The organism is Nocardia sp. Marseille-Q1738, assembly GCF_965283145.1.
Genome location: NZ_CBDIMS010000006.1, coordinates 1 through 57,127, shown reverse-complemented (window position 1 = coordinate 57,127; position 57,127 = coordinate 1). Strand labels below are relative to the sequence as shown.

The window sequence follows — 57,127 nt, the reverse complement described above, 5'->3', positions numbered from 1 at the left end:
GACGCGGACAAGCGGACCGACGCGGTGCGGGTCTGCGATTGAGTCTCGCCTCCAGGTGAGTGCGAAGTGGCCCCGGGCCACTTCGCACCCGAGCCGCTTTATGAATCGTGGATGCCGAGAACGGCGAGGAAGGCGGTCGCCGCGGGCGTGCGGCTGAAGCGGCTCCAGATGACGTACTCGACGCGGGCCGGTGCGTCGGCGACCTCGATGGTGACTACGCCGGCGAGCTGGGGTGCGTAGGCGGCGGGGAGCATGGCTATGGCGAGGCCCGGCCCGACGAGTCGAGCGATGTAGTCCGCGGTGGTCACTTCGAAGGCGACGTCACGGTCGAGACCAGCGGCCGAGAATGCTTGGTCGGATTGGAGACGTCCGGCTGTCCCGGCCGGAAGGTCCACGAAGACCTCGGAAGAAAGCCTGCGAAGGTCGACCGTTGGTTGGCCGGCGAGGGGATGATCCGGCGCGACCACGGCGACGAGGCGGTCCCGGGCGAGTTCGTGGGCGGCGACACCGCGGGGGCGCGCTGTGGTCGGCAGCCCGAGGAAGGCCACGTCGATGGCTCCTTGCTCGACCTGCGCGGCGAGGTCCTCGCTCGCGCCCACACGCAGGCTGATGCGCACGTGCGGGTACCGCTGGCGGAAGTCGCGCAGTGCGCCGGGGATATCGACCGCGGCGACGGTAGGGATCAGGCCCACGGCAAGCCGTCCGCGTACCTCCCCGACAGCCGCGGCGACCTCGGCGGCCGCGCGCTCGGCGGCGTCCAGGCACTGACGGGCAGCCGGGAGAAACGCCGCACCGGCCGGTGTCAGCCGCACCCGGCGGCTGGTGCGCTCGAAAAGTTTGGCGCCGAGTTCCCGTTCCAGCCGCGCGATCTGGTGACTGAGGGCGGACTGGACGACCAGACATCGTTCGGCGGCCCGGGTGAAGCTGTTCGTCTCGGCGACGGCGACGACGTAGCGCATCTGCTGGAGCTCCATGGATCAATCGTGGATCACGATTGATGGAGTGACAAACATGTGTTGGACTCATTGATCGTTGGTCGGTGAGATGGTGAGTGTGAATAGTCCACCAGCACAGCGGGTTTCCGATGCGACCAGCCGAGGCGCTCCCGATGGAAATCTGTCTCGCGTCGCCCTGACGGCGATCGCTCCCTTGTCGTGGGGCACGACCTATGTCGTCATCACCGAGCTTCTGCCGCCGGGGCATCCCCTGTTCGCGGCGGTCATGCGGGCATTGCCCGCGGGCCTGATCGCGCTGGCGATCACCCGGATCCTGCCGCGCGGAGGATGGTGGTGGAAAGCCGCGGTGCTCGGTGTGCTGAACATCGGCCTGCTCAACGCGCTGCTGTTCATCGCGGCCGAACGCCTGCCGGGAGGTGTTGCCGCGACCCTGGCCGCGGCCCAGCCGCTCGTTGTCGCCATGCTGGCGGTGCTGGTCCTGCACGAGCAACCCTCCGCCTGGCGCCTCGCCTGGGGAGTCACCGGCGTGGCCGGTGTCGGCTTGGTGGTGATCGGGCCGACCGCGGCGCTCGACCTGACCGGGATCGTGGCGGGCCTGGGCAGCGCGGCCTCGATGGCGCTCGGGTTGACGCTCACCAAGCGCTGGGGTCGTCCTGTCGAGGCCACTCCTACCGCTTTCGCCGGTTGGCAGCTCGCCGCGGGAGGTCTGTTCCTGGTGCCGGTCACCTTTCTCGTCGAGGGGCCGCCTCCCGCGATCGACCTGACCGCGGCCCTCGGCTACCTCTGGCTGGGTCTGGTCGGCGGCCTCATCGCCTATGTCCTCTGGTTCCGCGGCATCGGCACTTTGCCCGTCACCTCGGTCGCGGTTCTCGTCCTGCTCTCGCCGCTGGTCGCCGCCGTTCTCGGCGCGCTCCTGCTCGGCCAGACCCTCGGCCCGATCCAACTGGCGGGGTTCGGGCTCGCGCTCGCCGCGATCGTCGCGGGACAGCTTCCCGCGCCCACCCGCTCGTCCGACTCTGTTTCACCTGAAGGGAGACTCGAATGAAGATCGCCGTCGTCGGCGCCAATGGCATGGTCGGCTCACGCGTCGTCAACGAAGCCGCACGCCGGGGCCATGACCTCATCGCGGTATTCCGGAAACAGCAGCCTGCAGCCCTGCCCCTGGGCGTGACCGCCGTCGAGGGCGACGCGAACGACCCCGACCACATGAGCAGACTGTTCGACGGTGCCGACGCGATCGTGGCCGTGACGCGCCCCGGCCCCGGGCAGGAGCACACCGTCACCACGACCACGACGGCCCTGCTGGACGCGGCCGCGACTTCCCGGACGCGCATCCTGGTGGTCGGCGGCGCGGCCCCGCTGCACGTCCCGGGGCGCCCCGGCCAGCTCGTTCTCGACACCCCCGAGTACGTGCCGCCGACGATCCGAACCATCGCCGCCGCCAGCGCCGCGCAACTGGACGCCTGCCGAGCACACCCGGCCGACTGGGTCTATCTCAGCCCGCCCGCCCTCTTGGAGCCCGGACGCCGTACCGGCGAATACCGCCGCGGCACAACCACACTCATCACCGGCGCCGACGGCGCGTCCCGAATCTCGGCCGAAGACTTCGCTGTGGCCGTTCTCGACGAACTCGAGAATCCACGCGAGGACAAACACTTCACCGTCGGTTACTAGGCCCGATGCCGACTTCTGAGCTGCAACCGGAATCAGATGAGTGCCAGCAGGCGCGGCAAACATGACGGCGGAGGGAACCATGAGATGAAACGAGTCCTCGGTATCGCCGCCGTGCTCGCCTGTCTCGGCGTTATGGCGCTGGTACCCGCGGACCCGGCGGCGGAGCGCCGTCCGGCATTACCCACCACGATCGAGCTCCCGGCCGGGTTCCAGCCTGAGGGTATTGCGATCGGGTCGCTGCCGGTGGCCTACTTCGGCTCGCGGGCAGACGGCTCCATCTACCGCGCCAGCCTGGTGACCGGGCAGGGCGCCATCCTGAGTCCCGGACCGGGTACGCCGTCGCTCGGGCTCGATGTCGACCACCGCGGCCGGCTGTTCGTCGCGGGCGGCACCGGAGGCGACGCCCGCGTGGTGGACACCGGAACGGGAGCGGTGCTGGCGAGCTACCGGCTCGCGACGCCGCCGGATACGTTCGTCAACGACGTGGTGCTCACGTCCACGGGCGCGTGGTTCACCGACTCGCGCACGCCCGTGCTGTACCAGCTGCCCCTCGGCCCCGACGGTGCGCTGCCGCCGCCCGTCGCGGTGGTGCGACGCCCGCTGACCGGCGACATCGTCTACCAGCCCGAAGCGATCAACGCCAACGGGATCGTGCCCACGCCGGACGGCGCCGGTCTGATCATCGTCCAGTCGGTGACCGGCCAGCTGTTCCGCGTCGACCCGGCGACGGGCGCGACACAGCAGGTCGATCTCGGCGCCGAGACGGTGCCGGGCGGTGACGGACTGCTATTGCACGGCAGCACGCTGTATGTCGTGCAGAACCGGCTCAACGCGATCACCGTGGTCACGCTCAACCACGCGGGCACGAACGGCACGGTCGAGCGGCGCGTCACCGACCCGCGCTTCGACGTACCGACGACCGTCGCGGCGTCCGGCGATCATCTGTACCTGCCGAACGCCCGCTTCACCACCCCGCCCGCGCCGACCACGCCGTACAACGCCGTCATGGTCGATCGACCCCAGCCGCATTCGCCCAAATAACCGGTGAGCTTGTGCCGCAGCGCTTGGCGGTGCGCGTCGCCGGGGCCGATCACCTGGAATCTCGGTCCGAGACCAGCGAGTTCCCGCTATCGAGGGAGGCCGAAGTCCGACTCTGGGCCGACGTGGGTGGGCATGGATTTCCGTACCGTCGAAATCCTCCGGCAGGTTGGGCTCCTACTTCTCGCACAGTGAGCGCCCTGTCCATCACGCGCATCATTTGTCAGGAGGATCAGTGCTTTCCGCCTTCCTACCGGCTTTCCGGATCCCGGACCTACGGCGGAAGATTCTTCTCACGCTGGGCCTGCTCGCGCTGTATCGCCTCGGCGCGACGCTTCCGTCACCCGGTGTCGACTACAAGTCGGTTCGCGCCTGCATCGACATCGTCTCCGGCGGTGACTCCGCTGGCATCTACCAGCTCATCGATCTCTTCTCCGGCGGTGCGATGCTGCAGCTGTCGGTCTTCGCGATCGGCATCGTGCCTTACATCACCGCGAGCATCATCACTCAGCTGCTCACCGTCGTCATCCCGCGGTTCGAGGAGCTGCGGAAGGAAGGCCGATCCGGCCAAGCCACGATCACCCAGTACACCCGCTATCTCGCGATCGCGCTGGCGGTCCTGCAAGCGTCGACATTGGTGGCGCTGGCCGGGCGTGGACAGTTGCTGCGCGGCTGCCCCGAGGACATCTTGGCCGACACCTCGCTGTTCGGCATGGTCATCATCGTGCTGGTGATGACCGCGGGTGCGGCGCTGGTCATGTGGTTCGGCGAGCTGGTGACCGAGGGGGGTATCGGCAACGGTATGTCGCTGCTGATCTTCGCGGGTATCGCGGCTCAACTTCCGAGCCAAGGCACATCGATTCTGGACAGTCAGGGCGGGCTGGTCTTCGCCGGAGTATGCGTCGCGATGTTCCTCATGGTCGTGGGCGTGATCTTCGTCGAGCAGGGTCAGCGGCGGATCCCGGTGCAGTACGCCAAGCGCGTGGTGGGACGGAAGATGTACGGCGGCTCCTCGACCTACCTGCCGTTGAAGGTGAACCAGGCGGGCGTCATCCCGGTCATCTTCGCGTCGTCGCTGCTGTATCTGCCCAACCTCGTGGCGCAGCTGACCTCGTCGCAGAACGATCCGGATCCGAGCTGGTGGCAGGACATCATCCAGAAATACCTGGTGAATCCGAGCAACCCGGTCTACATCGCGATCTACTTCGGTCTGATCGTGTTCTTCACCTACTTCTACGTCGCGATCACCTTCAACCCGGAGGAGCGCGCCGACGAGATGAAGAAATTCGGCGGCTTCATCCCCGGCTATCGGCCCGGTAAGCCGACCGCGGATTACCTGGCCCAGGTCCTCAGCCGGATCACCTTGCCCGGCTCCATCTACCTCGGCGCTGTCGCGGTATTGCCGACCCTGCTGCCGCACTTCGACGCCGCCGGTCCGACGCAGAGCCTCGCGTTCGGCGGTACCTCGGTGCTGATCATGGTGAGCGTCGGTCTGGACACGATCAAACAGATCGAGAGCCAGTTGATGAACAAGAACTACACCGGGTTTCTACGCTGAACGAGATCTATTGCCGACAGTGGAATTCCGCCCCGGCAGTGGTCACTCCATTGGGGGAGCTCGGATACTCCCGATTGCCTATGTACGCGGACGGCCGCTGAATCTACGGTCGGAGGTCATGGCCACAACCACATCGACTCGCCCCCTGCTTCGGGTGGCGTCGTCGCTCGTGCTCGCGATCACCGCCACGATGCTGTCGGTGGGTTGCGCGCACGCCGACACCCCGATCGCCGGCCGTATCGACACGATGGAGTGCGACCCGCGCGGATCGGAAGCCTCGATACCGGAAACACCCGGCACAGTCGAGGAACGTCAGCCCGCGGAGCACACCCGACCCGCGGATCTATCGCCGGTCGGCATCGTGGCCGCTACGCAGCGCTCGATGATTTCGGTCTTGCTCGCCAACGATCACACAGTGTTTCGTTCCGGCCTACGAGCAGTGATCGGCGCCCACCCGGACATCGAATGCGTCGCGGAGGTCGGCGACGGCGGCGCCGCCATAAGGGAAATGGAGCGGCTACAACCCGACGTCGCCATCCTGGACCTGGACATGCCCGGTCTCGACGACTCGGCTGCCATGGAAACGGTCGCGGCACTCGGTAGCTCTACCCAGATCCTTACCCTCGCCACCTGCGACTCCGATGAGAACCTCTACCGTGCACTGTGCCTCGGCACGAGCGGGTTTCTCACCAAAACGCTGTCGTCCCAGGATCTGATTTCGGCCATCCGGATCGCGGCGCGGGGCGACGCCCTGATCGATCCGCGCCTGACGCGCCGCCTGCTCGCGCGGCTCACCAACGGAAACGAACCATTCCCCGCCGCACCGGAAGTCGAGACGCTCACCGCCCGCGAACATCAGGTCCTGCTTCTGATTGCCAAGGCATACACGAACCCGGAGATCGCCCGCGCCCTCGGGGTGGGCGAGCAGACGGTCAAAACCCATGTATCCAACGTGCTCGCCAAACTCGGTGTCCGCGATCGCGTGCAGGCGGTTGTTTATGCCTACACCCGCCGCCTCGTTCCCCGGGAATCGAATCCCGCACTCGAGGGCGGGCCACAAGGGCTTTACATCAGCCAAAGGAACAATACGCGTCTGCTGGGCGGGTGATGATCCACGCTGCCGGACGCGGCGTATGCGGAGCGAGAGGGACATCGCCGGTGCGGTGCTCGGGAACGAAGATGTTGGATGCCCGGGGAATCGACTCGTCGCACGTCGGGTCGCTACCATTCCGCTGTGCGGCGGTTGGGGAGGTTCGGCGAGCGGGTGAGCCGCAGGGTGCATCGTTCGGCGTTGTTGCTGGCGGTGCTGTTGGCGGTAGTCGGTGGACTGCTGATCGCCGGGATCGTCTGGTGGCTGCTGTGGTATTTCCTCGGGGCGAGGGCGGAGACGCCGAATCAGGTGGATCTCACCAAGATCGCATTGACGGTGACCGCGGGAGTCGGCGGTGCCGTCGCGCTCGTGGTGTCCTATCGCAGGCAGCGCGATCAGGAGCGCGCACGCTTCGCGGAGCTGTTCGGTGCGGCGGCAAAGCAGCTCGGTGATCCGGATGTGGCGGTGCGGATCGCCGGGGTGTACGCGATGGCCGGTGTCGCCGATGAATTCGGTGCACCCGGCAGGCGGCAGCAGTGCATCGATGTGCTGTGTGGATACCTGCGCCTGCCGTACGAACCTGATGCCGGGGCCAATCACTTGGTATCCCGGTCCGAGACCATCGAGCGCGACGGCGTGGAGGTGGAGCGGCGCTATCAATTCCGGCAGAACGACCGCGAAGTGCGCCGCGCCATCGTCGACGTGATCGCCGCCCACGTTCGCCCGTCGGCGGAAATATCGTGGTCGGACCGTGATTTCGACTTCGCCGACGCGGTATTGGAGGACGCCGATTTCCGATATGCGGTGTTCTCGGGAGAGCGCACGTATTTCGCGCGGGCGGTGTTCACCGGATCTCGCGCCACCACATTCGAATTCGCCAAGTTCACCGGTCGGTATGTTTCATTCCGTGACACGGTCTTCCGCGGCGCGAAAACACTGTTGGACGATGTCACATTCGCGCCGACGGACTCCACACGTACCGAGTTACGCGGAGCCGGACTCAAGTTCGACGGGGCGATCTTCAGTTCACCGGTCTCGTTCCACCGGTCGGTTTTCCGCGGCTCGGCGGTCCGGTTTCATGGCGCGACATTCCGCGGTGAGCGCACGTCGTTCGCCGAAGCCAGGTTCCTCGCCGATCGTGTCGAGTTCGGCGCCGCGACCTTCGAGGGAGCGCACGTTGTCTTCGACGGTGCGGTATTCGGCGGATCGCACACCGATATCAGCGCGGCCCTGTTCCACGCCGCGTCCACCTCTTTCGCGCAGGCATCCTTCGGCCATTCGGGTGGACGGTTGCGCCGCGGCAGCGCTACCGGCAGCGTCCGCTTCGACGGCGCCGAATTCCACGGCGATGTCTCGTTCGCCGACGCGCGGCTCGGGGGGCGGGAGGTGAGCTTCCGAACAGCCGACTTCTTCGGCGCCATCACCTTCGCGGGCACCCGATTCGAAGCCAGGGAGGTGCGCTTCGACCGCCCGAAGGCATGGGTCGGTGTCACGTTCGACTGGGACGGACAGGCCGGCGGCAAACCGGCGAGCGTCAAACCCGACGAGTGGCCGCCCGCTCCCGCCGAACCCCAGCCCGCACCGTCGGGATGATCATTCTGCGCCGCCGGTCTCCGATAGCGCCCGCGCCTCGGTCGAGCAGCGTACGGGACTAGCAGTTGCCGCCCTCGTAGCGCAGCGCGTTCTCCGAGCGGCAGATCTCCTCGATCCCGGACATGATGTCGCGCAGCAGTTCCGACCCCAGCGCGGCGGTCCGAAGGCGGCAGGTGAAGGTGATCAGGCCGTGGTCTTCGGGGGACAGGCCGCGGGCGGCCGATTCGGCGCGGAGGTTGCGGGAGCGCACGCCATAGGTCATCGCGGAGATGACGGTGAAGCAGCCGGTGCGTTCCCGGTGTCCGGAGAACAGGTCGTGCAGGCGGTAGAACACCGACGTATAGCTCGACAGCGGCGCGAAAACGCCTACCCGGTACGCCGGGCCACGCTCGGATGAGCTGAGGGCCGTGTCGGCAAGATACTCGGCGTCGCGCAGCGTCTGCACTTTCGGTGCGAACAGCACCGCGCCCGCGGCCGCGTGGCGCACCGGCATGCCCGCTTTACCGGGTGTCGCCGAGGCGATGGCGCCCAGCGATTTCCGCGCCCGCGACCCGACCTCGCGGCGGGCTCGCAGTCCTCTGGTGGGCGCGGTGGGGTACAGGCTCGACCACTGTCCGAAGCGGACGGTGCCCAGCTGCACGTGGCCGGTGCCGACCGGACGCGCCACCTTCAGCGGCGCCGTGTCGACCCAGCGGCCGACCTGGAGTTCGGCGTTGCCCGGCCGCGCGATCTCGGCGTAGGCGTGCTCGACGAACGCATCGAAATCGAGGAACCGGTCGGCGGAGGTGGTCAGCCAGGTGCGGTCCTTGTCGACCTCGATCGCGTCCAGGGTGAGCGCGGTGATGATGCCCGCGCGCCCGCCTCCGCCGAGAATGCGCTGGAATCGATCGGTGTGGTGGTTGCGCCCGCACGTGCCGATGCGCCCGTCGATGTCGACGTACTCCAGATCGACGATCTGATCGATGAACAGGCCGTACTTGTGCGAAGCCGCGCTGACGCCGCCGACCGAGGCGAAGCCGCCCGCGGTGATGTCGCGGTGGTCGCCGACGATGGGCAGACCGAGCCCGTGCGCGCCGAGCCTGCGGTCGATGTCGGAGAGCTTGGCGCCCGCCTGCACCCGGACGGTGCGCCTGCCCAGGTTGATGTCCAGCACCTGGTTCATCCGGCGCAGCGACACCACGGTCGGCTGGGCGGGCAGCGTGAGCCCCTCATCGACCAGCTCGCCGCCGCGCACCATCAACTGTTGCGTTCGCCCCCGTGAATCCCGCACCGTGCGAACGACATCAGCGGTATCGCGGGGGAGATATTCTTCCGCGTTGGAGACAATGTGCGGCGTGCTCATGGCACGAAAGCTAACCACAGCGCGGCCCGTGACGCTCGCCCGATGCCAGGTGCTATCGGGACGCGGGTGTAAGGCGCCGGCTGAACAGCACCGATCCGCTCGCATCGCACAGATCGACGGTCAGTTCTCGTGACTTCCCGTCGATGCGCACCTCGCCGAAGTGCTGGAAGGCGTCCAGCGGCGAACTGTTCTGGACCGGGGGTGCGTGCACGAAGACCGCCTCCGGACCGAACGTGCCATCCAGCTGGTTCGGGCCGAACGCGCCCGCGTTGAGCGGACCCGAGACGAACTCCCAGAACTCGTCGAAGTCGGTGAAAGCCGCGCGCTCGGGGGAGTAGCGGTGCGCCGCGGTGTAGTGCACGTCGGCGGTGAGCCACACGACGTCGGCCACCTTGTTCGCTTTGATGGACGACAGCACCCGCGCGATCTCGCTTTCCCGGCCCGAGGGCGCGCCGGGGTCGGCGTTGGCGGCCCCTTCGTAGGCGCTGGTGTTCTTCTGTTCACCGTCCGGGATGATCACGCCCAGCGGCATGTCGCTGGCGATGATCTTCCACGTCGCCCTGGACTCGCGCAGGCCGTCGATCAGCCAGGTCGTCTGTGCCGGGCCGAGAATCCGGCCATTGGGTCCGTTGTTGGCGTCGTTGGCGTCTTTGTTCGTTCGCATGTCCAGCACGAAGACGTCGAGCAGCGGGCCGTACGCGATCTTGCGATACAGCCGTCCGTCCGCCGCCTCCTTGGGCTCCAGCGGCATCCATTCGTGGAATGCCTGCCAGGAGCGGGCGGCCAGGGTGTCCATGCTGCGTTCGCCGTAGCCCTTGGACTCGGCGACCAGGCCGCCCGGGTACCAGTTGTTCACCGTCTCGTGGTCGTCCCACTGCACCACTTGCGCGACCGCGCTGTTGAAGCGGCGGTAGTTTTCGTCGGTCAGGTTGTAGGCGTAGTTGCCGCGGAACTGCTCCAAGGTCTGCGCGACAGCGCTTTTCGCCTCGGTCACCACATTGCGCCAGATCCGGCCGTCGGGCAGGGTGACCGATTCCTTCAGCGGTCCGTCGGCGTAGATCGAATCGCCGGAGTGCAGGAACAGGTGCGGGTCGCGGGCGGCCATGGTGGCGAAGATCTTCATGCCGCCCAGGTCCGGGTTGATGCCGTAGCCCTGGCCCGCGACATCGCCGGACCACTGCAGCTTGATGTCCGCCGCGGCGGTGGGCACGGTGTGGAAGACGCCCGTGACGGGTTCGGAGGTGGCGCCGTTCTCGCCGTGGAGCGTCACCCGGTAGTGCACCTGCTGTCCCGCGGGCAGGCCGTTGACCCGCACCCGGCCGGTGCCGTCGGAATCCGGTGTGAGCAGCGGCCCGGTGAAACGCTTGGCGCCGGTGAACGATTCGGTGGCGGCGGTCTCCACGATCAACGTGGCGGGACGGTCGGTGCGTGCCCAGATCAGGGCGCCATCGGTGCGCGGGTCACCCACCGCGACGCCGTGCGTGAGCACCGGGCGCTGACGGACCAGGCCGGGGCCGCTGTCCGACGAGCACGCGGCCAGCGCGGGAGCCGATACGAGTCCGAGGGCGGAAGCGCGCAGCACGGTGCGCCGGGAGATGCCGAATTCCGAACCGGTCATGCAGCAACCTTGGCGCAGCTATCTCAACGCCATGTAAACGGGCTCGGTCCGCACGGCCAACAGCCGCCCGCCCTGGATATGGTCGGCGGTCAGCGCGCCGACGCCGATCGGGGTCGGTGTCCGCGGCGTTCACCGCGCCCTGGATCTCCACGATCGTGCGCAGCGCGACCAGCGTGCCGGGCAGGTGAGCAACCTCATCCCACTATCCGCTGTCTCCGGCGTTCGCCACCGCGGCCCGCGTGTCCTCGGAATACTCGACCACGCGGCACATTTCGATTCCGGCCGGCGCTGTTCTCTCGAGCCGAGAGAGGTATCCGAGGCCGTCGTAGGCGACCGAGGCCCGAATATGAAAACGGCCCCGAGATCACGTGTCTCGGGGCCGCGGTGAGGTTCGGTCAGCCGGCGGCGGTGTCGGGAATGCGCACCGGGACGGCCTCGGGGCGGCTGCCGCTCGGGACGCCCTTCTTGAGGCTGTGGGCGTAGACGTCGACGTACTCCTGGCCCGTGAGCTGCATCAGCTCGTACATGACCTCGTCGGTGACGGCGCGTTCGACGAAGCGGTTGCCGCCCATGCCCTCGTAGCGGGAGAAGTCGATGGGCTCACCGAACTTGAGGGTCACCTTCCTGCGGCGCCAGCGGAACGGTCCGGGCGGGGAAACCTCGTTGGTGCCGATGACGGCGACCGGGATGACGGGGACGCCGGTCTCCAGCGCGAGGCGAGCCAGGCCGGTCTTGCCCTTGTACAGGCGGCCGTCGGGAGAGCGGGTGCCCTCCGGGTAGAGACCGACCAAGCGGCCCTCGTCGAGCAGCTTGTGGGCCGCGTTGAGCGCGTCCTCGGCCGCGTCGGCGCCGCTGCGATCGATCGGATACTGGCCGGCGGCGCTGAAGAACCACTTCTGCAGGCGGCCCTTGATGCCCGGGGTGGTGAAGTACTCGGCCTTGGCGAGGTAGGTGATCCGCCGCGGGCTCAGCAGCGGCGCGAACAGCCAATCGGCGAAGGAGAGATGGTTACCCGCCATGATGGCCGGCCCATGCGCCGGAATGTTCTCCACACCCTCGACCGTAGGTCGGTTGTAGAGATGAATGAATGGTCCCAGCAGCACGAACTTCAGCAGCCAGTAGAACATGACGTCCTTCCCCCGGAACCGGGATAGTTGCGGGCACCTACATCAAGTGCCGACTTTACCGCTGGTGCAAGATCACATCCAACCGCAGCGGCGAATCTCACCACACTTCGGCCGCGTCGTCGAGCGATCGCGACCCGCAGCGTGTCGCCGCAGGCCACGAGGGTCCTGCCGGGGCGCGTCAATGGCTCGTTCGCGCCACTCGCGCGGATTTGCGCGCACCCGCGGGCAGCGCCGCCCTCGCCAGGTCCGCGGCGCCGATCATGCCCGCCGCTTCGCCGAGCTGGGTGGTCCGGATACGGGCCAGCGGCCGGTGCCCCGCGCCGGTGACCGCGCGCGCGTATTCTTCGCGCGCCTCATCCAAGAACAGCGGCGCCGAACTGCTCACGCCGCCCGCGATGACCACCAGATCCGGATCGAAGATGTCGCTGACGAACGCGAGCCCGAGCCCGAGCCAGCGGGCGAAGTCGGCCATCACCCGCACCGCGAGCGGGTCACCGTCCTGCGCGGCGCCTGCGACCCGGCGTCCGGTCAGCGACCCCGGATCGCGTGCCACGTCCCTGGCCAAAACCGAGCGCACCGGGTCGGTGGCCAGCATCTCGATCGCGGTGTCGGCCAGCGCCGTTCCGCTGCAGTAGCGCTCCCAGCAGCCGTGCTTGCCGCACGGGCAGGGCCGCCCCTGCGGAACCACTTGCAGATGACCGAGTTCCGGCGCGACGCCGTGCGCGCCCCGATACAGCTGGCCGTCGATGAGCAGGGCGGCGCCGATGCCGGTGCCGATCGCGATCAGCACCACGTTGTGCCCGCCCGCCGCGGCGCCGAACCGGTACTCGGCCCACATCGCGGCGTTGGCGTCGTGCTCCAGGATCACCGGCAGCCCGAGGCGTTCGCTGAGCCGCTGCGCGACCGGGGCGTCCTGCCAGGGCAGGTGCGGGGCGAACCGGACGCTCGAACGGTCGCCGTTGATGAATCCGGCGACGGCCAGGCCCACCGCGCTGATCGGGTGCCTGCCGCACAGGTCGCGCACGGCACGGTCGAGCGCGTCCTCCAGCGCCCGCGCGGAGTGCGGCGTCGGCGCCTGGACGGTGTCGAGCACCTCGCCGTCGGCGTCGATCACGGAGGCGCGAATATTGGTGCCGCCGACGTCGATTCCGACGGTCAGCGGTCGCGCGCCGGCCATCTGGTGCGTCATACCTTGATCGTCACCGGGATGTCGACGTAGCGGGAGCGCTCCTCGTCCTGCGTGTCCGCGCGCGGGCCGTGCCGATGCGGCGCACCGGTTTCCGGGTCGGCGTCGGTCGGCATGACCGGCTCGACCGGCACCCCGGCCAGCGCCTCGCGCAGCACGGTGACGATCGCGGTGCTGTGCTCGGCGACCGCGACCAGTACCTCGTGGTGCTCGCCGCGCACCAGCGCCGCGGCCGCGCACACCGGGCACCAGCTGCAACTGGACCACTCGACCTGGCCTTCGGCGGCGCGCCGCAGCACCGGCTCGACGCGTTCCAGCACCGCCTCGGCCAGCAGTTTCAGTTCCTCCGTGAATTCGGCGATACCGTCGGGCGCGGCGTGGCCGCCGGTCTCATCGTCCACGGGCGGACGCGGATCATCCGTCATAGTCGTGGCTTTCGGACAGCGGCGACCAGACCCGCGGATCCGGCCGGAACCGCACCACCAGGTATCCGTCGTTCAGTTCGGCGCCGTCGACCGTGCACCGCCGCAATACCGGCGCCAGGCGCACCCGGCGCCGGACACCGTCCGCTCCCACGATCAAATCGTCCTCCACTCGGCCAAGGCGCAGCGTCGCGGCGTCGACCACCGGTAGGTGCATGCGTAGCGCGTACACCGACTGCAACCCGGTGCCGGATTCCCGTCGAACCACCGGTTCGCCGGAACTCGCGTCGACCTCCGTCTGATTGTCGCTCAGCATAAGCGCAGCGTCGTGCGTATTGCCCGCCGAGTCCACCGCGTACGACAGCGCGGCCAGCGAATTCAGGCCGATCGGCTCGGCGCCGGTGTGCCGCGCGATCAGCACCGGGACGCCCGGCATCTTGCGCCGCAACTCGGCGATCACGTCCTCTTGTTCACCGCGCCGGTCCGAATACCACTGCACCGCCGGATGTTCGGCTCCCGCCGTACCGGCGGGCGGAGCGAGATCGGGCAGCACCTTGTTCACCACCACGGCGTCCAGCCGCAGGCCCAACAACGCCGCCGCGGACCGCACCCGCTCGGATTCGGCCACCGCGACCCGCTCGGCGACCGTGACCAGCCGCGCCCCGGTGCGCCGGTGGTCGGCGAGCAGATCGCGAACCTCGGTGACGGCCTTGACGATCCGTTCGACCGTGGCGGCGAGCACGGCGCGGCGCAGATCGGTGCCCGCGGCGCTCAGCGCCCGCGCGTGCGGCGGCCAGATCCGCTCCAGATAGCCCAGCAGCGTGTCCGGCGCGGTGACGATGCGCAGCATGTCCGCCGACGGCGGGCAGTCGACGACGATCAGGTCCCAGGTGTCCTCCGCGGCGAACTGGGTGATCTCCACCAGCATCAGCAGTTCCTGCACGCCGGGCAGCCCGGTCAGCTCCGCCGGGTCGAGTGCGGCGAGATCGACGCCGTGCTGGTGGCCGCGACCCGTCGAGATCATCCGGACCACGTCGCGGAACCGGTCCTCGAGCAACGCGAGCGAATCCACCTCGATCACGTCCAGACCGGGTAGCACCGTCGCGATGCCGGTCACGGTGCCGGGATCGTGCGGGAAACGGAAGCCGAGCGCGTCGCCCAGCGAGTGCGCCTGATCGAGCGAGGCGACCAGCACACGGCGGCCCGACCTGGCCTCGGCCATGGCGGTGGCGCAGGCCAGCGTGGACTTGCCTACCCCTCCCTTGCCGATGAACAGGTCGACCCGGGTCTCGTGCGCGATCAGCCTTCGACCCGTTTCTTCAGTTCCTTCAGCGCGGTATCGGTGATCACCTTTTCGGCCTTGCGCTTGAACATGCCGATCATCGGAATGTTCAAATCGACGGTCAGCGTGTAGACGACCTCGGTGTTGCCATCGGGGAGATCGATCAGCTCGTAGGTGCCGTGTTGCGCTTTCTGCAGTTCGCCGCTGAGCAGCGTCCAGCTGACCGCCTTGCGGTCGGCCCGCCAGTCGTAGGACAGGACGTAGGTGTCCTTCACCACCCCGGTGTCCAGCACGAACCGCGCGGTCTCGGCCAGGCCGTCCGGCCGCTTCTGGAGCACCTCGACCGATTTCGCCGCCGCCACCCACTGCGGGTAGGACTCCAGGTCGGCGATGACGGCCATCACCTGCTGCGACGGAGCCTCGATGACGATCGATCTCTGGGTCCGGTCGGCCATGCGGACAGCGCTTCCTTTCAGCGTCGGTGCTGGGGCGTCAAGACAGGTGCGCGGGCGCCACACCGGCCGGGCGGCCAGACTCCAGCCGGGACTTCAGTTCGAACGACATCTTCTTGCCCGCGACGCGGCGCGCCCGGTTGGCCGCGGCGATCTTGCCCGCGGGGAGCGCGGGCACCGGTTCGGCGTGCACGAAGTAGTGCAGGATCACGCCGTCCAGGGAGGGTTCCAGCCACACTTCCATGGTTCCGGTCAGGGCGCCGGTCACCGACCAGCGGATCCCCTTCTCGCCCCGGTCTTCCCGGACCTCCAGGACCAGGTCCGGCCACCACTGGCGCCATTTGCCCGGTCCCGCCAGCAGCTCGGCGACGGCTGCCCCCGATGCGGCGACGAAGGTCTGATCTGCGACCTGGATACTGCTCACTCCGCTGAGCGTAGTAGATGCGACGCGGATCACCGCAGCAGCTGTCGCAGGCGTGCGCCCAAGCTGTCCCAGCGCCACTGCTGCTCGACGAACGCCCGCCCCGCCGCGCCCATCCGCGCGGCGGCATCCCGATCGGACAGGATCTCCACCAGGGCGTCGGCGATCTGCTGCACGGAACGGCCGTCCACCACGCGACCGGTCTTGCCCTCGATGACGGTTTCCGGAGCACCACCGGAATTGCCCGCGAGGACCGGAACGCCGGACGCGGACGCCTCCAGGTAGACGATGCCCAGGCCCTCCACGTCCAAGCCCGCGCCCCTGGTGCGGCACGGCATCGCGAAGACGTCGGCCAGCGTGTGATGCGCGGCCAGCTCGCCGGACGGGACGCGTCCGGTGAACACCACGTCATCGGAGACGCCCGCGGCCACCGCCAGCGCGCGCAGCTTCTGCTCGAACGGGCCGCCGCCCGCGATCACCAGCACGGCTCCATCGACCCGCTCCCGGATATCGCGCATCGCCAGAATCAGCGCATCCTGACCCTTGCGCGGAACCAGCCGGGACAGGCACAGAATGGTCGGGCGATCGCCGAGACCGTAGCGTTCGCGCAACTCGGCCCGCGCCGCCGGATCCGGGCGGAACACCTCGGAGTCCACGCCGGGCGGCAGATACTCCAGCGCCGCGTTCGGCCCGAACGCGGACGCGAACCGGCGGCGGGTGTAGCGGCTGACGTAGGTGACGACGTCGGTGTGCTCGCCGATGGCGCGCAGCGACTGCCTGGCGCCGGGCAGCATCGACCAGCCGACCTCGTGACCATGGGTACTGGCCAGAATGCGCTCGGCGCCCGCACGACGCAGCGAAGGCGACATGAGCGCCAGCGGCGCCGCCGCGCCGAACCACACTGTGTCGCACTGCTCGCTGCGCAGCAGGCGCGCTGCGCGGCGCAGCACGAGCGGAGTCGGCAGCATCAGCGTGGTGGGATGGCGCACCACCTGGAACTTCTGCTTGGCATCGAACTTCAGATGGCTGTCGCCGCGCCACCGCGGGGCATAGACCACCAGGTCATCGGGCGGCAGCTGACCGGCCAACGCCTGCAGATACGACTGGATACCGCCCGGCCGCGGCGGGAAATCATTGGTAACCAGCAAAGTTCGGGCCATGCGGAACAAAATACTGTGTTTGTTTTGCAGCGCCTGCGGCGCTGCGTGTTCGCGGCCCTCTTGTGGCTCCTGACGCCGGCGCCGCCGCCGGGCGCTTCGTCGCTTGCGCGTCGGCCGCTCGGACGCGAGCCGGGCCGCGAACGGGGAACGCTCGGTCTCGCTGCGCTCGAAAGTGGGAGTCGGGCCGATGTGGTTGCGTGGGTGGTAGTGGCTGTACCCGGGGTTTGCGGTGTTCGATGGGTCGCGGTCGGGTGTTGCCGCCCGGTGTCTGTCGTGGGCGTGGCGCCTGGTCGGACGCGAGCCGGGCCGCGAAGGGGCAATGCTCGTCTGGCTGCGCTCGAAAGTGGGAGTCGGGCCGATGTGGTTGCGTGGGGTGGTAGTGGTTGCACCCGGGGTTTGCGGTGTTCGATGTGCCGCCCGGGGTTCTGTTGTGGGCGTGCCGCCTGGTCGATGTGAGCCGGGCGCGAACAGGGATGCGCGGTCTGGCTGCGCTCGAACAAGGGGTTGCGCCGACTAGTTGCGTGCGGCGGCAACGCGGGCACTGGGTGTGCTGCGACTGGATGTCAGTGGCTGTATCGCGCAGCGCGCTCGGTGGCGGAGTGCCGGGGCCTGGGTGCGCGGGAGCTGGCGGTGGTCAGGTGGCCTGGGCTCGCAGCCAGGACCGCCAGTCGGTGATGAAGTCGGTGCGGGTGGTGCCGAGGACGTCGCGGAGGATGCGGTCTTCGGTGGTGGGGTTCTGCTCGGCCGCGGCGACGCGGTGGTAGAGCTGGACGAGGCGGGGCCGATCGTACTTCTCGGCGACGAAAGCGCAGATCGACCAGGCCTTTTCGTAGGCGAGCGCGGCGTTGGGGCCGGAGAATTCGGCGTCGGCGGGGAGGTCGCCGGGGATGTCGCCCGCGTGAGCGTGGGCGGTGACGGTGGGGGCGACGTCGGCGAAGCGACGGCCCTGTCCGTGGTTGGCGGTGTAGTCGGCGAAGCCCTCCAGCATCCACAGCGGTGCGCCGTCGACGGTGTCGGCGCGGGCGGCGATGTGGGTGAGTTCGTGACGCAGCAGGGTGGCCATGCCCGCCGGATCGAGGCGGCGGCCGGTGTCGGGTCCGAAGACCACGCGCTGGCCGGTGGGCCGGCTGCCGGGCGTGAACGGGTCGGCGATCGACGCGGCGGCGACCTCGGCGGGCACGAGGCTGCTCGCGCGAACCAGGCCCGCGAATTCGGACGGGGACGAGGCCACGACCACCAGCGCCGACTGCGCCCAGCCGGTGCCCCACACGTCGGTCACCGCGGCGATGGCGGCGGGGAGTTCGCGCTCCAGGATGTCGATGTCGGCGCGCTGGGCGGGATGGCCGACGACCAGGGACTGCCGACCCGCACCGGTCGGCACCTGGCGGGCGACGACCGGCCCGAACGGTTCGACGATGCGCCGTACCTCGGCCAGCCGGGGATCAGCGGCCGCGGCCTGGCCCACGACATCGGTCGAACCCGGTTGGGCGGCACGCATGGTCGGCAGCACCGCGTTGGGCAGCATGAGCAGGGCGACACCCACCCCGGTCAGCGCCACCACCACGGCGACGGTGAGACAGAACTCGAAGCGCCGCCGCGCCGACCACCAATCGCGCAATCTCCGCATGCCGGTCATCGGCGCTCGCTCATGCCTGCGCCTCGCTGGCGCTCGGCTGCGGCACGAGCGAGTACTCGGCTGTGTTCTTGGTTCGCTCGCTGGCGCTCGCTCACGACCGCGCCTCGCTGGGGCTCGGCTTCGTCGTGCGCGAGGGAGCGTTGTGCTTTCGGTTCGCTCGCTGGCGCTCGCTCATGCCTGCGCCTCGCTGGCGCTCGGCTGCGGCACGAGCGAGTGCTCGGCTGTGTTCTCGGTTCGCTCGCTGGCGCTCGCTCATGCCTGCGCCTCGCTGGCGCTCGGCTCCGGCACGAGCGAGTGCTCGGCTGCGTCGATGGTTCGCTCGCTGGCGCTCGCTCACGGCGCCTAGTATCGCCGAGCCGAGTGGAACGGCGTCGAGCCCAGGGGGGCGACCGCGACGGGGACGCCGAAGGTGGAGGCGTGCAGCATGAGTCCGTTGCCCGCGTAGATGCCGACGTGGGAGGCGTCGGAGTAGAAGAAGACCACGTCGCCGGGCTGCATGTCCTTCTTGGCGACGGGCGTGCCGTAGGCGGCCTGCTGGGAACTGGTGCGCGGCACGGTCTTGCCGACTTGTTTGAACGCCCACTGGACCAGGCCGGAGCAGTCGAACTGGCTCGGGCCGGTGGCGCCCCAGACGTACGGGTCGCCGACGCGGGTGAGCCCGGCGGCGAGCGCGCTGGTGCCGCTGCCGGGGACCAGGCCCTGCAGCAGGGTGTCGCGGTCGTATCCGGGCGGGAACGGTGAGCCCGCCAGCGCCGACTTGTCCGTGGTCGACAGCCCGCTCCATGCCTGCACCACTTGGGCGATCGCGCTGCCCAGGTCGTTGCGCTTGCGCTCCAGATCGCTGCGCACCGCGTCGGCCTTGTCCGCGGCCGCGCGGGCGGCGTCGGCGGCGGCGCGGGCGGTCGATTCGGCCGCGGTCGCGGCGTCGGTGGCCTTCTTGTACCGGTCGAGAGTTTGCGAGGTCTGCGCGGTGACCACGTCCAGCGTGGACATCTGGTCGAGCAGTTGCTGCGGTGAGTCGCTGACCAGCACGGCGAACAGGCGGTTGGTGCGTGCGCCTTGGTAGGCGGCGATCGCGGTGCGGTCGATGACCGGCTGGTACCGGCGCACCTCGTCGCGGGCGCGGTCGACCATGTCGGTGCTGGCGGCCAGCTTGGCTTCGGCGTCGCGTTGGACGACGAGTTTGGCGTCCAACTCCGTCTCGGCGTCCAGCGCTTGCTGATTGAGCTGCTCGGACTGTCGGGACAGATCGATCATCCGCTGCACGGCTTCGGTGGCCGTCGCGGGAAGCGCGACCGGATCGGCTCCGGCGGGGCCGCCGCCGCAGAGCCCCGTGGCCAGGATTCCGGCTGCGAGCGTCGCTCCCACCAGACGTTTCCTGCGCTGTATCCGGTGATGTTCAGCCACAGCCCGTGGTGCCCCGTTCTCTCGTGAAGCGATCTCTCGTGAAACCGACGCAGAGGCCTTCGCCGAACCCGGAGGTTTGCTAGCCGCGAACCCGGGGTATTCAGCGAAAGGTCTCGGTTAGGTTACGGAACGGCGTGTGTCGATGTCCAGTAGAGAACGGAATGATCACGCCATCCGCGCTGCGGTCGGGCCACAATGTGTGGCCCGACCAGCGGCTTCTCAGAACCGGCGTGCACCAGCGATCGGCATCGAGGAGATCGGCGCGACCTGCACGGGCGTGCCGGAGGTGGCCGCGTGCACGATGTTGCCGTCACCGGCGTACAGGCCGGAGTGGCCGCCGCCGTAGAAGGAGACCAGGTCGCCCGGCTGCAGGTCGTCCAGCGACACCGGGGCACCCGAGGCGAGTTGCGCGCCGCTGGTGCGCGGCAGCTCGACGCCGGCCTGCCGGTAGGACCACTGCACCAGCCCGGAGCAGTCGAACGAGTTGGGGCCCGCGGCGCCGTAGACGTAGGGGGAGCCGACCTTGCTCAGGGCGGCGTCGAGCGCGATCTCGCCCGCCGGCTTGGGGGCGGCGAAGGGCAGCGGAGCCGGACCCGGCAGCTCGAGACCCGGGACACCCGGCGGGACCGGGATCTCGTTCGGAACCTCGATGGTTCCCACGCCGGGGATGGTCACCGGCTGGGCCGACGCGGGGGCGGCCGGCAGCAGGAACGCGCCGAGGGTGGCGGCGCCGACGGCCCCGGCGGCAACAGCGCGCTGGGCCTGACGCTTGACGGCGTTGGTCGTCATGATGCGGTACTCCCAATCTGCCTCACGACGCCGCACCCGGTGGTGCCGCGGACTTCGTCGGACTCCGTGAGGTCTCGAAAAGATTACGAAGACATCACGGTGATTTGTAAAGAGCGCGGAATGCGAAAAGCCGCCGTCCGGCGAATTTGCGGGCGAATCGGTGTGAGATACGTCCTACGCAATCACGGAAAGATAACGAGGGCGAAATGGCGGGACGCACCCGGATGCGGGGCGCAGTGCGGAGTGGGTGTAGTCCACGGTGCCCCGATCCTGTGCATCAGCCAATTTCCCAAGGTAGGAGTGGTGAAATCGCCATAGACCGCGATACGGTCGGTCATTCGGGCGCCACGGTGCCGAATCTGCTCGACACGCCCGGCGGTAGCCGACCGTGCATCACTCGACACGCCTCAATGTTTGATACAGTTATCTCCGATATGTGATCTGCGTCACTTTTGGGTATTTCTAGATCATTTCCCGGGTATCGCCCCCGAATCCGCACGGTGTTATTCGGACATTTCGTGCCGAGATCGCGCGCCCGTTTCCTGTCGGACCGTGGCCCTACGCTGCACGCCGTGTCCGACCCAGCGCCGCACGCGACCGCAGCCAAGCAACTGGCCTTCGACGAACTCGACACGCCTCTGTACGAGACCACCTTCGTGGTGGTCGACCTGGAGACCACCGGCACCAGCCCCGGGGCCGACGGCATCACCGAGATCGGCGCGGTCAAGGTGCGTGGCGGAGAGTTGCTCGGCGAGTTCGCCACACTGGTCAATCCCGGACGCGAGGTACCGCCCGCGGTCGTGCACGTCACGGGGATCACCACCGCGATGGTGTACGCCGCCCCGCGGATCGAGGCGGTGCTGCCCGGCTTCCTGGAATTCGCCGCCGGTGCGGTGCTCGTCGCGCACAACGCCCGCTTCGACATGGCCTTCCTGCGCGCCGCCGCGGCGCAGTGCGACATCCCATGGCCCGCGGCGCAGGTGTTGTGCACGGTGAAGCTCGCGCGGCGGGTGCTCGGACGCGACGAAGCGCCCTCGGTACGGCTGAGCTCGCTGGCCCGTTTGCTCGGCGCCACCACCCAGCCGACCCATCGCGCCCTACAGGACGCGCGGGCCACCGTCGACGTGCTGCACGCGCTGATCGGCCGCGTCGGGAACCAAGGCGTGCACAGCCTCACCGAACTGCTCGACTACCTCCCCGACGTGACGCCCCGGCAGCGCTCCAAGCGTTTCCTCGCCGCCGATCTGCCCGCCGCCCCGGGGGTGTATCTGTTCCGTGGTCCTTCCGATGAAGTCCTCTATATAGGGACGGCCGTGAACTTGCGCCGCCGCGTCCGCAACTACTTCACCGGTTCGGAAACCAGAGGCCGGATGAAAGAGATGGTGTCGCTTGCGCTTCGGGTCGACCACGTGGTGTGCGCGCACGCGCTCGAGGCGGGAGTGCGGGAACTGCGGCTGCTGGTGGCGCATACCCCGCCGTACAACCGGCGGTCGAAGTTCCCGAAGCGGGCATGGTGGCTCACCCTGACCGACGAGCCGTTCCCGCGTTTCTCCGTGGTGCGGGAACCGGCCAGGGATGCGCTCGGGCCGTTCAACTCCCGCAACGACGCCGCGGATCTGGGCGTGATCATCGCGGAGTTCACCGGCCTGCGCACCTGCACCACCCGGCTGACCCGCGGCGCGGTCCACCAATGCCCGCCCGCGGTCGTCGGCGGCTGTCCGGCGGGCTCGGACGGGGCCTCGCTCGGGGCGGCGGACTATGCCCCCGCGCCCGCACTCGTACGCGCACTCTTCGCCGGACGCTCCGACGCGCCGCTGCGGGCCATGCTCGATCTGATCGAAAGGCACTCGCGCGCCGAGCATTTCGAGGCGGCGGCGCGGTTGCGTGACCGTGTCGTCAAGGTGGTGCGCGCGCTGCGTCGCACCCAGCGACTCGCCGCGGTCGCGCGAATCGCCGAGCTGATCGCCGCGCATCCGGACGGCAACGGCGGTTGGGAGTTCGCGGTCATCCGATACGGGCGCCTCGCCGGTTCCGGTACCGCCCCGCGCGGAGTGCCGCCGATGCCGATCGTGGAACAGATCGTTGCCGCCGCCGAAACCGTGGTTGCCGCAGGCAATTCCGCCCACTTCGAGCACGCGCCCGCGGACGGAGAAGTCCCCGTGTCCGCACACCCCCGACACGGCGAGCCGATCGCGGAATCCGACGCGACGGCCTCGGCGGAAGTCTCTGGCTCGGCCGGGTCGATACGGGATGCCACCGATTCCGCTGGCTCGAAAAGGGCTGGCATGCGGCGGCCGGTAGAGCGTGCGGGCGAAACAGGGTCGTCCGCGCATGCCGGACAGCCCGCTGCGCATGCCGCGCTCGCCCCAGTCTCTTGTGTGGCCAGCGACTCGACCGTGTCACCTGTGGATCCGGCAGCTTCGCCCGGTTCGGCGGGCTCCGCCACGGGTGGGCATCCGGGCCCGCGCACTCCGGAGTCCGTTGCCTCCAACTCGGCTGACGCAGACGCCCACCAGCCGCATTCGGCCGCCCGGATTCGGCCGCAGGCCGACGCCCCTGCCCCGGCACGGCCGCACCTGGACGCTGCGCTGGGAATCGGGCTCCACGCCGACGTGTCCGCACACACCTGGTCGCCCGCGGACGCTCCGCCGTTGCGCGGCGCCTCGCCCGAAGAAGTCGCCTTGGTGGCGCGCTGGTTGGCACGACCGGGGGTGCGGATCGTGCGGACCAGCGAGGGGTATCGCGAGCCGATGTACGGCGCGGCGCGGTGGCTGGGCTGGGCGGAGTTGGCCGACGCGGCAGCGCGCGCCCAACCGACCGAGCAGGCGTACCTCGACCGCTTAGGCTGAGCACCATGATTACCGCGATCGTCCTGATTCACGCCGACAACGGCCGCATCCCCGAGACCGCGCAGGCGGTCGCGGATACCGAAGGCGTCGCCGAGGTGTACTCCTGCGCGGGCGACGTGGACTTGATCGCGATCGTGCGGGTGCGCGATCACGAGCAGATCGCCGAAGTGGTGACCGGCCGGATCGATAAGACGCCCGGTGTCCTGCGCACGACGACGCACATCGCGTTCAAGTCGTACTCGCGGGCCGAGGTGGAGGCGGGTTTCTCGCTGGGGGAGTAGCCCGGCCTGCTCAGTCTTCGATCTCGACGCTGTAGGCCGGGAAGACGTTGCGCTCGCCGGACCCGAGCATGTCGATCACGTCGCCGGAGCATTCGGGCGAGTCGTAGATCCGTACGACGCTGTCGGTGTAGTTACGCACTTCCACGTCCGACCCGTCGCCGACGTGCAGGCAGCCGCTCGGTTCCCGGTAGGTCGTGTCGTCGATGATCAGAACTCCCGCGACCGCCCCGGCGACAGGCGCGGCAGCGACGATGCCCGTCGCGGCGAGCACACCGAGCAGCGCCGAAACCGTGTATCGCATGTCTGTGCTCCTCGTCGGTCGAATCGACCGGCGCGGCGCCCGACGAGCTGAGCTATGCGCCGGATTGCGGGTGTGACCCTATCCGGCGTACCCACTCTCACCAGAGCAGCCGCTCGAGACGGCGTGTTCGGGGCCTGCCAGCGCAGGGAACAGCGTGCCGGGGTGGGGGAGTCAGTTGTCGCCGAGCGTCTGCGTCAGCTTCGCCCACCGCTCCAGCAGCGCGGCCGACTTGCCGCTGTCGATGGCCTCGGCGGCGCGGTCGATGCCCGCGGCCAGCGCGTCGTGCAGGTCGGCGTCGGGATCGCCCGCGCCGCGCGCCCAGTCGTAGGCCACGATCGCGGCAGCCGAATTGAGCAGCACCGCGTCGCGCACCGCCGCGCCGCCGCCGGCGAACACGTCGCGGGCCACTCCCGCGTTGACCTCGGCGTCGCCGCCGCGCAACGCGTCCAGCTCCACGCGCGGGATGCCGATCCGGGTGGGATCGATGGTCGCATGGCGGGTGCGGCCGCCGGAGACGATCCACGCGGAGGTGGTATCGGAAGTGGTGATCTCGTCCAGACCGTCGTTGCCGCGGACCACCAGAGCGCTGGCGCCGCGTTCGGCGAACACGCCCGCGATCACCGGGAGCAGATCGGGGAACGCGCACCCGACCAGGCCCGCGCGCGGCTGCGCCGGGTTGGTCAGCGGCCCGAGCACATTGAAGACGGTGGGAATGCCGATCTGACTGCGCGCCGCTCCCGCGTACCGCAGCGCAGGATGGAAGACGGGCGCGAAACAGAACCCGATGCCGACCTCCCGCACACAGCGCGCCACCGCCTCGGGACCGAGCGCGAGCTTCACGCCCAGCGCTTCGAGCACATCGGCGCCGCCGCTCTTGGACGACGCGGCCCGGTTGCCGTGCTTGACCACCGGCACGCCCGCGGCGGCCACCACGATCGAGGACATGGTGGAGATGTTCACCGAGCCGGAGCGATCGCCACCGGTGCCGACTATGTCGACCGCGTCACCGTCGATCCGCACCAGCCGGGCGTGGTCGAGCATGCCCGCGGCCAGACCGGTCAGTTCGGCGGGGGTGGGTCCCTTGATCTTCATGGCGACACCGAAGGCGGCGATCTGCGCGGGAGTGGCGTTGTCGGACATGATCTCGTTCATCGCCCACGCCGTGTCGTCCGCCGCCAGGTCGCCACCGTCGGCGAGAGTCCCGAGCACCTGGGGCCAGCTGCGCACGCTCATTCCACACTTCTCCCGTCACACTGGTCTCGCACACCAGTTTGTCCCGCAAGCAGCCTAGGCCCACCACCGGTTTCCAGCGCAGCGAGACCGAGCATTGGCTCGTTCGCGGCCCGGCTCGCGTCCGAGTCGACGACGCCCAAGCGACGCGGCCGCGGCGGCGGTCACTTGGCCCTGGCTACGCCGGGTCGGCGAACGCCGAGGTCCTGAGGTTGTCGCTTTCGGTGACCGCTCGGCCCGACACCGTCTTTCGAGCGGAGCGAGATCGAGCATTGCCCGTTCGCGGCCCGGCTCGCGTCCGAGCGGCCGCCGCGTCCGCGACGCAGTCGCCAGCGGCGGTCGCTCGGACGCGAGCCACAAGGGGGCCGCGAACACGCGGCGCCGCAGGCCCGCGAAACCGACACAGCTCTACGGCCTGCGTAGTAGAACGGGTACCGTAGAGGGCGTGTCCGCCCCTCCTCGCCGCTCGGCACATAATCGTCCGGCCCTCATCGCGCTGGTGGTCGTCGCCGCGCTGGGCTGCTTGGCGCTGGCCTGGTGGCAGTGGGAGCGGTACGAGTCCGCGAGCGGCACCGGCCAGAATCTCGGGTACGCGCTGCAGTGGCCGCTGTTCGCGGCATTCGCCGTCTTCGCCTACTTCCGGTTCGTCCGGCTCGAGCGCGAGGCCGAGGAAGAGGAAAAGGACGAGCCCGCCGACACGGGCCGCGGTACCGCCGCACCCAGACGTGCCGCGAAACCGGTTGCTCCCAAGGAGATCCCGGCGGGCCTGCTGCCCGAGCGCCCGAAGGCCGTCCGAGACGAGGACCCGGTGCTCGCCGAGTACAACCGGTACCTCGCCGAGCTGCACGCCAACGACATCGATGCGCAGGTCCGCCTGCACACCCGCGAGAGGAGCGCCGGTTGACCACCAGCGAGAATTCCACCGAGACCGCCGTCGCCCCCGCGCGGACGGCGAACGCCGCCAAGATCGCCCCGGCGCTGCTGCGCTACCGCGCGCTGGCCTGGATCACCGGTCTCTGGCTGCTGCTGCTCACCGGTGAGATGATCGCCAAGTACGGCTTCGGCGTGCACACCCCGAGCTGGATCGCCGTGGTGCACGGCTGGGTGTACTTCGTCTACCTGCTGGTCACGGCCGATCTGGCGGTCAAGGTGCGCTGGCCGGTCCCGCGCACCGTCGGTACCCTACTCGCCGGCACCATCCCGCTGCTGTCGTTCTTCGTCGAGCACATCAACGCTAAGCAGGTCAAGCAGGACTTCGGGGTCTGACCCCGAATCGCCCCGCGTCAGCCGGCCAGTGCGGCCAGCGCGGGTACCAACCGGGCCAGCGCCCGCCCACGATGCGAGACCGCGTCCTTCTGGGCGGGCGTCAGCTGAGCCGCGGTGATGTCGCCGCCCGCCGGGATGAACAGCGGATCGTAGCCGAAACCGCCGTCGCCCACCGGCTTCCGTCCGATCGAGCCCGGCCATTCGCCGCGCACCACGGTCTGCGCGCCGCCCGGCACCACCAGCGCGCAGGCCGACACGAACCGCCCGCCGCGCCGCTCGTCCGGGACGTCGGCGAGCTGTGCCAGCAGCAGCGCGTTGTTGGCGGCGTCATCCCCGTGCCCGCCCGACCACCGCGCCGACAGCACCCCGGGCATCCCGTTCAAGGCGTCCACCTCGAGGCCGGAATCGTCGGCGACACAGGCCAAACCGGTGGCCGCGGCACCGTCGCGGGCCTTGGCCAGCGCGTTCTCCTCGAACGTCGCACCGGTCTCGGGAGCTTCGTCGTACGGCGGAACGTCGTCCAGCCCGACGATCTCGATACCGGCGACGCCCGCCTCGTCGAGGATGCGGCGCAGCTCGTTCAGCTTCTTGGCATTGCGGCTGGCGACCAGCAGGCGGCGGGTCATCACTTCTTCTTCGGTTCGGCCTGCTCCGGAAGCACGCCGGGGTACGGCAGCGCCAGCGCTTCCTTCTGCACGACGAACAACTTCTCGCAGCTCGCCAGCGCGGCGTCGAGCAGCTTGTCCAGCGTGGAGCGCGGGAAGGTGGCGCCCTCGCCGGTGCCCTGGATCTCCACCAGCGTTCCGGTATCGGTGGCGACCACGTTCATGTCCACCTCGGCGCGCGAATCCTCTTCATACGGCAGGTCCACGCGCACCCGGCCGTCGACCACGCCGACGCTCACCGCGGCGATCGCGCACGAGATCGGCTGCGGGTCGGCCAAAGCGCCCGCCGCGCCGAGGTAGGTCACCGCGTCGGCCAGCGCGACGTAGGCGCCGGTGATGGCGGCCGTTCTGGTGCCACCGTCGGCTTGGAGGACGTCGCAGTCGATCGCGATGGTGTTCTCGCCGATGGCCGCCAGGTCGATGCAGGCGCGCAGCGAGCGGCCGACCAGGCGGCTGATCTCCTGGGTCCGCCCGCCGATCCTGCCCTTCACCGATTCACGGCCGCTGCGGGTGTGCGTCGCGGCGGGCAGCATCGCGTATTCGGCGGTGAGCCAGCCCAGCCCGGAGTCGCGGCGCCACATGGGCACGCCCTCGGTGACACTCGCGGTGCACATCACCCGCGTCTGCCCGAACTCCACCAGCACCGAACCGGCTGGATGCGTGGTGAATCCACGGGTGATCCGGACCTCGCGGAGCTCATCGTCCGCCCTGCCATCGGCTCGTCTCGACACGGGCCACAGCCTACTGTGTTGGTTTTGCGGTGCCTGCGGCACCGCGTGTTCGCGGCCCTATGGCTCGCGTGCGAGCCGGGCCGCGAACGGGCAATGCTCGGTCTCGCTTCACTCGAAAACGGCAGTCGGGCCAGTGTCGTTGCTCGAGACGGCCATCGCACGACCCGGATGATCGCGGCCCACTGGTAGCTACCGTGTCGGAGGACCGCGGCTTGCGACTTCGTCACTTGCGCGGCGGCCGCTCGCACGCGAGCCGGGCCGCGAACGGGCAATGCTCGGTCTCGCTTCACTCGAAAACGGCAGTCGGGCCAGTGTCGTTGCTCGAGGCGGCCATCGCACGACCCGGATGATCGCGGCCCACTGGTAGCTACGGTGTCCGAGGACCGCCGCTGGCGACTCCGCTGTAGAAGCATCGGCCGCCCGCATGCCACGCATTGAAGCGCTCGGAGTCCGCGGGCGCAGTGCCCGATGTCCGTGCGGATATGGCCGATCATGCGGCGATCCGACGTGCCGGGCACGCCTAGCTCGCCAATGGCTCGCAATGGCTCGCGCCTAGCGGACGGTCGGATAGAACCGGATCAGAGATCGAAGGTCTCGCCCGGCGCCACCGCGTGTACCGGGCCGGAGAACTGCGCCTTTGCCTCGGCGATCACGTCCTCGCGGGAGGTCCATGGGGGGATGTGGGTGAGCAGCAGTTCCTTCACTCCGGCATCGGCGGCGATCTGGCCCGCCTCGGTGCCGGAAAGATGTATGCCGGGCGGGCGATTGGCCGGGTCGTGCGTCCAGGACGCCTCGGCCATCAGCACGTCGGCGCCGTGGGCGAGTTCGCGGACCTGCGGGCACAGCGCGGTGTCGCCGGTGTAGACGAAGGTGCGGCCGCTGACGGTCTCGATCCGCAGGCCATAGGACTCCGGCGGGTGAAACATCCGGCGCGCCGTGACGGTGTGGCCCGGCCCGAATTCGACCGGCTCTCCCTCGGCCCACGGCTGCATGTCGATCACGTCGGACCAGTCGTCGCATTCGCCCCCGACCTCGGCGGACGCGTTGCCGATACGCAGCGACGTGTCCGAGGGGCCGCGCACGATCGCCTTTCCCTCCGGCGGTGTGGGGTGGTAACGCCGCCACACCAGCAGGCCCGGCAAATCCAGGCAGTGGTCCGCGTGCAGATGGGTCAGGAAGATGTCGACCTCACCTGGGTCGGCGTAGCGCTGCAACGCACCGAGCACCCCCGGGCCGAAATCGATGACCGTCGGCGGCATGTCCGGGCCGGTCAGCAGATAGCCCGACGCGGGAGAGTCCGGGCCGGACACGCTGCCCGAGCACCCGAGGACGGTAAGGCGCATTCCCCCATGCTGCCACGCGGAATTCTGGCTCACGAAAGGATCCCCCTCATTTCGCGACGGGCCGCGCGCTCACCGCGGCGACGCGTTGACTCCGGCTCGATCCCCGCGGCGGTGTCGACGTTCATCACCAGAGAGTACCCAGCCAGCGAACAGTCCACCCAACGCCCCGAAAAGATGCCCCTGCCAAGAGATTCCCGGCTGTCCCGGCAGGACGCCCCACAGCAGCGAGCCGTACAGGGCAAGCACCACGACACCTAGCGCGATCTGTCCGATATTGCGGGCGAACCAGCCGCGCGAGATGACGAAGGTCAGCCATCCGAACACCAGCGCGGACGCACCGATGTGCACGCTGCCCGTCGCTCCGGTGAGCCAGGTGCCGACCCCCGCCACGAGCCAGATGATCGCGGTCGCGGCCAACCCGCGGCCGATGCCCGCCAGCAGGACGAGGAAGCCGAGCACCAGCACCGGGAAGGTATTGCCGATCAGGTGACCCCAGTCATCGTGCAGCACCGGGGCGAACAGGATGCCGGACAGCCCGTCGGCTTCGCGCGGCTCGATGCCCGCGTAGTCGAGCCGACCGCCGGCCACGGTATCGACCGTTTCGATGCCGTAGAGCAGCCCCACGAATCCGAGGATCAGCACCCCGGAACGCAACCACAGCCGCTTGACGGCGGCGAATCCCCCGCTCGGCGCGGGCGACGGCGCCGGAACGCCGATGGGCTTGCCCAACCGCGCACGCATCGCCGCGATCCGATCGGGGTCGAACGACGGCCCGAGTCCCGCGCCGGTCATGGCCACCTCCTCGCCGCGCGGGGTCGTGGCCCCGCCTCACCGAGGGTACCGGCGCGGGCCGGGAATCAGGCCCAGAGCTGGCCGTCGAGCCGCTCTTCCGCCTCCTCGAGAGTGCCGTCGTAGGCGCCGGTGGACAGATACTTCCAGCCGCCGTCGGCGACCACGAACGCGATGTCCGCCCGCGTGCCCGCCTGCACCGCCTTGCGGGCCACACCGAGCGCCGCGTGCAGGATGGCGCCGGTGGAGATCCCGGCGAAGATGCCTTCTTCCAGCACCAATTCGCGCGTGCGTTTGACCGCGTCGTAAGGACCGACCGAGAAACGCGTGGTCAGCACGCTTTCGTCGTACAACTCCGGGATGAATCCCTCGTCGATGTTGCGCAGACCGTAGACCAGCTCGCCGTAACGCGGCTCGGCGGCGACGATCTCGATGCCGGGTACCTTCTCGCGCAAGAACCTGCCGGTGCCCATCAGCGTGCCCGTGGTGCCGAGACCCGCGACGAAATGCGTGATCTCCGGCAGGTCGGCCAGGATCTCCGGGCCGGTGGTCTCGTAGTGCGCCAGCGCGTTCGCCGGATTGCCGTACTGGTAGAGCATCACCCAGTCCGGGTTCTCCGCCGCGATCTGCTTGGCCAGCGCGACGGCCTGATTGGAGCCGCCCGCCGCGGGGGAATCGATGATCTGCGCGCCGAACATGGTGAGCAGCTGCCGACGCTCCACCGAGGTGTTCTCCGGCATCACGCAGATCAGCCGGTAGCCCTTGAGCTTGGCGGCCATGGCCAGGGAGATGCCGGTGTTACCGCTGGTGGGTTCCAGGATGGTGCACCCGGGACGCAGCAGCCCGTCGGCCTCGGCCTGTTCGATCATGCGGAGCGCAGGCCGATCCTTGATCGAGCCGGTGGGGTTGCGATCCTCCAGCTTGGCCCACAACCGCACGTGGTTCTCGCCGTCCCATTGCGGGGACAGGGTGCGCAGCCCGACCAGCGGCGTGTTGCCGAGGGTCGAGATCAGCGATTCGTAACGCGCCACGGGATCGGTCAGCCTCCGGCGACGGCGGGCAGGATGGTCACGCTCGCGTCCTCGGGTACCTCGGCTTCGAGACCACCGGCGAAACGCACGTCCTCGTCGTCGACGTAGATGTTGACGTAGCGGTTGAGTTTGCCGCCGGAGAGCAGCCGCTCGGCGAGACCCGGGTGGTTGGCCTCGAGGTCGTCGATCAGCGCGGCCAGCGTGGCGCCCTCGGCCTGCACCCGCTTCTCACCTCCGGTGAGGCCGCGCATGATGGTCGGGATGGACACGGTTACCGGCATGGGTACTCCTCGGTTTCAGGCATCGGTCTGGTTCTCATACGCGTCGACGATCCGCACCGGCTCCTCGGTGACCTCGCCGTCGACGATCCGGTAGCTGCGCAGCTCGTGCTGCTCGGGGTCGCGGGTGGAGATCAGCACGTAGTGCGCGAACGGCTCGGAGGCATACGACACGTCGGTCCGGCTCGGGTAGGCCTCGGTGGCGGTATGCGAGTGGTAGATCACCACCGGCGTCTCGTCCGCCTCGTCCATCTCGCGCCACACCTTCAACTGCTCGCCGGAGTCGAAGCGGTAGAAAGTGGGTGAACGCTCGGCGTTGACCATGGCGATGAAGCGCTCCGGTCGATCCGAGCCCTCCGGCCCCGCGATGACACCGCAGGCCTCGTCGGGGTGATCGGCGCGCGCGTGCGCCACCATCGCCTCCACGAGGTCGGCCCTGATCACCAGCACGAGTCGCACACCTTTCCGCAACGCCGACCCATCGCAGTCGACAACGAGCCAGAATATTCGGCTATTCCCCTAGCCCTATCGGCGGTCCTGTGTTTGTCTTGCAGCGCCTATCGAACACCAAATATGTCGTGGTAGGCCGGGATGCCCGCGACCGCGCGCGCCGAGCGGATCGCGTCGACGACGGCGCGTTCGACGCACACCGCGGCCGCCGTGCAAATCTCGTCCAGGACAAGCAGATCGGCGGGAAAGGCGGGCGGCAGCGGAAGGTCGGAGTTCTCCTCGGCCGTCCCGGTGGCGAGCGCGAAGAGCGTGTCCCCGTCGAGCGGCGAATGCGCGGGACGGATCGCCCTGGCCAGGCCGTCGTGCGCGGTGACCGCCACCCGTCGGCACCCGGCCGGATCGAGCGGAGCGTCCGTCGCCACGACGCCGATCGTGGTGTTGAGCACTGTGCCTTTCACCGGCAGCGCATTGGCCGCGGCCACCTGTTCGGCGGTCGGCGCGCGCAGACCGAAGTAGTCGGGTCCGTCGGTGCCACACCCCCACGGCAACCCGGTGCGCGGATCGAACACCGAGCCAACGGGATTGGCCACGATCAGTGCGGCGACGGTGATCCCGGCGGCGGCGCCTTCGCTCAGCACGACGCTCGCGGTCCCCACCCCACCTTTGATCGATCCCGCACGCGCGCCGACGCCGGCGCCGACCGATCCGCGGGCGAAATCGACCGCCGCCGCCTCCGCCGCCCGATAGCCGAATTCGGCCGTCGGCCGGATGTCCCACGCCCCGACCGGTAGATCGAAGATCACCGCGCCGGGAACGATAGGGACAACCCGGCTCGCGTCGGCCGGATCCATCGCGATGCCCGCGCCGTTCTCCTCCAGCCAGCGCATCACACCGTCGGCCGCGGCGAGACCATAGGCGCTGCCGCCGGTCAGCAGCACCGCGTCGACCTGGCGGACGGTGTTCATCGGATCGAGCAGGTCGGTCTCGCGGGTCCCCGGCCCGCCGCCGCGCACGTCCACCGACGCCACCGCGCCGCCCGGCACACGCACGACCGTGCATCCGGTGGCCGCCCCGGCGCCGAGTACGGCGTCGGGATCGAGGACGTGGTGATGACCGACCAGCACTCCGGGGATATCGGTGAGCGAATTGTTCTCCCCCGGCTCGGCTTTCACCATCTCTACTCCTCACGGCGCGAATCTGCGGGTCGACCGCGCCGATCTTCGCACCGGAGCCGGTCAGGGAGCCAGCGCTTGCAGTAGTGAGTCCTGCATCCAGGTCAGCCAGTGGTACACGTCCAGGTGCGGAGCGCGCGGATCGTCGGGCTCGAGATGGTCGGGCGTGTCGGCGTCGATGTTCAGCACCGTGCCGAGCGCGAGCCGTACGTCGGTGAGCGCGGTCAGCCACGCGTCGGCCTGTTCCGGGGTGAGCACGATCTTGCCGCCCGCGCTCGGCACGGTATCCAGTACCACCGAGCCCGCGGCCAGCTTGGCGTCGATGATGTCGGGCTCGTGCAGGCCGCGCAGCGCGCTGTTGAGGTCGGCGCGCTCGGCGTCCGGCGAGCCGGGCTCACTGCGGTGGAAGTCCGGGAGGAGCCTGTGCAGCCGCGGATCCTCGGGCGGGACGGTGTTGCCGGACCGCAATCCGGTCAGCGCGGCCAGATCGTCATCGGGGGCGGACGCGGCGCGCTCGGTGAGCAGCCCGGAGACCGCGCCCACCAGCGAACGAAGCACGTTGGCCTCGCGTGCGTCCATTTCGGAACGCAGTTTGAGACCGCTCAGCGAGTTCTTCCTGCTCCACTTACGCACGGCGTCAGGGTAGCGTCCTGGTCAGTCGTCCCGTTGCATGGTGGCCCAGAGACCCGCGGCGTGTAGCCGCTGGACATCATGTTCCATCTTGTCCCGGGAACCGGACGAGACAACCGCCTTGCCCTCGTTGTGGACCTTCAGCATCAATTCGGTCGCCTTCGCTTTGCTGTAGCCGAAGAGCTTCTGGAAGATGTAGGTGACGTAGTGCATCAGATTGACCGGATCGTCCCAGACCACGGTCACCCACGGGCGGTCCTCCGCCTCCAGAATCTCGGTGTATTCGACCGCTTCTGGCGTCGCCTGTGGCGCCGACACTGTCGGGTTCGCGGCGCCCATGACGACGTCACCCCGGACTATGTTGCGCAAGGCCATAACGTCAAGGGTACGACTCGACTCCCGATAAACAAGCCCACGCAGCCCCGATTCGCGCATTCCGCGGTTCACCGGGACGATGCCCGCCGCCGGGGCCCGACCGTCCTGTCTACAGTGACTGCGTGGACCTGCGTGACGGCGCCGCGAGCACGGCGCTGCTGACCGACCAGTACGAACTGACCATGCTCGCCGCGGCGCTCGCCGACGGTTCGGCGCGGCGACAGTGCACCTTCGAGGTGTTCGCCAGAAGTTTGCCGAATGGTCGTCGCTACGGCGTGGTGGGTGGTACGGGCAGGCTGATCGAGGCGCTGCGGAGGTTTCGCTTCGATGCAGCGGAACTCGCCGTGATCGCACCGTTCTCGGATCGGCGAACCCTCGACTGGTTGCGCGATTACCGATTCACCGGCGACATCGACGGCTACGCCGAAGGTGAGCTCTATTTCCCCGGCTCCCCGATCCTCTCGGTACGGGGCAGCTTCGCCGAATGTGTGGTGCTGGAGACGCTGGTCCTGTCGATTCTCAACCACGACAGCGCGATCGCGTCGGCGGGCGCGCGCATGGTGAGCGCCGCCGGCGGGCGCCGGATGATCGAGATGGGCTCGCGGCGCGCCCACGAGCTCGCCGCCCCCGACAGCGCCCGCGCCGCGTACCTGGCCGGTTTCGACGCCACCTCCAATCTGGAGGCGGTGCGCCGCTACGGCATTCCGGGCGCGGGCACCAGCGCGCACGCGTTCGTCCTGCTGCACAGCGGTCCCGACGGGGCGCACGAGGCCGAAGCGTTCCGCAGCCAGGTGCGAACGCTCGGGATCGGAACGACGCTGCTGGTGGACACCTTCGACATCACCAAGGGCGTGGCGACCGCCATCGAGGTGGCAGGCACCGAACTGGGCGGCGTCCGGATCGACTCCGGCGATCTCGGCGTGCTGGCCCGCCAGGTACGCGACCAGCTCGACGCGCTCGGCGCCACCAAGACCCGCATCGTGGTCTCCGGCGACCTCGACGAGTACGCCATCGCCGCGCTGCGCGCCGAACCGGTCGACGTCTACGGCGTCGGCACGGCGCTGGTCACCGGGTCGGGCGCGCCGACAGCGGGCATGGTCTACAAGCTCGTCGAGGTGGACGGGTTGCCGGTGGCGAAACGCAGCAGTCACAAACAGTCGCGCGGCGGCACGAAGAAGGCGATCCGCTTGGCCCGCGACACCGGCACGATCGTCGAGGAGATCGTCTACCCGGCGGCCGGACCGGTGCCGCCGTCGAACGGCTTCCAAGCCCGTGAGCTCCTCGTCCCGCTCCTCCGCGGGGGCGAGCAGGTCGAGGACTTGCCCACGCTGTCCGAGAGCCGCGACCTGGTCGCCCGCGGGCTGATCAGCCTGCCCTGGGAGGGCCTCAAGCTGTCGGCGGGCGAACCGGCCATCGTGACGACGTTCACCTGAGGTCAGCGCCTGCGCTCGGCGAGGCGGCGCACCAGCGGCAGGCCGATACCGAACACCAGCGTTTCCATCGCGTCCACCGGAATTTCCCGCGCGTCGGATGAACCGGTCGTCCGACCTAGCGGCAGAATCTCGATAGGTCACCAGTCACACCGCGGGAGGTCATCGTGACCCGAGCACTGATCATCGTCGACGTCCAGAACGATTTCTGCGAGGGCGGATCGCTCGCGGTCACCGGCGGCGCCGCGGTGGCCGCCCGGATCAGCGAGCACCTCGCGGCGACGAACTACAGCGTGGTGGTCGCGACCCGCGACTACCACATCGATCCCGGCGCGCATTTCTCCGACCAGCCCGACTACATGGACAGCTGGCCGCCGCACTGCCGGGTCGGCACGCCCGGCGCCGATTTCCACCCCGCCCTGACCACCGGCCCGATCCAGCAGGTCTTCTCCAAGGGCGCCTACACCGCGGCCTACTCCGGCTTCGAGGGCACCACCGAGGACGGCACCGGCCTGGCCGACTGGCTGCACGATCGCGGCGTGGACGCCGTCGACGTGGTCGGTATCGCCACCGACCACTGCGTGCGCGCCACCGCGCTGGACGCGCGCATCGAGGGTTTCGACACCCGCGTCCTGCTCGATCTCACCGCGGGGGTCGCACCGGACACCGTGACCGCCGCGCTGGACCGCATGCGCGGGGCGGGCGTCGATCTGGAAGGAAGCATGAGCCGGTAGACCGTCCGGTCTCGCTGACCGGCCGGCCCTGTCGGAGGCAGCGAGTAGGCTGCTCGCGTGCCCGAACTGCCGCCCGTTTCCGACCTTTTGGCCACCGCCGTGCACGCGCTCGGCGGGAAGGAACGCGCCGGACAGGTCACGATGGCCGCGGCGGTCGACCACGCGATCGATACCAAGGAGCACCTCGCGGTGCAGGCGGGCACGGGTACCGGAAAGTCGCTGGCGTATCTGGTGCCGAGCCTGCGTCACGCGGTGCGCACCGGTCGCACGGTAGTGGTCTCCACGGCGACGATCGCGTTGCAGCGCCAGCTGGTCGACCGGGATCTGCCGCGGCTGGCCGAGGCGTTGCGCGGACCGCTCGGCCGGACGCCGAGGTTCGCGATCCTCAAGGGACGCAACAACTATCTGTGCTTGAACAAGATCAACAGCGCCATCCAGGACGAGCCCGCCGAGGCGGAGCTGTTCGACGCGTTCGCGATCTCACGCCTCGGCCGCGAGGTGCAGCGGCTCAACGAGTGGGCCTCCGGCACCGAGACCGGAGACCGCGACGAACTCGCCCCGGGTGTGAGCGACCGCGCCTGGCGTCAGGTCAGCGTGTCGTCGCGGGAGTGCCTGGGCAAGTCGCGTTGCCCGTTCGGCCAGGATTGCTTCGCCGAGCGCGCCAGGACGGAATCGGCGCAGGCCGACGTGGTGGTGACCAATCACGCGCTGCTCGCGATCGATGCGATCAGCGGCATCCAGGTGCTGCCCGAGCACGACGTGGTGGTCATCGACGAGGCGCACGAACTGGTCGACCGGGTCACCGGTGTGGCCACCGCCGAACTCGCCCCTTCGGCGATCAGCGCGGCCGCACGGCGTTGCGCCAAACTCATCGACGAGCAGGAAGTGGACCGCCTGGAGGGCGCCGCCGAGGCCTGGCACACCGTGCTGGACGAGCTGCCCGCCGCGCGGTGGGACACCCTGCCGGACGGCGTCGCCCCGGTACTGGCCCTGATCCGGGACGCGGCACGGAATGCACGCACCGCCCTCGCGCCGCCGGGCGCCACCACCGCCCAGGGCGATCCGGAGGGCGCCGCGGCCCGCAATCTGGCGCTGGCCGCGATCGACGAGGTGCACGACAGCGCGGTCCGCGCGCTGACGGCGTTCGACGAGCCGAATCCGGCCGCCCGCCGCGACGTCATCTGGTTGGCGGCCGACGAGGTCCGCGGCGTCGTGCGCCGTTCGTTGCGCATGGCCCCGCTCTCCGTCGGCGGATTGTTGCGCAGCAGGCTCTTCGGCACCGCCACCGTCGTGCTGACCTCAGCCACGTTGCAGATCGGCGGCTCGTTCGACGGGCTCGCGACCACCTGGGGCCTGCCCGCGCAGTCGGACAGCCGCGTCGACCCGGCCACCGCGAACGGCGCCGAGGCGCCGTCGGACGCCGATACCGTCCGCTGGAACTCGCTCGATGTCGGATCGCCGTTCGACCACGCCAAGTCCGGCATCCTCTACGTCGCCAAACATCTGCCCCCGCCAGGGCGCGACGGCTTGGCGCCCGCGTATCTGGACGAGATCGAGCGGCTGATCACCGCGGCGGGCGGACGCACCCTCGGGCTGTTCTCCTCGATGCGCGCCGCGCGTGCGGCCACAGACGCGTTGCGCGACCGGTTGCGGACACCCATCCTGTGCCAGGGCGAGGATGCCACGGGTGCGCTGGTCCGCAAGTTCGCCGACGACCCGGAGACATCACTGTTCGGCACACTGTCGCTGTGGCAGGGGGTCGACGTGCCGGGACCTTCACTGAGCCTGGTGATCCTCGACCGCATCCCGTTCCCGCGTCCGGACGACCCGCTGCTCACGGCCAGGCAGCGTGCCGTCCAGGCGCGCGGCGGAAACGGATTCATGACGGTGGCCGCCAACCATGCCGCGCTCCTGCTGGCCCAGGGCACCGGACGCCTGCTGCGCAGCGTCGATGATCGCGGCGTGGTGGCCATCCTGGATTCCCGCCTCGCCACCGCTCGCTATGGCGGATATCTGCGCGCGTCGCTGCCGCCCTACTGGGAGACCGCCGACCCCGACGTCGTGGTCAAAGCGCTGCGGCGACTCGCCGACGCCGCGACGGTGTGATCCCTCACACACCTTCCGGTGTATATTTCCAGACGGAAGTAGATTGGTGGGCGGTACTTCGGTGACCCCCAATTCCCACACCGAACGTATCGACGGTCCCCGCGCCAAGCCCTGCACGCGGCGCGGGGACACCACCGAATCCTTCAGTCCGACGGCACCTCTCAGTCGCGCACGGCCACCGCGTCGACTTCGAACAGCATTCCGGGCAGCGCGAGCGCGGCCACTCCGGTCAGCGTCTGCGCGGGCGGCTCGTCCCCCCAGATCGCCGCGATCTTCTTGCCGAGCACAGCCAGCTTGTCCAGGTCGTGGTCGACGATATGCGTCCGCAATTGCGCGACGTCGGTGAAGTCCAATCCCACCGAGCGCAACGCGATCCCCAGGTTGGCGAACGCGTTGTCCACCTGAGTCGCGAAATCCGTGCTGGTGGTATGGCCTTCGGCGTCCGAGTCGTACTGCCCCGCGATGAACACCAACTCCCCACGCGCCGTTGCCACATGGCTGTAGCCGAACCCGGTCGGGTCGTGCAGTTCGGCGGGGTTGCTGATCTCGACGGCCATCGTCATCTCCTTGCTCGGTTGTCTTCTGCTGCAACAGCAGAACGACGATCCAGCACGCCGCGGTGTGACATGACGTGGGCCACAAACGACCGCGGCGCGGCGACCCGAGGTCACCGCGCCGCGAACTAGGCGATGGCTCAGAGCACCCACTTCAGGATCAGCGTGAGCACGCCGGTCACGACCCCGAGGATCACCGCTCCCGCACCCCACACGAATCCCTGGCGCTCCCACGGACGTCCCGCGTCCAACGAGATCTTGCCGGAGCCGGTGAACGCCAGTCCCGCAGCGACGGCCGCGAACAGCACGCCCATCTCGTATCCCTTGCCGGTCAGCAGGCCACCGGCCCAGGTGACGTTGATCGCGTTGATCATGGTGCCGAGCACCGCGGCAGCGGCCAGCGGCGTCAGCAGGCCGAGCAGGAGCAGCAGGCCGCCGCCGAGTTCGGTCAGGCCCGCCAGCGTCCCGAAGATCTTGCCCGGGTTGTAGCCCATCTGTTCGAAGCCGTCGGCGTTGGCTTGCCAGCCCGGGCCGCCCCACCAGCCGAAGAGTTTCTGCGCGCCGTGCGCGGCGAGCAAGCCGCCGAAGACGACTCGCACGATCAGCAAGCCGATGTCGGTGGAGATCGCATCCAACTGCGTGTTCCCACTGCTGCGTTCGAGTACGGATTTGATGGTCATGCTGGTCCTCATCCCTGCAAGTCGTTCCCGGACATGGTGCCTCGGCGAAAAACCGGACTGCGGTCCGATTGTCGCACGAAGGGGTCAACTGCCCAACCCCTCGGCTTATTCCACGGTCCGGTCAGTGCGATGGTTCAGCGCGAAAGCGAGCGAGAGGTTACTCCGCGAGGAAGAGGAAGTAGCCGAGGAACACCACCATCAGCGCCCACATGGCCGGGTGCACGTCCTTGACCCGGCCCCTCGCCACCATGACGACCGGATACAGCAGCATGCCCATGGCCAGACCGTTGGCGATGGAGTAGGTCAGCGGCATCATCACGATGGTGACGAACGCCGGAACCGAGTACTCCAACCGGTCCCAATCGATCTGGCCGAGCGCCCGAGCCATGAGGATGCCGACCACGATCAGCGCGGGCGCGGTGATCTCCGCCGACCCTGCCACCACCGCGAAGAGCGGATAGCAGAACATCGCGATCAGGAACCAGCCCGCCGTGGTCACGGCGGTCAGCCCGGTACGTCCGCCCGCCGAGACGCCCGCGGTGGACTCGACGTAGGCGGTGGTGGTCGAGGTGCCGATGACGGCGCCCGCCATGGTGCCCACCGAGTCCGCGGCCAGCGCGCTGGCGGCGCGCGGCAGCTTGCCGTCCTTGTCCAGCAGTCCGGCCTGATTCGCGACGCCGATCAGGGTGCCGGAGGCGTCGAAGAAGTCCACGAACAGCATGGTGAGCACCACCACCGCCATTTGCGCGGTGAAGGCGTCCGGCAGGTGGATGATCGCCTGGCCGAAGGTGTGCTCGAGCCCCATGGGTGCGGCGAGCACGCCGCTGGGCAGATCGACCAAGCCGCTGACGATGCCGACGATGGTGGTGAGCACGATGCCGTAGAGCACCGCGCCGTGCCAGCCGATCACGAGGAACACCACGGTCACCAGCAGCCCGAACAACGCGAGCAGCGTCGTGCCCTTGGTGAAGTCGCCGAGCGTGACCAGCGTCGCTTCGCTGTTCACCACGATCCCCGCGTTCTTCAGCCCGAGGAACGCCACGAACATCCCGATGCCCGCGCCGACAGCGAGCTTCAACTGCATCGGAATGGCGTTGAGGATGCGTTCGCGAACCTTCGTGACCGCGAGGACGAAGAAGATGACGCCCGACAGGAACGTGCCCGACAGCGCCACCTGCCACGGAATCCCCATGCCGAGCACGACCGAGTACGCGAAGAAGGCGTTGAGCCCCATCCCCGGCGCGAGCGCGATCGGGTACCGGGCCCACACACCCATCACCAGCGTGCCGAACACCGCGGCGACGGCGGTCGCGGTGAACACGGCCTGCATGGGGATGCCTTTGTCGCCCAGCGGGCCCTGGTCGCCGAGAATCGCCGGGTTCACCGCGAGCACGTAGCACATGGCCAGGAACGTGACCGTTCCCGCCATGAGCTCCCGCTGCACAGTCGAGCCGGTCGATCGGACTCCGAAGTACCCGTCGACGCGTCCTCGGGTCCGGTTCAGAACGTCGGTGACCATGGCTGACTCCAGTGCGGAATGAAAGAGGGGATGCCAGGGCACGGTAGCCGACGATTCACTGCCTCCGGCAACTCGCGGTGGCCACCGACGGCGCTTCCGTGATCAACGCCACGGGACGGACCAGTGTCGACGCCGAACTCCGGGGTTGCGGTCCACTCGGCCCTGGCCCTCTCGTCGGGCGCGACCGACGGGCCGGTCCGGATCGCTCACAGCTACGCGCTCGGTGCGGACACCAAGCCCAGTTCCGCGTCGGAGGCCAGCAGGTCGTTGTGCGGCAGTACGCGCACGGTGTAGCCGACCGCCCCGGACAGCGGAACCGGGGTGTCGACGGTGAACAGCTCCACGCCGGAATCGGACCCGCTGTGCGTCATCGGGACGGTCGTGATGTCGGACAGATCGTCGGTCGCGGAGACCCGTCCGAGCACCGCCTGCACCACCACGTCCGAGACGCTCAACCCGCCGAGCTCGACGCGCGCGGTCAGCGACAGCCGCGCCCCGATGACCGGCGTGTCCGGTAGTCCCGCGCTGTCCACCTGGATCACCTTGACCGACGGCCACGCCGCCTCCACCCGGTGGCGGTATTCGGCGATCGCGCCCGCGACCGCGAAATCGTCGGCTGTCGCCCGCTGGTAGGCCGCGGCGGCGGGGGCGTAGTACTCCACCGCGTAGTCGCGAACCATCCGCGAGGCCAGCACCTGCGGTCCCAAGGTCTGCAAGGTGTGCCGGACCATCTCGACCCAGCGCACCGGCATGCCCGACGCGTCGCGATCGTAGAAGCGCGGCGCGACGGTTCGCTCGAACAGGTCGTAGAGCGCGGCGGCCTCCAGATCGTCGCGGCGCTGCTCGTCGCGGACGCCGTCCGCCGTGGGGATGGCCCAGCCGTTCTCGCCGTCGTACATCTCGTCCCACCAGCCGTCCCGGATGGACAGGTTGAGCCCGCCGTTCAGCGCGGACTTCATGCCGGAGGTGCCGCACGCCTCCAGCGGCCGCAGCGGGTTGTTCAGCCAGACGTCGCAACCCCAGTACAGGAAGCGAGCCATCGACATGTCGTAGTCGGGCAGGAAGACGATCCGGTGCCGCACCTCGGGATCGTCGGCGAAGCGGACCACCTGCTGGATGAGCGCCTTGCCGCCGTCGTCGGCCGGGTGGCTCTTGCCCGCGACCACCATCTGCATCGGACGGCGCGGGTCCAGCAGTAGTGCGCGCAAACGCTGCGGATCGCGCAGCATCAGGGTGAGGCGTTTGTAGGTCGGAACCCGCCGCGCGAACCCGACGGTCAGCACGTTCGGATCGAAAACCCCGTTGATCCAGCCGAGTTCGGCCTCCGCCGCTCCGCGCTGCAGCCAGGACGCGCGCAATCGGCGGCGCACTTCTTCGACCAGGATGCCGCGCAGGGTGTTCCGCGTCGACCACAGCTCGGTGAGATCCACGTCCCGCAGCCGTTCCCAGCCGCGCGCCTCCTCGACCAGCTCCGCGCCGATGTGCTCGCGGGCCTTGTCCACCCATTCCCGCGCCGCCCAGGTGGTGGCGTGCACGCCGTTGGTGACCGACCCGATCGGCACCTCCGCGGGGTCGAATCCGGGCCACAGCGAGGCGAACATGGACCGGCTGACCTCGCCGTGCAACTTCGAGACGCCGTTGGCACGCTGCGCGAGCCGCAGACCCATGTGGGCCATGTTGAAGACGGACGGGTCCGCTTCCCGTCCGAGCGCCACGATCCGGTCCACGGAAAGGCCGGGTAGCAGCGCGGATTCGGATTCGCCGTGCGCCCCGCCGAAGTAGCGGCGCACCATCGGCATCGGGAACCGATCGATGCCCGCCGGGACCGGGGTGTGCGTGGTGAACACCGTGCCCGCCCGTACCGCGGCCAGCGCGGCATCGAAATCTCTTCCGGCCGCGACGAATTCGCGGATGCGCTCCACGCCGAGGAAGCCCGCGTGGCCTTCGTTCATGTGGAAGACGTCGGGATCGGGCAGCCCTTCCGCCGCCGTGTAGGCGCGGACCGCGCGGACGCCGCCGATACCGGCCAGGATCTCCTGCCGGATCCGATGCTCCTGGTCGCCGCCGTAGAGGCGGTCGGTGACCGCGCGCAGTTCCGGATCGTTCTCGGCGATGTCCGAGTCGAGCAGCAGCAGGGGCACCCGGCCGACCTGCGCGATCCACACCCGCGCCCGCAGCACCCTGCCCTCGGGCATGGCCACGTGAATGAGCACCGGCGAATCACCCGAGGTGAGCGCGCGCAGCGGAAGGCCTTGCGGGTCCAGCGCCGGATAGTGCTCGGCCTGCCAGCCGTCCGCGGACAACGACTGCCGGAAGTATCCCGAGCGGTACAGCAGTCCGACGCCGATGAGCGGCAATCCCAGGTCGGAGGCGGCCTTCAGGTGATCACCGGCCAGGATGCCCAGCCCACCCGAGTAGTTCGGCAGCACCTCGGTAACGCCGAACTCCATCGAGAAGTAGGCGATGCCGCGCACTCCCTCCTCCCCCGCGCGCCGCTGGAACCAGCCCGGCGCCGCAAGGTAATCGCGCAGGTCCGCGACCGCGGCGTCCACGCGCGCGACGTAATCCGGATCGGCGGCCAGCTCGTCCAACCGCGCCGCGGGCACCTCGCCCAGCATCCGGACCGGATCATGTCCCATGTCCTGCCACCGCAGCGGATCCAACGCGGCGAACAGGTCTTGCGTCGGCGGATGCCACGACCAGCGCAGGTTGGTGGCGAGCTCACCCAGGGCCGCCAAACGCTCGGGCAGATGGGCACGGACGGTGAAACGACGCAATGCCTTCATTGGGAAAAACTTACCGGCTCGCCGCGGCCTCGGAGCCCGTCTTCATCGCGGTAAGGGTGTCGGAAGACATCGCTGGTGTCCTCGAACACCTCCTCGGCTACCTCGTGCCCATCGGCGAAGGGAACGCGTCGCCGGTCTCCGGTGCGGCCGGAACGCGGAGGCCCGTGTCACGGAACGGACACGTGACGCTCACCGGCGGGTTTGCCGCAAACTCCGCCCACATGGAGTCCCGGCCATCGTCGCGACGTACGGCATGCCGCTACCCGATCGAGACCCGCAACCGGTTGTGAACACCGGACCGCGGGGCAAACCCACAAGCTGTGCGGACCATCCGGCCGCATCAACCGAATCAGTCCGGGAGTGATCAAGATGTGGACGACAGCACACCCGAATCGCGCCCGCAAACGCCACTTGTCGCGGGCTGGAGTAGGCATCACGGGAATCGGAGCCATCGCGACCGCACTCGTGCTTGTCGCACCGAACGCCGGGGCGGCGGTCACATCGGTCAACGCGGCCCAAGGAATGACCTTCGGTTTCGCCAACTACGGAACCAACTGCGAGTACCGCGTGACAGCCATGATGGACAGTGCTTCATCTTCCGACCCGGTCACGTTCACCGACAGCGCCGCAGGAACTTTCTCGCCGAATCCCGCGCAGGTGACCGGCAACCAGGCCACCACGACCTGGACGCCCACCGCGACCGGACAACACACCATCTCCGCGACACAAGGACCCTCCACGGCACCAGGAATGTCCACGACACAAGGAACGCCCACAGCCGTGAGCACGCCGGCGCTGACCGTCGGCAGCGGCATCAGCCTCGGCATTGCCTGCCTCACAATGCCGTAAGCGCTGCACAGCGGTGCGGCGCGAGCGAGCCGGATGCGGCCACCATGCACAACGGCCGCTCAGGCTGAGCAACGGGGACCGCACGCCCATCGGACACCCTGAACGGCTCGCTCACCCAGGCGCTATCCGCAGCGCGGCTGACACGCGGCCACGTCGACCCATCGTCAGGCGGGCCGCAACCAGACCGCGGTGTTCGGCGCGAGCGTCACCGTGGCCGAGGCGGGTCGGTCATGCCATGGCTCGTCGGTGGCCATCACCTCGCCGAGGTTGCCGATACCGGAGCCGCTGTAGTGCACCGCGTCGGTGTTGAGCAGTTCGAGCCAGCGGCCCGCCTGCGGGAGGCCGACGCGGTAGGCCTCGTGCATAGATCCGGAGAAGTTGTAGACGCACGCGACGACCGAGCCGTCCGAGCCGTAGCGCAGGAACGCCAGCACGTTGTTGGCGCGGTCGTTCGCTTCGATCCACGCGTAGCCGCCCGGTGTGGTGTCCTGACTCCACAGGGCGGGGTAGGCGCGATAGACCGCGTTCAGGTCCCGCACCAGCGCGGTTATGCCCTGGTGCAGGGGGTTGCCCAGTTCGTGCCAGTCCAGGCCGCGGTCGTGCGACCATTCGCGGAACTGGCCGAAGTCCTGGCCCATGAACAGCAGTTGCTTGCCGGGATGAGCCCACATGTAGGCCAGTAGCGCCCGTACGCCGCAGGCCTTGGCGAAATCGTCACCCGGCATCCTGGTCCAGAGCGTGCCCTTGCCGTGCACGACCTCGTCGTGGCTGATCGGCAGCACGTAGCTCTCGCTCCACGCGTACATCAGCGAGAAAGTGATCTCGTTGTGGTGCCAGCTGCGGTGCACGGGGTCGCGGCCGAGGAACCCGAGGGTGTCGTGCATCCAGCCCATGTTCCACTTCATGGTGAACCCGAGTCCGCCGACGTCGGTGCCGCGGGTGACGCCGGGCCAGGTGGTGGACTCCTCGGCGATGGTGACCACGCCGGGGTGGTTGCGGTGCACGGTGTCGTTGAGGTCTTGGAGGAAGTCGACGGCCTCCAAGTTCTCCCGGCCACCGTGCACGTTGGGTTCCCACTCGCCTTCCGCGCGGGAGTAATCCAGGTAGAGCATGGAGGCGACCGCGTCCACGCGCAGGCCGTCGATGTGGAATTCCTCGATCCAGTAGCGCGCGTTGGCGACCAGGAAGTTGCGCACTTCGCGTCTGCCGAAGTCGAAGACGTAGGTGCCCCAGTCGAGTTGCTCGCCGCGGCGCGGGTCGGCGTGTTCGTAGAGCGGGGTGCCGTCGAAGCGGGCCAGCGCCCATTCGTCGCGAGGGAAGTGCGCGGGCACCCAGTCCAGCAGTACCCCGATGTCCGCGGCGTGCATGCGGTCGACGAACGCGCGGAAGTCGTCGGGGGAGCCGAAGCGCGCCGTCGGCGCGTAGTAGGAGGTGACCTGGTATCCCCACGAGCCACCGAACGGGTGCTCGGCGATGGGGAGCAATTCGATGTGGGTGTATCCGGCCGCCTGCACGTATTCGGCGAGCTGGTCGGCCAGTTCCCGGTAGCCGAGGCCAGGACGCCATGAGCCGAGATGCACCTCGTAGACGCTCATCGGCGCTCGGGTCGGGTCGGTGGCCGTGCGCCGCTCGAGCCAGGCGTGGTCGTTCCACACGTAGTTGCTTTCGGTGACCACCGAAGCCGTGGCCGGGGGGTGTTCGGTGGCGAAGGCCAGCGGGTCTGCGTGATCCACGGTGCGTCCATCGGCGCCGTGCACACGGTATTTGTACTTGGTGCCCGGTCCGACACCAGGCACGAAGACCTCCCAGATACCGGACGAACCCAGCGAGCGCATCGGCGCGGTGTTGCCACTCCAGCCGTCGAAATCCCCGATCACGGTGACGCCGCGCGCGTTCGGCGCCCACACCGCGAACGACGTGCCCTCGACTTCGCCGTCCAGGGTGGCGTACCGGCGCGGATGCGCGCCGAGCACGTCCCACAGGCGCTCGTGGCGGCCCTCGCCGATGAGATGCAGGTCGAGTTCGCCCAGCGTGGGCAGGAAGCGGTAACCATCGGCGCTGATGATCGTCTGACCGCCCGGATAGGTGGTCACGACGCGATAGTCCATGAGATCGGGGTACGGCACCACCGCGGCGAACACGCCGTGGCCCAGCAATTTCAGCGCATGATCGACGCCACCCACTCGCACCGACACCGTTTCCGCGTGCGGGCGCAGCACCCGCACGACCGTGCCGTCGGGATGAGGATGCGCGCCGAGCACGGTGTGCGGGTCGGCGTGCGTGCCCGCCGCGAGCAGCATGAGGTCGCGTCGCCTCATCGCAGCGTCCTGCGGTAGGCCAGCTCGGTGCGAGCCTGCTGGGACACCGGCGGCAACGTGATGATGTGCGCGACCGCGCGGGCAGGGTCCAATCGCACGTAATTGGTCTGGGCCCAGTGGTATTCCTCGCCGCTGACCTCGTCGTACACCACCGGGTGGTCGTGCCACTCACGTCCGATCGCGGGCAGGTCGAGCGAGAGCATGCCCCACTCGGCGGCGAACGGGTTCAGGTTCACCACCACCAGTACGGCGTCGCCGCTGGCCGGGTCGATCTTGGAGTAGGCGAGCAGCGCGTCGTTGTCCACGTGGTGGAAGTGCAGGCAGCGCAACTGTTGCAGGGCCGGGTGCGCGCGACGGATCTCGTTGAGCCGGGTGAGCCACGGCTCCAACGATTCCCCGCGCGCCAGCGCCTCGGCGAACGGGCGCGGACGCAGCTCATACTTTTCCGAGTCCAGGTACTCCTCGCTGCCCGGACGCACCGCCTGATGCTCGAACAGCTCGAAACCCGAATAGACGCCCCAGGTGGGCGCGAGGGTGGCGGCCAGCACCGCGCGGATGGCGAACATGCCAGGACCGCCGTGCTGCAGGCTCTCGTGCAGGATGTCCGGGGTGTTCACGAACAGGTTCGGTCGGGCTTCGTCGGCCTTCGCGGCCAGTTCGTTGCCGAACTCGGTGAGCTCCCACTTCGCCACCCGCCAGGTGAAATACGTGTAGGACTGGCTGAATCCGCGCCGCGCCAGCCCGTAGAGCCGGGCGGGGCGGGTGAACGCCTCGGACAGGAAGATCACGTCCGGGTCGGTGCGGCGCACGTTCGCGATCAGCCATTCCCAGAAGTCGGCGGGCTTGGTGTGCGGGTTGTCGACGCGGAAGATCTTGACGCCCAAGCCGATCCAGTGCCGCACTACGCGCAGCACCTCGGCGTAGAGGCCATCGGGGTCGTTGTCGAAGTTGACCGGGTAGATGTCCTGGTACTTCTTCGGGGGGTTCTCGGCGTAGGCGATGCTGCCGTCGGGGAGGGTGATGAACCATTCCGGATGGGTCCGCACCCACGGATGGTCGGGCGCGCATTGCAGGGCGAGATCGAGCGCGACCTCCAGGCCGAGCCGGTGCGCCGCCGCCACGAACTCGGCGAAATCGGCCTCCGTGCCCAGTTCGGGGTGCACGGCATCGTGACCGCCGTGCTTCGATCCGATCGCCCACGGCGAGCCGACATCCCCCGGCTCCGCGGTGAGAGCGTTGTTGCGGCCTTTGCGGTTCACCTCGCCGATCGGGTGGATGGGCGGCAGATACACCACGTCGAAGCCCATGCCGGCGATACGCGGGAGTTGTTCGGCCGCGGTCGCGAAGGTGCCATGGATCGGCTTGCCGGTGGCGTCGCGGCTGCCGGTCGAGCGAGGGAAGAATTCGTACCACGAGCCGAACAGCGCGCGGTGCCGCTCGACGTGCACGGTGTGCTGCGGGCCGCGGGTGACCAGGTCGCGCAGCGGCGTGGCGCGCAGAATATCGGCGACCTCCTCGGTGAAGGCCGGGGCCACCCGCGCGGGTAGCTGCTCGGCGCTGCGCAGCGCCGCCGCGACTGCGCGCAAGCGCTCGAACTGCTTCTTCGGGACGGCTTGCGCCGCGCGCTCGAACAGCCGGGCACCCAGCTCCAGGTCGTTGGCCAAATCGGCGGCGCTCTGCCCGACGGCCAGCTTCGCCTCGATCGCCGACCGCCAGGTGGCGATGGGGTCGCTCCACCCTTCGATGCGGTAGGTCCAGATGCCCGGAGTGTTCGGGGTGAACGTGGCATTGAACACGTCGGGTTCGTGGTCCGGCGCCATGCGGACGCGGGCCGGTCGCGACGCGCCAGGGCCTTTCACGACCAGCGTGGCGGCGACGGCGTCGTGGCCTTCTCGCCACACCACGGTGCGTACCGGGAAAACCTCGCCGACCACGGCCTTGGCAGGCCGACCGCCTGCGATGGACGGGGCAGTGTCATCGATAGCGATGCGGCCGGTCACGGGACCAACCTACCGGTAGACCGCGGTGCGGACCGGATCAGCGGGTACTCGAGAGCGGAATTCGTCACGTGGTCGCGGTACCTGTGAGCAGGGCTGGTACGGCTGGTACGGCTCCGCGAGGGTGCCCGTGGGAGGGCGTGCGGCCCGATGAATGCCGGTCCGGCGCGCGGTTGCGCCCGGGGGTAGGGATGACGCCCGTCCACCCAGCCCGTATCCACTAACGCGGTGCCGCCCGTTCAGCGTGTGCGTTTGTGTGCGGACCCGGCGGTGCGCTCGACCTCTGAATCCTGGACCGGAGGTGCACGCGTGGGGCTGAACACGCCGAGAGGTGGGCTGCTCGGTCAGCGGGCGTCAGCGGCGAGGCCGAGACCGAGCGCGACCAGTATCGCGGCGAGTGTGCGTTCGACGCGCTGCCGGATGCCGGTCCGGCGTAGCCAGGTGCCCGCGCGGTCGGCGGCCAACACCACGCCGACGCACCATGCGGTGTCGATCACCAGCTGGATGAGCGCCAGGATCACGACGGTCGGCAGCACCGGACCGCTGGCGGGAAGAAACTGCGGAAGGATCGTCAACCCGAAGACAGCGGCCTTGGGGTTCGCCGCGATCGAGACCAACGACGCGCGGAAGGCGGAGCCGGGCGTACGGCCCGACGGGAGCATCTTCGTCATCGCGCTACCGAACTCGTCGCCGCCGCGCGCACCCCGCCACGCCTGCACGCCCAGCCAGATCAACACCAGCGCCCCGACGATGTGCACCGCTGTGTGCATCGCCCGATTCGCGACGAGCAGGACCGACAGCCCGGCCCCGCCCGCGAGCGTCCAGCCGAGCACGCCGATTTCGTTCCCGGCCACGGCCGCCAAGCCCGCGGTGCGCCCGTCCCGTACGGAGCGCTGCAGGAACAGAGCGGTCGCCGGTCCCGGTAGCGCCGCCAGAACCAGGCAAGCCAGCAGGAATTGGGGAAGAACGTGAATCCAGTGCGGCATCAGCCGATGGTCCCAGTTCCGCCCCGGCCCGGCCATTGGTTTCCGCGGCCATCTTCGCGGACACCACGAGAAGTCGCGGGGCGGCACCAATGGTCGCCGGTCGGCTCGCCGTCGCGCTAGTGGACAGGCCGGGACGACTCCGAGAGATCCACTCGCCCGGAATGCCGAGGGATGGCTCGACCAATGGCGGGAAACATCCGACTCCGCCATCAACGCCGTGCGCTGACCTCGCGCCCGCGGGTCGAACTCCGGCAGAACAGTCGAAGCGCCGGAGTCCGCAACGCCGAGAAGCATGCGGCCGCCCTGCCGTCGTCCGATACAGCTCGGCGCGAACGCACGCCGCGTGAACCGCAGCCAACTCGAACATGCGCTGGGGCACGCTGAGCGGCGCGGTTGCGTGGGCTCAGTACAGCGCGGCGGCCAGCTTACGGCGCGCGGCCACGACGAACGGCTCGGCCTGGTCGAACAGCTCGAACAGCTCCAGCAGACGGGTGCGCGCCTTCGTGCGCTCGTCGCCCGACGTCCGCTTGACGACCGCGATCAGCCGGTCGAAGGCCGCCTCCGGTCGCTGCTGGAACAGTTCCAGATCGGCGGCGTCGATCGCGGCGTCGACATCGGACGGGTCGGCGTCCGCGGTCGCGATGGCCGACTCCGGCAGCTCCTGCGCGCGGGCGAGGAACCGCAGCTGGCGCAGCGCGCCCTTGGCCTCCTCGTTCGCCGGCTCGGCAGCGAGGATGGCCTCGTAGGCCGCCTCCGCGCCGGCCAGGTCACCCTGCTCCAAGGCCGCCTCGGCCGCCGCGAAGCGCGGGTCCTCGGCGGGCTGCTGTGGCGCTCCACCCTCCAGCTTGCCCGCCACCGCGTCGATCACCGCGTTCAGCCACTGCCGCACCTGCGGCTCCGGCTGCGCGCCCTCGAAGTCGGCCAGCGGCTGCCCGGCCGCGATCGCGATCACCGTGGGGATGCCCTGCACCCGCAGCGCCTGGGCGATGCGCATGTTGGCCTCGGCCTCGACGGTGGCCAGATCCCAGGCGCCGGCGTCGGCGGCCACCAGACGCTCCAGCGTCCGGACCAGTTCGACGCTGCCCGGGCTGCGCTGCGAGTACAGCACCACCACCACGGGGACCTGCATCGAGCGACGCAGGACCTTGGTCTCGAAATCGGCCTCGGATACCGCGTAGTCGCCGGCCGCACCGCCCGCGCCACTCGCGGGCTGCTTCAGGCTGGACAGATCGACCGCGCCGGACATGGCGGCGGCGACAGCGGGCGAAGGACGGCGTGCGGCTGGTCGATTCACGACTTCCAGTTTGTCACGACGTGGCCGACGCGGGTGCCGCGGACTCGGCCGATGCGGCGTTGCTCAACTCACCCAGCTGACCCGAACGCACCGCCCAGACTTCGAACAGCACCGTGCAGAACGGCGGAATGCTCGACACCAGCGCCAGCACGGTGGTCTTGGCGTTCCAGCCCAGCTCGCGCGCGGCCACGATCGCTGTGATCACGAACAAGATGAAGACGATTCCGTGCGTCATGCCGAACACCTTGACCGGCCACATCACCGGCTCGGGAATCCGCTTGAACACCATGCCGATGATCAGCAGCACCCAGGAGATCGCCTCCAGCACCGCGATAGCCCGAAACCGTTTGGCCACAGTGCTCAGGTCGAAGACATTGCCCATGCGCCCCATTCTGCCGGATTCACCGGGATGCACTACAAACCGTCGTAGTTGAACTGATCACACTCCGGCACTCCGCCCAAGCCGCCAACACGCGCACGATCGACCGCCATCACCGTCCCCTCCGAGTGACAGCGGCGAAGACATTCAACTGCCGCGAAGGTACTCGACTGCGCGGCATGCATGGGTCCAACCCTGCGCCCGCCATCCGAGCACGCGTGCGGTGTCTGCGAAACCGAGCCGCGGGACATCGCCCGCCCAGAGTCAGACGCGGACGATCAGCGCGTCACCCTGACCACCGCCACCGCAGAGCGCGGCCGCACCGACGCCGCCCCCGCGGCGCTTCAGCTCCAGCGCCAGATGCAGCAGGATGCGCGCACCGGACATGCCCAGCGGGTGGCCGATGGCGATGGCGCCACCGTTGACGTTCACCTTCTCCGGGTCGATGCCCAGCTTGCGGGTGGAGGCGATGCCGACCGCCGCGAACGCCTCGTTGATCTCCACCAGGTCCAGGTCGGCGGGCGAGATGCCCTCGCGTGCGCATGCCTTGGCGATCGCGTTGGCGGGCTGGTCTTGCAAGGTCGAATCCGGGCCCGCGACCACGCCCGCGGCGCCGATCTCGGCGATCCAGCTCAGACCGAGCGACTCGGCCTTCTCCTTGCTCATCACCACGACCGCGGCGGCGCCGTCGGAGATCTGCGAGGCGGTGCCCGCGGTGATCGTGCCGTCCTTGCGGAACGCGGGGCGCAGCTTGCCCAGCGACTCGGCCGTGGTGTCGGCACGGATTCCCTCGTCGGTGGTCACCAGCACCGGATCGCCCTTGCGCTGCGGCACCGCGACCGGGACCACCTCGTCGTCGAAGACGCCGTTCTTCCACGCCGCCGCGGCACGCTGGTGCGAGGCAGCCGCGAACGCGTCCTGATCCTCGCGGCTGACCGGCTCGGCGTCGTTGCGCTGCTCGGTGAGCGCGCCCATCGCCTGGTCGGTGAAGATGTCGTGCAGGCCGTCGTAGGCCATGTGGTCGCGCAGCGTCACGTCACCGTATTTGAAGCCCTCGCGGCTCTTTTCGAGCAGATGCGGCGCCTGGCTCATGGACTCCTGGCCGCCCGCGACGACGATCTCGTACTCGCCCGCCCGGATCAGCTGGTCCGCGAGAGCGATCGCGTTGATGCCGGACAGGCAGACCTTGTTCAACGTCAGCGCGGGCACGTCCATGGGAATGCCCGCGGCCGCCGCCGCCTGCCGGGCCGGGATCTGGCCGGCGCCGGCGGTGAGTACCTGGCCCATGATCACGTAGTCGACCTGGTCGGGCGCGACGCCGCCCTTCTCCAGCGCCGCCTTGATGGCGAATCCGCCCAAATCGGAGCCGCTGAAGTCCTTCAGACCCCCGAGCAGCCGGCCGACCGGGGTACGCGCACCGGAGACGATCACGGAAGTGGTCACGACGAGCCTCGCATTCGTAGATCTGCCCGCGCCTACCCGCGGCGCGAGAGCAAGTTTTCCTACTCAACGGTAGCGGGTCCGGCCCACACGTCTTGGGCCAGGTCGCGCTACGTTCGACTGGTGAGCACCGTTACGGATCAGTCGTCTTTCATCCCCGCGGACTACGTGACCGCGGTCGACCACGTCGGCATCGCGGTGCCCGACCTGGACGCCGCGGTGGCCTGGTACGCCGAGAACCTCGGCATGGTCGAGACCCATCGCGAGGTGAACGAGTCGCAAGGCGTGCACGAGGCGATGCTGTCGCTGCCCGGCGCACCGGACCGAGCGACCGCCCTGCAATTGCTGGCGCCGCTCGACGCGGACTCCACCATCGCGAAGTTCATCGACCGCAGCGGCCCCGGCTTGCAGCAACTGGCCTACCGGGTGACCGACATCGACGCCGTCTCCGCGTACCTCCGCGCCAAGGGGCTGCGTTTGCTGTACGAGGCTCCGCGGCCCGGAACGGCCGATTCCCGCATCAATTTCATCCACCCGAAGGATGCTGGCGGTGTGCTGATCGAGTTGGTCGAACCGAACGCGAATGTTACGCACTAGTATCAAGGTCAGGTCGAGAAAACTCGTTGGAATGACATTCGCAGTCGAGTCACCATCGGCTGTCTTCAGGCTGTAGTTTGTGTGCCATGTCGTCACCCGAGTCCGATCGCAATCGCTTCGTTGCACTGCCCTTCACCGTTGTGCGCAAGGGTTATGCGCAAGACGAGGTGCGTAATTACTTCGACCGCTTCGACGCGGAACTGAGAGTCACCGCCACCGACCGCGATGCCGCTGCGGCACAAGCACGTAACCTCGCAAGCCAGCTGGAAGACGCGCGCGACGAGATCGACGAACTCCGCAAGGAGGTCGACCGACTCTCGGTGCCGCCCACCACCGCGGAAGGCATGTCCGACCGCATTTCCCGCATGCTGCGCCTGGCCTCCGATGAGGCGTCCGAGGTCCGTGCCCTGGCGCAGGCCGAGGCAGCGGAAATGGTGTCGATCGCCGAGCAGCAGGCCACCGAGATGCGTGGCAAGTACGAGTCGCTGCTCGCGGAGACCAAGGAGAAGCGCGAGGCGCTCGAAATCGAATTCGAGCAGACCCTCGCGAACGCACGCACCGAGTCCGCCAAGATCATCGAGGCCGCCCAGGCCGAGGCCGACCGCATCGCGAAGGAAGCCGACGCGAAGCGCAAGGCCACCCAGCAGGACTTCGAGGCCACCATGGCCGAGCGTCGCACCAAGCTCACCCGCGCCATGGAAGAGCTGGAGGCCACCAGCCGCGCCGAGGCCGCCCAGCGGATCAAGGACGCCACCGACGAGGCCAACCGCCTCATCACCTCCGCCACCCAGACCTCCGAGCGCAAGATCGCGCACGCGAAGGAACTGGCCGAGGAGATGCGCGTGCTGCGCGGCCGCGTGCTCGCACAGCTGCTCGGTATCCGCGGTCAGCTCGACTCGGTGCCCGCGATGCTCGCCGCGGTCAACCGGGAAAGCGAACTGCTGGACGGCGTTCCGGATCAGCGCAAGTCGATCGGCGGCAACACCAAGTCGGTCACCGGCTCGCGCCAGAAGGCGATTTCCGAGGTCGCCACTGAGGACGACGATATCGACTCGGACGAGCGCGAGAGCGCCGACATCAGCAACTGACGTCGGGCCCACGGCGACTGAAGCAGTATCTCAACCGAATTCACCGAAGGCCGCCCCACCGGGGCGGCCTTCCTTAATTCCAGGCGAGTGGACCTTCACGCCCGCAACGACATTGGCAACCGCCGTACACCAGCGGCAGGCGTCCGGTGTACGCCGGCTCGATCAGAACTCCCATGCCGCGCGCTCGCCGCGCTGCCGTCCATCGGGCCCACATCTCCCAGGCGATCAGCGCCGTGGCGCTCCTGAGCTCCCCCGAGTGCCTGCGGGACCGGCCTTGGTTCAGGACCAGCGCCGGGTGATTCTGCGTGTGCGGCGGCTGTTCCAGCATCCGCGGTGCCAATGCCTGCGATCGTCCTCGCCGCCGGAGGCGGGCCAGGCGACGATGTGGGCGACCCCGGGCGCGATTTCATGGTCGCAGCCGGGGCAGCGGTAGGTCTTGATCGCACGAGTGCCCGGGATGGTGCGGACGACGTATGTCTCGTCACCGTCCGGTCCCGACTCCGTCCGCGCGAACACGCCCCCGAGCGGCGCAACGGTCCGCGAGCGATCAGCGTGGCGATCCGAAGGCGGCTTCCGGCGGGGCATGCGACAAGCCTATTACCCGCCCGCCGCGCGGCCCGTACACCCCCGCGGCTTCAGAACAGGCGGAATTCGTTGCTCTCCGTGCCGCGCAGGGCGTCGTAATCGAGAGTGAGGCAGCGGATGCCGCGATCCTCCGCGAGCGTGCGGGCCTGCGGTTTGATCTGCTGGGCCGCGAAGACACCGGTTACCGGGGCCAGCAGGGGGTCGCGGTTGAGCAGCTCGAGGTAACGGGTGAGCTGTTCGACGCCGTCGATCTCGCCACGTCGTTTGATCTCCACCGCGACCGTGCCGCCGTCGGCGTCCCGGCACAGCAGGTCCACCGGCCCGATCGCGGTCATGTATTCGCGGCGGATGAGCGTGTAGCCCGCGCCGAGCGTCTGCACGTGCTCGGCGAGCAGCTCCTGGAGGTGGGCCTCCACCCCGTCCTTCACCAGCCCGGGATCGACCCCCAGCTCATGCGAGGAGTCGTGCTCGATGTCCTCGATGGTGATGCGAAGTTCTTCCCGGGCCTTGTTGGCGACGACCCACAGCGCCTTCGCTCCCTCTGGGAGCTGTGTGTCGCCGTTGCGTTCCTCCAGCCAGCACGGCGGGCTCATCCAGTTCAGCGGCTTGTACGAGCCGCCGTCGGAGTGTACGAGCACCGAGCCGTCCGCTTTCATCAGCAGTAGCCTGCGGGCCATCGGAAGATGGGCGGTGAGTCGCCCTACGTAGTCGACCTGGCAGCGAGCAATCACGAGGCGCACCCAAGCACTGTAGGTGAATGCCGAACGGCGGTTGCGGTCAGCCCATGAGCAGCATCGCCGCGAGAATCGCGCTCACGGCCAGCAGCGCGGTTTCGACCCGGTCAGCCTGCGCCGGGTGGTTGCCCTGGCGTGAATCATGAAGAACCCAGCGGCCACGCCGATGGTGAACGCCACCAGGTGACCGACGTGGGTGAAAGTCTGCCCGATCAGGACGCCGCCGACCGCGACGACGAACCACACTGTGGCCCAAGCAATCCACCACCGATGCGGCACGGGCGCGACGAGCGCCCCGACCAGTGCAATGGCCCCGTAGCCGACTCAGACGTCCTCGGTCCAACGGACGCTCGCGGGCACCCATCCGGCCTCCACACCCAGCCACAAACCAGCCGCGACGAGCAGCGTGGCGCCGATGTGGCAGGCCAGGAAGACGCGGACCAAACGCCCTGCGCCCAAGCGCAGTTCGGCAAGGGCGAGCAGACCGGCCAGCAATGGGATGATGGCCCAGGCTCCCACGACGTCGCCGATTACGAACGCGCCGTACAGCAGTGTCCAGACCCGGCCGCTCGGGAGGTTGTGCAGAATCGCGCTGGTGCACCGGAATCGAGCGGCGCCGTCGTCGCGACGACCATGCATACCTCCGTTGTCACGCGCTCGGTCGCCATCGTCCGTGATCAGTTATGCGCGCTCCGCGTAAATCGTCTTCCTGCTGAGTTGCTCCGCAACAGCAGTTGCGCCCGAAAAAATGCCGAAAGGCCCTCGACGTTGTCGAGGGCCTTTCGTGAAGGATGTTCCGGCGGTGTCCTACTCTCCCACACCCTGTCGAGTGCAGTACCATCGGCGCTGGCAGGCTTAGCTTCCGGGTTCGGAATGGGACCGGGCGTTTCCCCGCCGCTATGGCCGCCG

At 69.0% G+C, this 57,127-nt stretch carries 56 protein-coding genes and 1 rRNA gene (1 of these 57 cut by a window edge); 17 read left to right on the top strand and 40 right to left on the bottom strand.

Annotated elements, in window-relative coordinates; all coding sequences use genetic code 11:
- On the top strand, positions 1–42 hold the 3' end of the coding sequence (locus ACWPXK_RS21910; protein ID WP_454198051.1) for a peptidase inhibitor family I36 protein. Its footprint begins 363 nt before the window's first position; the window shows 42 of its 405 coding nt (coding positions 364–405); its start codon lies beyond the left edge, outside the window; its stop codon occupies positions 40–42.
- A 56-nt stretch (positions 43–98) separates the two neighbouring features.
- Here the strand turns inward: ACWPXK_RS21910 and ACWPXK_RS21905 are convergent, their stop codons facing one another.
- Positions 99–974 (bottom strand): LysR family transcriptional regulator, encoded by an 876-nt coding sequence (locus tag ACWPXK_RS21905; RefSeq protein ID WP_454198050.1) that lies wholly within the window; start codon positions 972–974, stop codon positions 99–101.
- Between the two features lie 70 nt (positions 975–1,044).
- Here ACWPXK_RS21905 and ACWPXK_RS21900 point away from each other — a divergent pair, with 70 nt between their 5' ends.
- The 6 genes from ACWPXK_RS21900 to ACWPXK_RS21875 all read left to right on the top strand — a co-directional run bounded on the left by ACWPXK_RS21900 (position 1,045) and on the right by ACWPXK_RS21875 (position 7,909).
- Complete coding sequence (locus tag ACWPXK_RS21900; RefSeq protein ID WP_454198049.1) at positions 1,045–2,001, top strand: EamA family transporter; 957 nt, start codon at positions 1,045–1,047, stop codon at positions 1,999–2,001.
- Positions 1,998–2,630 (top strand): NAD(P)-dependent oxidoreductase, encoded by a 633-nt coding sequence (locus ACWPXK_RS21895; RefSeq protein WP_454198048.1) that lies wholly within the window; start codon positions 1,998–2,000, stop codon positions 2,628–2,630. Before ACWPXK_RS21900 ends, ACWPXK_RS21895 begins: the two co-directional genes overlap by 4 nt.
- 84 nt (positions 2,631–2,714) lie before the next feature.
- Entirely contained in the window at positions 2,715–3,671 is a 957-nt protein-coding gene (locus tag ACWPXK_RS21890; protein ID WP_454198047.1) for an SMP-30/gluconolactonase/LRE family protein, read from the top strand.
- 232 nt (positions 3,672–3,903) lie between these two features.
- Positions 3,904–5,226 (top strand): preprotein translocase subunit SecY, encoded by a 1,323-nt coding sequence (secY, locus tag ACWPXK_RS21885; RefSeq protein WP_454198046.1) that lies wholly within the window; start codon positions 3,904–3,906, stop codon positions 5,224–5,226.
- A 154-nt stretch (positions 5,227–5,380) separates the two neighbouring features.
- Positions 5,381–6,334, top strand: coding sequence for a LuxR C-terminal-related transcriptional regulator (locus ACWPXK_RS21880; protein WP_454198045.1), 954 nt, complete (start codon positions 5,381–5,383; stop codon positions 6,332–6,334).
- Positions 6,335–6,460: 126 nt separating this feature from the next.
- Positions 6,461–7,909, top strand: coding sequence for a pentapeptide repeat-containing protein (locus ACWPXK_RS21875; RefSeq protein WP_454198044.1), 1,449 nt, complete (start codon positions 6,461–6,463; stop codon positions 7,907–7,909).
- 58 nt (positions 7,910–7,967) lie between these two features.
- Here the strand turns inward: ACWPXK_RS21875 and ACWPXK_RS21870 are convergent, their stop codons facing one another.
- The 12 genes from ACWPXK_RS21870 to ACWPXK_RS21815 form a co-directional block, all read right to left on the bottom strand.
- Entirely contained in the window at positions 7,968–9,251 is a 1,284-nt protein-coding gene (locus ACWPXK_RS21870; protein WP_454198043.1) for an FAD-binding oxidoreductase, read from the bottom strand.
- A gap of 52 nt (positions 9,252–9,303) precedes the next feature.
- Positions 9,304–10,869, bottom strand: coding sequence for an alkaline phosphatase D family protein (locus ACWPXK_RS21865; RefSeq protein WP_454198042.1), 1,566 nt, complete (start codon positions 10,867–10,869; stop codon positions 9,304–9,306).
- Positions 10,870–11,264: 395 nt separating this feature from the next.
- A complete protein-coding gene (locus ACWPXK_RS21860; protein WP_454198041.1) occupies positions 11,265–11,996 on the bottom strand; it encodes a lysophospholipid acyltransferase family protein in 732 nt (243 codons plus the stop codon).
- Positions 11,997–12,174: 178 nt separating this feature from the next.
- On the bottom strand, positions 12,175–13,185 hold the full coding sequence (locus ACWPXK_RS21855) for an ROK family protein (RefSeq protein ID WP_454198040.1): 1,011 nt from the start codon (positions 13,183–13,185) through the stop codon (positions 12,175–12,177).
- Complete coding sequence (locus ACWPXK_RS21850) at positions 13,182–13,607, bottom strand: hypothetical protein (RefSeq protein ID WP_454198039.1); 426 nt, start codon at positions 13,605–13,607, stop codon at positions 13,182–13,184. Before ACWPXK_RS21850 ends, ACWPXK_RS21855 begins: the two co-directional genes overlap by 4 nt.
- The gene (locus ACWPXK_RS21845) at positions 13,597–14,880 is read right to left on the bottom strand and encodes an ArsA family ATPase (protein ID WP_454198348.1); all 1,284 of its coding nucleotides are present in this window, start codon (positions 14,878–14,880) and stop codon (positions 13,597–13,599) included. Before ACWPXK_RS21845 ends, ACWPXK_RS21850 begins: the two co-directional genes overlap by 11 nt.
- A 23-nt stretch (positions 14,881–14,903) precedes the next feature.
- On the bottom strand, positions 14,904–15,341 hold the full coding sequence (locus ACWPXK_RS21840; protein ID WP_454198038.1) for an SRPBCC family protein: 438 nt from the start codon (positions 15,339–15,341) through the stop codon (positions 14,904–14,906).
- A gap of 37 nt (positions 15,342–15,378) precedes the next feature.
- A complete protein-coding gene (locus ACWPXK_RS21835) occupies positions 15,379–15,762 on the bottom strand; it encodes a polyketide cyclase / dehydrase and lipid transport (RefSeq protein ID WP_454198037.1) in 384 nt (127 codons plus the stop codon).
- 29 nt (positions 15,763–15,791) lie between these two features.
- A complete protein-coding gene (locus tag ACWPXK_RS21830; protein WP_454198036.1) occupies positions 15,792–16,919 on the bottom strand; it encodes a glycosyltransferase family 4 protein in 1,128 nt (375 codons plus the stop codon).
- A gap of 634 nt (positions 16,920–17,553) precedes the next feature.
- Positions 17,554–18,555, bottom strand: coding sequence for a hypothetical protein (locus ACWPXK_RS21825; protein WP_454198035.1), 1,002 nt, complete (start codon positions 18,553–18,555; stop codon positions 17,554–17,556).
- 342 nt (positions 18,556–18,897) lie between these two features.
- A complete protein-coding gene (locus ACWPXK_RS21820; RefSeq protein WP_454198034.1) occupies positions 18,898–19,962 on the bottom strand; it encodes an NlpC/P60 family protein in 1,065 nt (354 codons plus the stop codon).
- 219 nt (positions 19,963–20,181) lie between these two features.
- Positions 20,182–20,751 (bottom strand): C40 family peptidase, encoded by a 570-nt coding sequence (locus ACWPXK_RS21815; protein WP_454198033.1) that lies wholly within the window; start codon positions 20,749–20,751, stop codon positions 20,182–20,184.
- A gap of 572 nt (positions 20,752–21,323) precedes the next feature.
- Between ACWPXK_RS21815 and ACWPXK_RS21810 the strand changes: the two genes are divergently transcribed.
- Entirely contained in the window at positions 21,324–23,600 is a 2,277-nt protein-coding gene (locus ACWPXK_RS21810) for a DEDD exonuclease domain-containing protein (protein ID WP_454198032.1), read from the top strand.
- 5 nt (positions 23,601–23,605) lie between these two features.
- A complete protein-coding gene (locus ACWPXK_RS21805; RefSeq protein ID WP_043722599.1) occupies positions 23,606–23,881 on the top strand; it encodes an Lrp/AsnC family transcriptional regulator in 276 nt (91 codons plus the stop codon).
- A gap of 10 nt (positions 23,882–23,891) precedes the next feature.
- On the opposite strand, the gene ACWPXK_RS21800 is transcribed toward ACWPXK_RS21805, so the two are convergent.
- Positions 23,892–24,182, bottom strand: a complete 291-nt coding sequence (locus tag ACWPXK_RS21800; RefSeq protein ID WP_454198031.1) for a hypothetical protein — start codon at positions 24,180–24,182, stop codon at positions 23,892–23,894.
- A gap of 171 nt (positions 24,183–24,353) precedes the next feature.
- Complete coding sequence (gene trpD / locus ACWPXK_RS21795; protein ID WP_454198030.1) at positions 24,354–25,415, bottom strand: anthranilate phosphoribosyltransferase; 1,062 nt, start codon at positions 25,413–25,415, stop codon at positions 24,354–24,356.
- Positions 25,416–25,857: 442 nt separating this feature from the next.
- Between trpD and ACWPXK_RS21790 the strand changes: the two genes are divergently transcribed.
- Positions 25,858–26,316: a transcriptional regulator gene (locus ACWPXK_RS21790; RefSeq protein ID WP_454198029.1), complete on the top strand. Its 459-nt coding sequence runs from the start codon at positions 25,858–25,860 to the stop codon at positions 26,314–26,316.
- Entirely contained in the window at positions 26,313–26,678 is a 366-nt protein-coding gene (locus ACWPXK_RS21785; protein WP_454198028.1) for a DUF3817 domain-containing protein, read from the top strand. Before ACWPXK_RS21790 ends, ACWPXK_RS21785 begins: the two co-directional genes overlap by 4 nt.
- Before the next feature lie 17 nt (positions 26,679–26,695).
- On the opposite strand, the gene rdgB is transcribed toward ACWPXK_RS21785, so the two are convergent.
- The 10 genes from rdgB to clpS all read right to left on the bottom strand — a co-directional run bounded on the left by rdgB (position 26,696) and on the right by clpS (position 34,142).
- Entirely contained in the window at positions 26,696–27,304 is a 609-nt protein-coding gene (gene rdgB / locus ACWPXK_RS21780; protein WP_454198027.1) for an RdgB/HAM1 family non-canonical purine NTP pyrophosphatase, read from the bottom strand.
- Positions 27,304–28,074 carry a ribonuclease PH gene (gene rph / locus ACWPXK_RS21775; RefSeq protein WP_454198026.1) on the bottom strand — a complete coding sequence of 257 codons (771 nt, stop codon included), beginning with the start codon at positions 28,072–28,074 and terminating at the stop codon, positions 27,304–27,306. Before rph ends, rdgB begins: the two co-directional genes overlap by 1 nt.
- Positions 28,075–28,652: 578 nt before the next feature.
- Positions 28,653–29,417, bottom strand: coding sequence for a cyclic nucleotide-degrading phosphodiesterase (locus ACWPXK_RS21770; RefSeq protein WP_454198025.1), 765 nt, complete (start codon positions 29,415–29,417; stop codon positions 28,653–28,655).
- A gap of 69 nt (positions 29,418–29,486) precedes the next feature.
- Positions 29,487–30,209 (bottom strand): rhomboid family intramembrane serine protease, encoded by a 723-nt coding sequence (locus ACWPXK_RS21765; protein WP_454198024.1) that lies wholly within the window; start codon positions 30,207–30,209, stop codon positions 29,487–29,489.
- A 65-nt stretch (positions 30,210–30,274) separates the two neighbouring features.
- Positions 30,275–31,237 carry a PLP-dependent cysteine synthase family protein gene (locus ACWPXK_RS21760; protein ID WP_454198023.1) on the bottom strand — a complete coding sequence of 321 codons (963 nt, stop codon included), beginning with the start codon at positions 31,235–31,237 and terminating at the stop codon, positions 30,275–30,277.
- 8 nt (positions 31,238–31,245) lie between these two features.
- On the bottom strand, positions 31,246–31,518 hold the full coding sequence (locus ACWPXK_RS21755; RefSeq protein ID WP_454198022.1) for a MoaD/ThiS family protein: 273 nt from the start codon (positions 31,516–31,518) through the stop codon (positions 31,246–31,248).
- A gap of 15 nt (positions 31,519–31,533) precedes the next feature.
- Complete coding sequence (locus tag ACWPXK_RS21750; RefSeq protein ID WP_454198021.1) at positions 31,534–31,965, bottom strand: Mov34/MPN/PAD-1 family protein; 432 nt, start codon at positions 31,963–31,965, stop codon at positions 31,534–31,536.
- Between the two features lie 107 nt (positions 31,966–32,072).
- On the bottom strand, positions 32,073–33,140 hold the full coding sequence (locus tag ACWPXK_RS21745; RefSeq protein WP_454198020.1) for a P1 family peptidase: 1,068 nt from the start codon (positions 33,138–33,140) through the stop codon (positions 32,073–32,075).
- Between the two features lie 60 nt (positions 33,141–33,200).
- Entirely contained in the window at positions 33,201–33,770 is a 570-nt protein-coding gene (gene aosR, locus ACWPXK_RS21740; protein ID WP_364335616.1) for an oxidative stress transcriptional regulator AosR, read from the bottom strand.
- 21 nt (positions 33,771–33,791) lie between these two features.
- Positions 33,792–34,142: an ATP-dependent Clp protease adapter ClpS gene (gene clpS, locus ACWPXK_RS21735; protein ID WP_454198019.1), complete on the bottom strand. Its 351-nt coding sequence runs from the start codon at positions 34,140–34,142 to the stop codon at positions 33,792–33,794.
- A 122-nt stretch (positions 34,143–34,264) separates the two neighbouring features.
- On the opposite strand from clpS, the gene ACWPXK_RS21730 reads away from it, so the two are divergent.
- The 3 genes from ACWPXK_RS21730 to ACWPXK_RS21720 all read left to right on the top strand — a co-directional run bounded on the left by ACWPXK_RS21730 (position 34,265) and on the right by ACWPXK_RS21720 (position 38,412).
- Positions 34,265–35,575 (top strand): nicotinate phosphoribosyltransferase, encoded by a 1,311-nt coding sequence (locus tag ACWPXK_RS21730; RefSeq protein WP_454198018.1) that lies wholly within the window; start codon positions 34,265–34,267, stop codon positions 35,573–35,575.
- 164 nt (positions 35,576–35,739) lie between these two features.
- A complete protein-coding gene (gene pncA, locus ACWPXK_RS21725) occupies positions 35,740–36,306 on the top strand; it encodes a pyrazinamidase PncA (protein ID WP_454198017.1) in 567 nt (188 codons plus the stop codon).
- A 57-nt stretch (positions 36,307–36,363) separates the two neighbouring features.
- Positions 36,364–38,412: an ATP-dependent DNA helicase gene (locus ACWPXK_RS21720; protein WP_454198016.1), complete on the top strand. Its 2,049-nt coding sequence runs from the start codon at positions 36,364–36,366 to the stop codon at positions 38,410–38,412.
- Positions 38,413–38,573: 161 nt separating this feature from the next.
- Here ACWPXK_RS21720 and ACWPXK_RS21715 read toward each other — a convergent pair whose 3' ends face one another.
- From ACWPXK_RS21715 to glgP, 4 genes are all read right to left on the bottom strand, one after another.
- Positions 38,574–38,969, bottom strand: coding sequence for a RidA family protein (locus ACWPXK_RS21715; RefSeq protein WP_454198015.1), 396 nt, complete (start codon positions 38,967–38,969; stop codon positions 38,574–38,576).
- A gap of 137 nt (positions 38,970–39,106) precedes the next feature.
- Positions 39,107–39,646 (bottom strand): DoxX family protein, encoded by a 540-nt coding sequence (locus ACWPXK_RS21710; RefSeq protein WP_454198014.1) that lies wholly within the window; start codon positions 39,644–39,646, stop codon positions 39,107–39,109.
- Positions 39,647–39,803: 157 nt separating this feature from the next.
- Positions 39,804–41,165, bottom strand: coding sequence for an NCS2 family permease (locus tag ACWPXK_RS21705; protein WP_454198013.1), 1,362 nt, complete (start codon positions 41,163–41,165; stop codon positions 39,804–39,806).
- 212 nt (positions 41,166–41,377) lie between these two features.
- Complete coding sequence (gene glgP, locus ACWPXK_RS21700) at positions 41,378–43,951, bottom strand: alpha-glucan family phosphorylase (protein WP_454198012.1); 2,574 nt, start codon at positions 43,949–43,951, stop codon at positions 41,378–41,380.
- Between the two features lie 369 nt (positions 43,952–44,320).
- Here glgP and ACWPXK_RS21695 point away from each other — a divergent pair, with 369 nt between their 5' ends.
- A complete protein-coding gene (locus ACWPXK_RS21695; protein ID WP_454198011.1) occupies positions 44,321–44,800 on the top strand; it encodes a hypothetical protein in 480 nt (159 codons plus the stop codon).
- 164 nt (positions 44,801–44,964) lie between these two features.
- Here the strand turns inward: ACWPXK_RS21695 and glgB are convergent, their stop codons facing one another.
- The 6 genes from glgB to ACWPXK_RS21665 all read right to left on the bottom strand — a co-directional run bounded on the left by glgB (position 44,965) and on the right by ACWPXK_RS21665 (position 53,217).
- The gene (gene glgB / locus ACWPXK_RS21690) at positions 44,965–47,118 is read right to left on the bottom strand and encodes a 1,4-alpha-glucan branching protein GlgB (RefSeq protein WP_454198010.1); all 2,154 of its coding nucleotides are present in this window, start codon (positions 47,116–47,118) and stop codon (positions 44,965–44,967) included.
- On the bottom strand, positions 47,115–49,118 hold the full coding sequence (locus tag ACWPXK_RS21685) for an alpha-1,4-glucan--maltose-1-phosphate maltosyltransferase (RefSeq protein WP_454198009.1): 2,004 nt from the start codon (positions 49,116–49,118) through the stop codon (positions 47,115–47,117). Before ACWPXK_RS21685 ends, glgB begins: the two co-directional genes overlap by 4 nt.
- Positions 49,119–49,459: 341 nt before the next feature.
- Positions 49,460–50,101, bottom strand: a complete 642-nt coding sequence (locus ACWPXK_RS21680; protein ID WP_454198008.1) for a LysE family translocator — start codon at positions 50,099–50,101, stop codon at positions 49,460–49,462.
- A 403-nt stretch (positions 50,102–50,504) separates the two neighbouring features.
- The gene (locus ACWPXK_RS21675) at positions 50,505–51,347 is read right to left on the bottom strand and encodes a tetratricopeptide repeat protein (protein ID WP_454198347.1); all 843 of its coding nucleotides are present in this window, start codon (positions 51,345–51,347) and stop codon (positions 50,505–50,507) included.
- Between the two features lie 61 nt (positions 51,348–51,408).
- Positions 51,409–51,777: a DUF3817 domain-containing protein gene (locus tag ACWPXK_RS21670; RefSeq protein WP_454198007.1), complete on the bottom strand. Its 369-nt coding sequence runs from the start codon at positions 51,775–51,777 to the stop codon at positions 51,409–51,411.
- 261 nt (positions 51,778–52,038) lie between these two features.
- Positions 52,039–53,217 carry an acetyl-CoA C-acetyltransferase gene (locus ACWPXK_RS21665; RefSeq protein WP_454198006.1) on the bottom strand — a complete coding sequence of 393 codons (1,179 nt, stop codon included), beginning with the start codon at positions 53,215–53,217 and terminating at the stop codon, positions 52,039–52,041.
- Between the two features lie 120 nt (positions 53,218–53,337).
- On the opposite strand from ACWPXK_RS21665, the gene mce reads away from it, so the two are divergent.
- Together mce and ACWPXK_RS21655 are read left to right on the top strand one after the other, a co-directional pair.
- Positions 53,338–53,811 carry a methylmalonyl-CoA epimerase gene (mce, locus tag ACWPXK_RS21660; protein ID WP_454198005.1) on the top strand — a complete coding sequence of 158 codons (474 nt, stop codon included), beginning with the start codon at positions 53,338–53,340 and terminating at the stop codon, positions 53,809–53,811.
- A gap of 86 nt (positions 53,812–53,897) precedes the next feature.
- A complete protein-coding gene (locus ACWPXK_RS21655) occupies positions 53,898–54,899 on the top strand; it encodes a hypothetical protein (RefSeq protein WP_454198004.1) in 1,002 nt (333 codons plus the stop codon).
- A gap of 279 nt (positions 54,900–55,178) precedes the next feature.
- Here the strand turns inward: ACWPXK_RS21655 and ACWPXK_RS21650 are convergent, their stop codons facing one another.
- From ACWPXK_RS21650 to rrf, 5 genes are all read right to left on the bottom strand, one after another.
- Entirely contained in the window at positions 55,179–55,484 is a 306-nt protein-coding gene (locus tag ACWPXK_RS21650; protein WP_454198003.1) for an ATP/GTP-binding protein, read from the bottom strand.
- A 50-nt stretch (positions 55,485–55,534) separates the two neighbouring features.
- Positions 55,535–56,224, bottom strand: a complete 690-nt coding sequence (gene nucS, locus ACWPXK_RS21645; protein ID WP_454198002.1) for an endonuclease NucS — start codon at positions 56,222–56,224, stop codon at positions 55,535–55,537.
- Between the two features lie 72 nt (positions 56,225–56,296).
- Positions 56,297–56,464 (bottom strand): hypothetical protein, encoded by a 168-nt coding sequence (locus tag ACWPXK_RS21640; protein WP_454198001.1) that lies wholly within the window; start codon positions 56,462–56,464, stop codon positions 56,297–56,299.
- A gap of 78 nt (positions 56,465–56,542) precedes the next feature.
- On the bottom strand, positions 56,543–56,857 hold the full coding sequence (locus ACWPXK_RS21635; RefSeq protein ID WP_454198000.1) for a hypothetical protein: 315 nt from the start codon (positions 56,855–56,857) through the stop codon (positions 56,543–56,545).
- A 155-nt stretch (positions 56,858–57,012) separates the two neighbouring features.
- Positions 57,013–57,127: ribosomal RNA gene (rrf, locus tag ACWPXK_RS21630) — 5S ribosomal RNA — on the bottom strand; the annotation flags it as partial.

Excerpts from the sequence above, each read along its gene's own strand:
- ACWPXK_RS21705 (WP_454198013.1), bottom strand. The coding sequence starts at position 41,165 with ATGGTCACCGACGTTCTGAACCGGACCCGAGGACGCGTCGACGGGTAC.
- ACWPXK_RS21815 (WP_454198033.1), bottom strand. The coding sequence starts at position 20,751 with ATGACGACCAACGCCGTCAAGCGTCAGGCCCAGCGCGCTGTTGCCGCC.
- clpS (WP_454198019.1), bottom strand. The coding sequence starts at position 34,142 with ATGGCCTTGCGCAACATAGTCCGGGGTGACGTCGTCATGGGCGCCGCG.
- ACWPXK_RS21890 (WP_454198047.1), top strand. The coding sequence starts at position 2,715 with ATGAAACGAGTCCTCGGTATCGCCGCCGTGCTCGCCTGTCTCGGCGTT.
- ACWPXK_RS21800 (WP_454198031.1), bottom strand. The coding sequence starts at position 24,182 with ATGCGATACACGGTTTCGGCGCTGCTCGGTGTGCTCGCCGCGACGGGC.
- ACWPXK_RS21635 (WP_454198000.1), bottom strand. The coding sequence starts at position 56,857 with ATGCATGGTCGTCGCGACGACGGCGCCGCTCGATTCCGGTGCACCAGC.
- ACWPXK_RS21905 (WP_454198050.1), bottom strand. The coding sequence starts at position 974 with ATGGAGCTCCAGCAGATGCGCTACGTCGTCGCCGTCGCCGAGACGAAC.
- ACWPXK_RS21755 (WP_454198022.1), bottom strand. The coding sequence starts at position 31,518 with ATGCCGGTAACCGTGTCCATCCCGACCATCATGCGCGGCCTCACCGGA.
- ACWPXK_RS21860 (WP_454198041.1), bottom strand. The coding sequence starts at position 11,996 with ATGTTCTACTGGCTGCTGAAGTTCGTGCTGCTGGGACCATTCATTCAT.
- glgB (WP_454198010.1), bottom strand. The coding sequence starts at position 47,118 with ATGAGGCGACGCGACCTCATGCTGCTCGCGGCGGGCACGCACGCCGAC.
- ACWPXK_RS21840 (WP_454198038.1), bottom strand. The coding sequence starts at position 15,341 with ATGGCCGACCGGACCCAGAGATCGATCGTCATCGAGGCTCCGTCGCAG.
- ACWPXK_RS21850 (WP_454198039.1), bottom strand. The coding sequence starts at position 13,607 with ATGACGGATGATCCGCGTCCGCCCGTGGACGATGAGACCGGCGGCCAC.
- ACWPXK_RS21805 (WP_043722599.1), top strand. The coding sequence starts at position 23,606 with ATGATTACCGCGATCGTCCTGATTCACGCCGACAACGGCCGCATCCCC.
- ACWPXK_RS21710 (WP_454198014.1), bottom strand. The coding sequence starts at position 39,646 with ATGACCATCAAATCCGTACTCGAACGCAGCAGTGGGAACACGCAGTTG.
- ACWPXK_RS21870 (WP_454198043.1), bottom strand. The coding sequence starts at position 9,251 with ATGAGCACGCCGCACATTGTCTCCAACGCGGAAGAATATCTCCCCCGC.
- ACWPXK_RS21715 (WP_454198015.1), bottom strand. The coding sequence starts at position 38,969 with ATGGCCGTCGAGATCAGCAACCCCGCCGAACTGCACGACCCGACCGGG.
- ACWPXK_RS21655 (WP_454198004.1), top strand. The coding sequence starts at position 53,898 with ATGTCGTCACCCGAGTCCGATCGCAATCGCTTCGTTGCACTGCCCTTC.
- ACWPXK_RS21680 (WP_454198008.1), bottom strand. The coding sequence starts at position 50,101 with ATGCCGCACTGGATTCACGTTCTTCCCCAATTCCTGCTGGCTTGCCTG.
- ACWPXK_RS21770 (WP_454198025.1), bottom strand. The coding sequence starts at position 29,417 with ATGCGCCTTACCGTCCTCGGGTGCTCGGGCAGCGTGTCCGGCCCGGAC.
- ACWPXK_RS21895 (WP_454198048.1), top strand. The coding sequence starts at position 1,998 with ATGAAGATCGCCGTCGTCGGCGCCAATGGCATGGTCGGCTCACGCGTC.
- ACWPXK_RS21900 (WP_454198049.1), top strand. The coding sequence starts at position 1,045 with ATGGTGAGTGTGAATAGTCCACCAGCACAGCGGGTTTCCGATGCGACC.
- ACWPXK_RS21825 (WP_454198035.1), bottom strand. The coding sequence starts at position 18,555 with ATGACCGGCATGCGGAGATTGCGCGATTGGTGGTCGGCGCGGCGGCGC.
- ACWPXK_RS21865 (WP_454198042.1), bottom strand. The coding sequence starts at position 10,869 with ATGACCGGTTCGGAATTCGGCATCTCCCGGCGCACCGTGCTGCGCGCT.
- ACWPXK_RS21855 (WP_454198040.1), bottom strand. The coding sequence starts at position 13,185 with ATGACGCACCAGATGGCCGGCGCGCGACCGCTGACCGTCGGAATCGAC.
- rdgB (WP_454198027.1), bottom strand. The coding sequence starts at position 27,304 with ATGACCCGCCGCCTGCTGGTCGCCAGCCGCAATGCCAAGAAGCTGAAC.
- ACWPXK_RS21650 (WP_454198003.1), bottom strand. The coding sequence starts at position 55,484 with ATGCCCCGCCGGAAGCCGCCTTCGGATCGCCACGCTGATCGCTCGCGG.
- ACWPXK_RS21745 (WP_454198020.1), bottom strand. The coding sequence starts at position 33,140 with ATGGTGAAAGCCGAGCCGGGGGAGAACAATTCGCTCACCGATATCCCC.
- ACWPXK_RS21670 (WP_454198007.1), bottom strand. The coding sequence starts at position 51,777 with ATGGGCAATGTCTTCGACCTGAGCACTGTGGCCAAACGGTTTCGGGCT.
- glgP (WP_454198012.1), bottom strand. The coding sequence starts at position 43,951 with ATGAAGGCATTGCGTCGTTTCACCGTCCGTGCCCATCTGCCCGAGCGT.
- ACWPXK_RS21765 (WP_454198024.1), bottom strand. The coding sequence starts at position 30,209 with ATGACCGGCGCGGGACTCGGGCCGTCGTTCGACCCCGATCGGATCGCG.
- ACWPXK_RS21830 (WP_454198036.1), bottom strand. The coding sequence starts at position 16,919 with ATGGCCCGAACTTTGCTGGTTACCAATGATTTCCCGCCGCGGCCGGGC.
- trpD (WP_454198030.1), bottom strand. The coding sequence starts at position 25,415 with ATGAGCGTGCGCAGCTGGCCCCAGGTGCTCGGGACTCTCGCCGACGGT.
- ACWPXK_RS21695 (WP_454198011.1), top strand. The coding sequence starts at position 44,321 with ATGTGGACGACAGCACACCCGAATCGCGCCCGCAAACGCCACTTGTCG.
- ACWPXK_RS21675 (WP_454198347.1), bottom strand. The coding sequence starts at position 51,347 with ATGTCCGGCGCGGTCGATCTGTCCAGCCTGAAGCAGCCCGCGAGTGGC.